This is a genomic window from Mesorhizobium sp. CA10 (assembly GCF_020165285.1).
Lineage (GTDB): Bacteria > Pseudomonadota > Alphaproteobacteria > Rhizobiales > Rhizobiaceae > Mesorhizobium.
On record NZ_JAIUHV010000015.1, the window covers coordinates 55,968 to 111,671 of the forward strand.

The 55,704-nt window shown below is 63.1% G+C and carries 57 protein-coding genes and 1 pseudogene (2 of these 58 running past the window's edge); 13 read left to right on the plus strand and 45 right to left on the minus strand.

What is annotated here, in order from left to right; translation table 11 throughout:
• From lipA to LB535_RS25365, 15 genes are all read right to left on the minus strand, one after another.
• Positions 1 to 689, minus strand: the 5' portion of a protein-coding gene (lipA, locus tag LB535_RS25300) for a lipoyl synthase (RefSeq protein WP_224634144.1). It extends 277 nt beyond the left edge of the window; the window shows 689 of its 966 coding nt (coding positions 1–689); its start codon is at positions 687 to 689; the stop codon falls past the left edge of the window.
• Positions 690 to 817: 128 nt separating this feature from the next.
• Positions 818 to 1,075: a GlsB/YeaQ/YmgE family stress response membrane protein gene (locus tag LB535_RS25305; protein WP_095765464.1), complete on the minus strand. Its 258-nt coding sequence runs from the start codon at positions 1,073 to 1,075 to the stop codon at positions 818 to 820.
• Between the two features lie 156 nt (positions 1,076 to 1,231).
• Positions 1,232 to 2,698 carry a dihydrolipoyl dehydrogenase gene (gene lpdA / locus LB535_RS25310; RefSeq protein WP_224634145.1) on the minus strand — a complete coding sequence of 489 codons (1,467 nt, stop codon included), beginning with the start codon at positions 2,696 to 2,698 and terminating at the stop codon, positions 1,232 to 1,234.
• A 27-nt stretch (positions 2,699 to 2,725) separates the two neighbouring features.
• Complete coding sequence (locus tag LB535_RS25315) at positions 2,726 to 3,364, minus strand: SGNH/GDSL hydrolase family protein (protein ID WP_224634146.1); 639 nt, start codon at positions 3,362 to 3,364, stop codon at positions 2,726 to 2,728.
• A gap of 133 nt (positions 3,365 to 3,497) precedes the next feature.
• Complete coding sequence (locus LB535_RS25320; protein WP_224634147.1) at positions 3,498 to 4,865, minus strand: pyruvate dehydrogenase complex dihydrolipoamide acetyltransferase; 1,368 nt, start codon at positions 4,863 to 4,865, stop codon at positions 3,498 to 3,500.
• Positions 4,866 to 4,883: 18 nt separating this feature from the next.
• Positions 4,884 to 6,278 (minus strand): pyruvate dehydrogenase complex E1 component subunit beta, encoded by a 1,395-nt coding sequence (locus LB535_RS25325; protein ID WP_095765468.1) that lies wholly within the window; start codon positions 6,276 to 6,278, stop codon positions 4,884 to 4,886.
• A gap of 15 nt (positions 6,279 to 6,293) precedes the next feature.
• Positions 6,294 to 7,331: a pyruvate dehydrogenase (acetyl-transferring) E1 component subunit alpha gene (gene pdhA, locus LB535_RS25330; RefSeq protein WP_095765469.1), complete on the minus strand. Its 1,038-nt coding sequence runs from the start codon at positions 7,329 to 7,331 to the stop codon at positions 6,294 to 6,296.
• A 174-nt stretch (positions 7,332 to 7,505) separates the two neighbouring features.
• Positions 7,506 to 7,829 (minus strand): FtsB family cell division protein, encoded by a 324-nt coding sequence (locus tag LB535_RS25335; protein WP_140646243.1) that lies wholly within the window; start codon positions 7,827 to 7,829, stop codon positions 7,506 to 7,508.
• Between the two features lie 156 nt (positions 7,830 to 7,985).
• Positions 7,986 to 9,260: a phosphopyruvate hydratase gene (gene eno, locus LB535_RS25340; protein ID WP_140542896.1), complete on the minus strand. Its 1,275-nt coding sequence runs from the start codon at positions 9,258 to 9,260 to the stop codon at positions 7,986 to 7,988.
• A 388-nt stretch (positions 9,261 to 9,648) separates the two neighbouring features.
• Complete coding sequence (locus LB535_RS25345; protein ID WP_095765629.1) at positions 9,649 to 10,014, minus strand: PRC-barrel domain-containing protein; 366 nt, start codon at positions 10,012 to 10,014, stop codon at positions 9,649 to 9,651.
• Positions 10,015 to 10,149: 135 nt separating this feature from the next.
• Complete coding sequence (kdsA, locus tag LB535_RS25350) at positions 10,150 to 10,995, minus strand: 3-deoxy-8-phosphooctulonate synthase (protein WP_224634148.1); 846 nt, start codon at positions 10,993 to 10,995, stop codon at positions 10,150 to 10,152.
• On the minus strand, positions 10,992 to 11,864 hold the full coding sequence (locus tag LB535_RS25355; protein ID WP_224634149.1) for a VOC family protein: 873 nt from the start codon (positions 11,862 to 11,864) through the stop codon (positions 10,992 to 10,994). Before LB535_RS25355 ends, kdsA begins: the two co-directional genes overlap by 4 nt.
• 70 nt (positions 11,865 to 11,934) lie before the next feature.
• On the minus strand, positions 11,935 to 12,225 hold the full coding sequence (locus tag LB535_RS25360) for a Dabb family protein (protein WP_224634150.1): 291 nt from the start codon (positions 12,223 to 12,225) through the stop codon (positions 11,935 to 11,937).
• Between the two features lie 102 nt (positions 12,226 to 12,327).
• The gene (locus tag LB535_RS28905) at positions 12,328 to 12,456 is read right to left on the minus strand and encodes a hypothetical protein (protein WP_263481783.1); all 129 of its coding nucleotides are present in this window, start codon (positions 12,454 to 12,456) and stop codon (positions 12,328 to 12,330) included.
• A gap of 200 nt (positions 12,457 to 12,656) precedes the next feature.
• Entirely contained in the window at positions 12,657 to 13,922 is a 1,266-nt protein-coding gene (locus LB535_RS25365; RefSeq protein ID WP_224634151.1) for an NAD(P)/FAD-dependent oxidoreductase, read from the minus strand.
• Positions 13,923 to 14,095: 173 nt separating this feature from the next.
• Here LB535_RS25365 and LB535_RS25370 point away from each other — a divergent pair, with 173 nt between their 5' ends.
• Positions 14,096 to 14,755, plus strand: coding sequence for a 5-formyltetrahydrofolate cyclo-ligase (locus LB535_RS25370; RefSeq protein ID WP_224634152.1), 660 nt, complete (start codon positions 14,096 to 14,098; stop codon positions 14,753 to 14,755).
• Here LB535_RS25370 and LB535_RS25375 read toward each other — a convergent pair.
• The gene (locus LB535_RS25375) at positions 14,752 to 15,225 is read right to left on the minus strand and encodes an Lrp/AsnC family transcriptional regulator (protein ID WP_040982960.1); all 474 of its coding nucleotides are present in this window, start codon (positions 15,223 to 15,225) and stop codon (positions 14,752 to 14,754) included. The genes LB535_RS25370 and LB535_RS25375 overlap by 4 nt on opposite strands.
• Positions 15,226 to 15,431: 206 nt before the next feature.
• On the opposite strand from LB535_RS25375, the gene ald reads away from it, so the two are divergent.
• A complete protein-coding gene (ald, locus tag LB535_RS25380; RefSeq protein WP_224634153.1) occupies positions 15,432 to 16,547 on the plus strand; it encodes an alanine dehydrogenase in 1,116 nt (371 codons plus the stop codon).
• A gap of 431 nt (positions 16,548 to 16,978) precedes the next feature.
• Here the strand turns inward: ald and LB535_RS25385 are convergent, their stop codons facing one another.
• The 5 genes from LB535_RS25385 to LB535_RS25405 form a co-directional block, all read right to left on the minus strand.
• Complete coding sequence (locus LB535_RS25385) at positions 16,979 to 17,446, minus strand: DUF1203 domain-containing protein (RefSeq protein WP_224634154.1); 468 nt, start codon at positions 17,444 to 17,446, stop codon at positions 16,979 to 16,981.
• A 102-nt stretch (positions 17,447 to 17,548) separates the two neighbouring features.
• On the minus strand, positions 17,549 to 18,112 hold the full coding sequence (locus LB535_RS25390) for a GNAT family N-acetyltransferase (RefSeq protein WP_224634170.1): 564 nt from the start codon (positions 18,110 to 18,112) through the stop codon (positions 17,549 to 17,551).
• Entirely contained in the window at positions 18,112 to 18,963 is an 852-nt protein-coding gene (gene sseA / locus LB535_RS25395; RefSeq protein ID WP_224530111.1) for a 3-mercaptopyruvate sulfurtransferase, read from the minus strand. Before sseA ends, LB535_RS25390 begins: the two co-directional genes overlap by 1 nt.
• 30 nt (positions 18,964 to 18,993) lie before the next feature.
• The gene (locus LB535_RS25400; protein ID WP_224634171.1) at positions 18,994 to 19,737 is read right to left on the minus strand and encodes an alanyl-tRNA editing protein; all 744 of its coding nucleotides are present in this window, start codon (positions 19,735 to 19,737) and stop codon (positions 18,994 to 18,996) included.
• Positions 19,737 to 20,771 carry a cysteine synthase A gene (locus LB535_RS25405; protein WP_095765481.1) on the minus strand — a complete coding sequence of 345 codons (1,035 nt, stop codon included), beginning with the start codon at positions 20,769 to 20,771 and terminating at the stop codon, positions 19,737 to 19,739. Before LB535_RS25405 ends, LB535_RS25400 begins: the two co-directional genes overlap by 1 nt.
• A gap of 191 nt (positions 20,772 to 20,962) precedes the next feature.
• Between LB535_RS25405 and LB535_RS25410 the strand changes: the two genes are divergently transcribed.
• Together LB535_RS25410 and LB535_RS25415 are read left to right on the plus strand one after the other, a co-directional pair.
• Positions 20,963 to 21,811 (plus strand): SDR family NAD(P)-dependent oxidoreductase, encoded by an 849-nt coding sequence (locus LB535_RS25410; protein WP_095765482.1) that lies wholly within the window; start codon positions 20,963 to 20,965, stop codon positions 21,809 to 21,811.
• A 69-nt stretch (positions 21,812 to 21,880) separates the two neighbouring features.
• Positions 21,881 to 22,870, plus strand: a complete 990-nt coding sequence (locus LB535_RS25415; protein WP_224634155.1) for an alpha/beta hydrolase — start codon at positions 21,881 to 21,883, stop codon at positions 22,868 to 22,870.
• 185 nt (positions 22,871 to 23,055) lie between these two features.
• Here LB535_RS25415 and LB535_RS25420 read toward each other — a convergent pair whose 3' ends face one another.
• Positions 23,056 to 24,495 (minus strand): DEAD/DEAH box helicase, encoded by a 1,440-nt coding sequence (locus LB535_RS25420; protein WP_224634156.1) that lies wholly within the window; start codon positions 24,493 to 24,495, stop codon positions 23,056 to 23,058.
• 40 nt (positions 24,496 to 24,535) lie between these two features.
• Here LB535_RS25420 and LB535_RS25425 point away from each other — a divergent pair, with 40 nt between their 5' ends.
• The 4 genes from LB535_RS25425 to waaF are packed head-to-tail and all read left to right on the plus strand — an operon-like array spanning position 24,536 to position 28,493.
• On the plus strand, positions 24,536 to 24,877 hold the full coding sequence (locus LB535_RS25425; RefSeq protein WP_224634157.1) for a hypothetical protein: 342 nt from the start codon (positions 24,536 to 24,538) through the stop codon (positions 24,875 to 24,877).
• A 9-nt stretch (positions 24,878 to 24,886) separates the two neighbouring features.
• The gene (locus LB535_RS25430) at positions 24,887 to 26,419 is read left to right on the plus strand and encodes an acyl-CoA carboxylase subunit beta (RefSeq protein ID WP_140542881.1); all 1,533 of its coding nucleotides are present in this window, start codon (positions 24,887 to 24,889) and stop codon (positions 26,417 to 26,419) included.
• 52 nt (positions 26,420 to 26,471) lie between these two features.
• Entirely contained in the window at positions 26,472 to 27,413 is a 942-nt protein-coding gene (locus LB535_RS25435; protein WP_224634158.1) for a glycosyltransferase, read from the plus strand.
• 60 nt (positions 27,414 to 27,473) lie between these two features.
• Positions 27,474 to 28,493 carry a lipopolysaccharide heptosyltransferase II gene (waaF, locus tag LB535_RS25440; protein ID WP_224634159.1) on the plus strand — a complete coding sequence of 340 codons (1,020 nt, stop codon included), beginning with the start codon at positions 27,474 to 27,476 and terminating at the stop codon, positions 28,491 to 28,493.
• Position 28,494: 1 nt separating this feature from the next.
• On the opposite strand, the gene LB535_RS25445 is transcribed toward waaF, so the two are convergent.
• On the minus strand, positions 28,495 to 30,495 hold the full coding sequence (locus tag LB535_RS25445) for a hypothetical protein (RefSeq protein WP_224634160.1): 2,001 nt from the start codon (positions 30,493 to 30,495) through the stop codon (positions 28,495 to 28,497).
• Entirely contained in the window at positions 30,492 to 32,009 is a 1,518-nt protein-coding gene (locus tag LB535_RS25450) for an NAD(P)H-hydrate dehydratase (protein WP_224634161.1), read from the minus strand. Before LB535_RS25450 ends, LB535_RS25445 begins: the two co-directional genes overlap by 4 nt.
• A gap of 346 nt (positions 32,010 to 32,355) precedes the next feature.
• On the opposite strand from LB535_RS25450, the gene LB535_RS25455 reads away from it, so the two are divergent.
• Genes LB535_RS25455 through LB535_RS25465 form a run of 3 tightly spaced genes read left to right on the plus strand, consistent with a single transcriptional unit; the run spans position 32,356 to position 34,390 of the window.
• The gene (locus tag LB535_RS25455; protein WP_018428041.1) at positions 32,356 to 32,694 is read left to right on the plus strand and encodes a P-II family nitrogen regulator; all 339 of its coding nucleotides are present in this window, start codon (positions 32,356 to 32,358) and stop codon (positions 32,692 to 32,694) included.
• 49 nt (positions 32,695 to 32,743) lie between these two features.
• Entirely contained in the window at positions 32,744 to 34,153 is a 1,410-nt protein-coding gene (glnA, locus tag LB535_RS25460) for a type I glutamate--ammonia ligase (RefSeq protein ID WP_095765489.1), read from the plus strand.
• Between the two features lie 27 nt (positions 34,154 to 34,180).
• Positions 34,181 to 34,390: a hypothetical protein gene (locus LB535_RS25465; protein WP_095765490.1), complete on the plus strand. Its 210-nt coding sequence runs from the start codon at positions 34,181 to 34,183 to the stop codon at positions 34,388 to 34,390.
• Between the two features lie 134 nt (positions 34,391 to 34,524).
• Here the strand turns inward: LB535_RS25465 and LB535_RS25470 are convergent, their stop codons facing one another.
• Positions 34,525 to 35,562, minus strand: a complete 1,038-nt coding sequence (locus tag LB535_RS25470) for a glutamine synthetase beta-grasp domain-containing protein (RefSeq protein WP_095765491.1) — start codon at positions 35,560 to 35,562, stop codon at positions 34,525 to 34,527.
• Positions 35,563 to 35,872: 310 nt separating this feature from the next.
• Between LB535_RS25470 and LB535_RS25475 the strand changes: the two genes are divergently transcribed.
• Positions 35,873 to 36,067, plus strand: a complete 195-nt coding sequence (locus LB535_RS25475) for a DUF2735 domain-containing protein (protein WP_140544917.1) — start codon at positions 35,873 to 35,875, stop codon at positions 36,065 to 36,067.
• A gap of 87 nt (positions 36,068 to 36,154) precedes the next feature.
• Here LB535_RS25475 and LB535_RS25480 read toward each other — a convergent pair whose 3' ends face one another.
• The 10 genes and pseudogenes from LB535_RS25480 to LB535_RS25525 all read right to left on the minus strand — a co-directional run bounded on the left by LB535_RS25480 (position 36,155) and on the right by LB535_RS25525 (position 48,422).
• On the minus strand, positions 36,155 to 38,044 hold the full coding sequence (locus tag LB535_RS25480) for an MFS transporter (protein WP_224634162.1): 1,890 nt from the start codon (positions 38,042 to 38,044) through the stop codon (positions 36,155 to 36,157).
• 246 nt (positions 38,045 to 38,290) lie between these two features.
• A complete protein-coding gene (locus LB535_RS25485; protein WP_224634163.1) occupies positions 38,291 to 39,106 on the minus strand; it encodes an ATP12 family chaperone protein in 816 nt (271 codons plus the stop codon).
• Between the two features lie 103 nt (positions 39,107 to 39,209).
• Positions 39,210 to 40,085: a DMT family transporter gene (locus LB535_RS25490; protein ID WP_224634172.1), complete on the minus strand. Its 876-nt coding sequence runs from the start codon at positions 40,083 to 40,085 to the stop codon at positions 39,210 to 39,212.
• A gap of 43 nt (positions 40,086 to 40,128) precedes the next feature.
• Complete coding sequence (locus LB535_RS25495) at positions 40,129 to 41,109, minus strand: RluA family pseudouridine synthase (RefSeq protein ID WP_140847581.1); 981 nt, start codon at positions 41,107 to 41,109, stop codon at positions 40,129 to 40,131.
• A 102-nt stretch (positions 41,110 to 41,211) separates the two neighbouring features.
• Positions 41,212 to 41,573, minus strand: a pseudogene (locus LB535_RS25500) (DUF779 domain-containing protein).
• Between the two features lie 64 nt (positions 41,574 to 41,637).
• Positions 41,638 to 43,155, minus strand: coding sequence for an aldehyde dehydrogenase (gene adh, locus LB535_RS25505; RefSeq protein WP_224547495.1), 1,518 nt, complete (start codon positions 43,153 to 43,155; stop codon positions 41,638 to 41,640).
• Positions 43,156 to 43,291: 136 nt separating this feature from the next.
• Complete coding sequence (locus tag LB535_RS25510; protein WP_224634164.1) at positions 43,292 to 44,239, minus strand: helix-turn-helix domain-containing protein; 948 nt, start codon at positions 44,237 to 44,239, stop codon at positions 43,292 to 43,294.
• Positions 44,240 to 44,503: 264 nt separating this feature from the next.
• On the minus strand, positions 44,504 to 45,331 hold the full coding sequence (locus tag LB535_RS25515) for an aspartyl/asparaginyl beta-hydroxylase domain-containing protein (protein ID WP_224628210.1): 828 nt from the start codon (positions 45,329 to 45,331) through the stop codon (positions 44,504 to 44,506).
• 169 nt (positions 45,332 to 45,500) lie between these two features.
• Positions 45,501 to 46,811: a replication-associated recombination protein A gene (locus LB535_RS25520; RefSeq protein ID WP_224634165.1), complete on the minus strand. Its 1,311-nt coding sequence runs from the start codon at positions 46,809 to 46,811 to the stop codon at positions 45,501 to 45,503.
• A gap of 123 nt (positions 46,812 to 46,934) precedes the next feature.
• Positions 46,935 to 48,422: a DegQ family serine endoprotease gene (locus LB535_RS25525; protein ID WP_095765502.1), complete on the minus strand. Its 1,488-nt coding sequence runs from the start codon at positions 48,420 to 48,422 to the stop codon at positions 46,935 to 46,937.
• 135 nt (positions 48,423 to 48,557) lie between these two features.
• On the opposite strand from LB535_RS25525, the gene LB535_RS25530 reads away from it, so the two are divergent.
• Positions 48,558 to 49,184: a hypothetical protein gene (locus LB535_RS25530; protein ID WP_224634166.1), complete on the plus strand. Its 627-nt coding sequence runs from the start codon at positions 48,558 to 48,560 to the stop codon at positions 49,182 to 49,184.
• A 62-nt stretch (positions 49,185 to 49,246) separates the two neighbouring features.
• Here the strand turns inward: LB535_RS25530 and rplQ are convergent, their stop codons facing one another.
• The 10 genes from rplQ to rplR form a co-directional block, all read right to left on the minus strand.
• Positions 49,247 to 49,678 (minus strand): 50S ribosomal protein L17, encoded by a 432-nt coding sequence (gene rplQ, locus LB535_RS25535; RefSeq protein ID WP_140544883.1) that lies wholly within the window; start codon positions 49,676 to 49,678, stop codon positions 49,247 to 49,249.
• A gap of 104 nt (positions 49,679 to 49,782) precedes the next feature.
• A complete protein-coding gene (locus LB535_RS25540) occupies positions 49,783 to 50,793 on the minus strand; it encodes a DNA-directed RNA polymerase subunit alpha (protein ID WP_027170350.1) in 1,011 nt (336 codons plus the stop codon).
• A gap of 97 nt (positions 50,794 to 50,890) precedes the next feature.
• Positions 50,891 to 51,280, minus strand: coding sequence for a 30S ribosomal protein S11 (gene rpsK, locus LB535_RS25545; protein WP_006205444.1), 390 nt, complete (start codon positions 51,278 to 51,280; stop codon positions 50,891 to 50,893).
• A 127-nt stretch (positions 51,281 to 51,407) separates the two neighbouring features.
• Positions 51,408 to 51,776 carry a 30S ribosomal protein S13 gene (rpsM, locus tag LB535_RS25550; RefSeq protein WP_027170351.1) on the minus strand — a complete coding sequence of 123 codons (369 nt, stop codon included), beginning with the start codon at positions 51,774 to 51,776 and terminating at the stop codon, positions 51,408 to 51,410.
• A gap of 232 nt (positions 51,777 to 52,008) precedes the next feature.
• Complete coding sequence (locus LB535_RS25555) at positions 52,009 to 52,599, minus strand: adenylate kinase (protein ID WP_224634167.1); 591 nt, start codon at positions 52,597 to 52,599, stop codon at positions 52,009 to 52,011.
• Positions 52,596 to 53,936, minus strand: coding sequence for a preprotein translocase subunit SecY (secY, locus tag LB535_RS25560; RefSeq protein WP_140678320.1), 1,341 nt, complete (start codon positions 53,934 to 53,936; stop codon positions 52,596 to 52,598). Before secY ends, LB535_RS25555 begins: the two co-directional genes overlap by 4 nt.
• Before the next feature lie 256 nt (positions 53,937 to 54,192).
• Positions 54,193 to 54,666 carry a 50S ribosomal protein L15 gene (gene rplO / locus LB535_RS25565; RefSeq protein ID WP_140708828.1) on the minus strand — a complete coding sequence of 158 codons (474 nt, stop codon included), beginning with the start codon at positions 54,664 to 54,666 and terminating at the stop codon, positions 54,193 to 54,195.
• A gap of 22 nt (positions 54,667 to 54,688) precedes the next feature.
• Positions 54,689 to 54,886, minus strand: a complete 198-nt coding sequence (gene rpmD, locus LB535_RS25570; protein ID WP_027170355.1) for a 50S ribosomal protein L30 — start codon at positions 54,884 to 54,886, stop codon at positions 54,689 to 54,691.
• 25 nt (positions 54,887 to 54,911) lie between these two features.
• Complete coding sequence (gene rpsE / locus LB535_RS25575) at positions 54,912 to 55,475, minus strand: 30S ribosomal protein S5 (RefSeq protein ID WP_032933400.1); 564 nt, start codon at positions 55,473 to 55,475, stop codon at positions 54,912 to 54,914.
• A 149-nt stretch (positions 55,476 to 55,624) separates the two neighbouring features.
• On the minus strand, positions 55,625 to 55,704 hold the 3' portion of the coding sequence (gene rplR, locus LB535_RS25580) for a 50S ribosomal protein L18 (protein ID WP_224628206.1). It continues 283 nt past the right edge of the window; the window shows 80 of its 363 coding nt (coding positions 284–363); the start codon falls outside the window, past its right edge — the gene reads right to left on this strand; the stop codon is at positions 55,625 to 55,627.

The window sequence follows — 55,704 nt, forward strand, 5'->3', positions numbered from 1 at the left end:
CCGAGGCCGACCATGATGCCGGATTTGGTGAAGATCGACGGGTCGAGTTCCTTGACCCGCTGCAAAAGCCGGATCGAGTGGAAATAACGCGCGCCGGGGCGAACCGTCAGGTAATTCGACGGCACGGTTTCGAGATTGTGGTTGAAGACATCGGGCTTGGCCGCAACGACGATCTCCAGCGCGCCGTCCTTGCGCAGGAAGTCGGGCGTCAGGATCTCGATCGTCGTCGAAGGCGTTGCCGCACGAATGGCGCGGATGACTTCGGCGAAATGCTGCGCGCCGCCGTCGTCAAGATCGTCACGGTCGACGGAGGTGACGACGACATGGCTCAATCCCATCTGCTTGACGGCATGCGCCACGCGCACCGGCTCATCCGGATCGAGCGCGGTCGGGATGCCGGTCGCGACATTGCAGAAGGCGCAGGCGCGCGTGCAGATCTCGCCCATGATCATGAAGGTGGCGTGCTTCTTGTCCCAGCATTCGCCGATATTGGGGCAACCGGCCTCCTCGCACACCGTCACCAGCTTGTGCGACTTCACGATCTCGCGCGTTTCGGCATAGCCCTTGGAAACCGGCGCCTTGACGCGGATCCAGTCGGGCTTGCGCAGCACCTCCTGGTCGGGCCGGTGCGCCTTCTCGGGATGCCGCGGGCGCGGCCGGTTGGCGATCGTGTCTACGACTGTGACCATCTCAAACCCTTCGCGGCCGCGATTTCGCCAGCCGCCTGTCTTGCGTCATCTAGGACTTTTCGGGACAAAGAAAAAGGCCGCGGCAGCGCATGCCGCCACGGCCATTTTCGCATAACGGTGGCTTTGGGTCAGCGACGCACGAGCCGTCCGACGAAGATCAGCAGGCAGGCGCCGATGAAGCCGGTGATCAGATAGGCGACCCAGCCGACGCCGAACGACTGGATGTTGAGGGCCTGCAGGATCGCGTTCAGCACTATGGCACCGACGATCCCCATGATGATGTTCATGAAGATACCGGTGTTGCTCTTCATGACCATCTCGGCCAGCCAACCCGCCAAGCCGCCGACGATGATGGCTGCGATCCAGCCGACGCCATTCATATGCATGTGCCAATTCCTCCTCGATCAGGTGAAAATGCATCCGGATACGAACCGCCTTGCCGTCAGCTTTCTCCGGCTGCCGCGTGTGAGTCTCACCCGACCACGTTAGCACGGATTGGCCATCGATCACCGATTGCTGACTTATCACCGATTGGTGGCTCATCAGGCGTTCAAGACGCGGCCATAGGCATCGAGCACGCTCTCCTTCATCATCTCCGACAGTGTCGGATGCGGGAAGATCGTATGCATCAGCTCTTCCTCGGTCGTCTCCAGGTTCATAGCCACGACAAAGCCCTGGATGAGCTCGGTCACCTCGGCGCCGACCATATGCGCGCCGAGAAGCTGGCCGGTCTTCTTGTCGAAGATGGTCTTGACGAAGCCCTGATCCTCGCCGAGCGCGATGGCCTTGCCGTTGGCGCTGAATGGGAAGCGGCCGACGCGGATATCCTTGCCGTCCGCCTTGGCCTTCGCTTCGGTCAGGCCGACGGAAGCGACCTGCGGGCTGCAATAGGTGCAGCCGGGGATCTTCAGCTTGTCGATGGGGTGCACGCCCGGGAAACTGGCTATCTTCTCGACGCAGACAACGCCTTCATGCTCGGCCTTGTGGGCGAGCATGGGCGGGCCGGCGACGTCGCCGATGGCGTAGATGCCGGGCACATTGGTCTTACCGTAGCCGTCGACGACCACGCAGCCGCGATCCGTCTTCACGCCAAGCGCTTCAAGGCCGAGATTCTCGATGTTGCCCTGCACGCCGACGGCCGAGATCATGCGGTCGGCGGTGATCTTCTCGACCTTGCCGTCCTTCATCTCGACATGCGCGGTGACCGAATTGGCGCCCTTTTCAACCTTGGTCACCTTGGCCTCGAGGAGGATCTTCATGCCCTGCTTCTCGAACTGTTTTTGCGCGAATTTCGAGACCTCGGCGTCCTCGACCGGCATTACCGCCGGCAGCAGCTCGACCACCGTCACATCGGCGCCCATGGTGCGGTAGAACGAGGCGAATTCGATGCCGATGGCACCCGAACCCATCACCAACAGCGATTTCGGCATTTCCTTCGGCACCATGGCCTCGAAATAGGTCCAGATCAGCTTGCCGTCCGGCTCGATGCCGGGCAGCGCGCGCGGCCTGGCGCCCGTCGCCAGGATGATGTGCTTGGCCGTGTAGGTGCCCTCGCCCTTGACGCCTTTCGGCACCGGCGGCTGCGGCTCCATCGCCTTCTTCGCGGTCTTTGAGACGACGACCTCGCCCGGTTTGTCACCGGCTGGGGCTTTGGAAAGCTTGGCCTCGCCCCAGATGACGTCGACCTTGTTCTTCTTCATCAGGAAGCCGACGCCGGTGTTCAGCCTGAGCGAGACTTTTCGCGAGCGGTCGACCACGGCAGCGGTGTCGGGCATAATTTTACCGCCTTCAAGCTTAAGCCCGTAATCCTTCAGATGATCCGAATAATGCATGATCTCGGCCGAGCGCAGCAGCGCCTTGGTCGGAATGCAGCCCCAATTCAGGCAGATGCCGCCAAGATGCTCGCGCTCGACGATCGCCGTCTTGAAGCCGAGCTGGGCGGAACGCACCGCCGTGACATAGCCGCCGGGGCCTGAGCCGATGATGATGACGTCGTAGGATTCAGCCACCGGTTTTCTCCCTGATCTTTCTGAGGGTTAGAGCGAGAGCATGACGCGCACGAGCGGCGCCAGAGCCTTGCCGATGTTTCGCGTGTTCTCGGCATCGAGATGGACGCCGTCGAGCGGCGTGGTGGTTGCGACCGTGCCGGCGTCGAAGAAGCCGCAGCCGGCCTCGTCGGCCAGCAAGGAATACTGCGGCGCCAGACGCTTGGAAGCGTCGTCGCCGCCGGCGAACATTTCCTTGAACTCGGCATTGTCGGTGCGCGTCACGACAGGCGGCGCGACGATGAGGATCTGCGGCGCCGGCCATTCGAACGGATAGTCATGGCCGCGCACGATATCGATCAGCCGCTGCACGCCTTGCTTGGCTGCGACCGGATTGCCGTGAATCCAAGGCTTCATGTCGTTTGAGCCGAGCATGACGATAACGAGATCGAGCGGCGCATGGCTGGTCAGGATCGTCGGCAGAATGCGGGCGCCATTGCGATCGGCGCCGGCCAGATGGTCGTCGAAGGCGGTGGTGCGGCCGTTGAGGCCTTCGGCGATGACTTCGACATCGTTGTCGAGTTCAGCCCCAAGTACACTCGGCCAGCGGTCCTCGAGCGCATGGCGGCCGAGATTGGCGGCGTCATAGCCCCAGGTCAGCGAGTCGCCATAACAGAGAATTGTCTTCATGCGATTGCCCCACTCTTGCCGAAAGCTGGCTGCGAGCGCCTGCCGCGCTGGTGTGCGCACAGCTCGCCAGCGGGATCGAAAATGATCAAGACGGAAAGGCTGGTGAAGAATTTCCGCACCGCCTTTTCCCTTCTTACACCAGCATGCCCATCGGGTTTTCGATCAAGCGCTTGAAGGCGCCGAGCAGCTCCGCGCCGAGCGCGCCGTCGACGGCGCGGTGATCGGTCGACAAGGTCACCGACATCACGGTGGCTATTCTGATCGCGCCCTTCTTGACCATCGCCCGCTCCTCGCCGGCGCCGACCGCCAGGATCGTCGCATGCGGCGGGTTGATGACGGCGGCAAAGTCCTTGATGCCGAACATGCCGAGATTGGATACCGCCGTCGTGCCGCCCTGATATTCTTCCGGCTTCAGCTTGCGGCTGCGGGCGCGGCTGGCCAGGTCCTTCATCTCGTTGGAGATGACCGACAGCGTCTTTTCGTCTGCATGGCGGATGATCGGCGTGATCAGGCCGCCGGGAATCGACACGGCGACGCCGACATCGGCGTGCTTGTGCTTGACCATGGCGTTCTCCGTCCAGGAGGCGTTGGCGTCCGGCACCGCCATCAGCGCCATGGCCATGGCCTTGATGACCATGTCGTTGACCGAGAGCTTGTAGGCTGGCGCCTCGCCCTTCTCGGTCTTCTTCATCGGGGCTGCGGCATTGAGCTGCGTACGCAGCGCAAGCAGCGCGTCGAGCTCGCAATCGAGCGTCAAATAGAAATGCGGGATGGTGGACTTCGCCTCGACCAGGCGACGCGCGATGGTCTTGCGCATGTTGTCATGCGGCACGAGCTCGTAGGAGCCTTCGGCGAACAGCTTCAGCACCTGGTCGTCCGACATCGGCTTCGGCGCGGGCGCCGGAGCGGACGGGGTGCCGGCGGGCGCCTTCGAAGCCGGAGCGCCGCCGGAAGCGATCGCCGCTTCGACATCGACCTTCACCACGCGGCCATGCGGACCGGAACCGGTCAGCGCCGTCACGTCGACGCCGGCATCCTTGGCGATGCGGCGGGCCAGCGGCGATGCAAAGACCCGATCGCCGGCGACGTGGCCGTTGGCGACGGGAGCAGGCTCGGCCTTCGCCGGCGGGGACGCCGCTGCGGCTGCTGCCGGCTTGGGCGCTTCCTTGGGCGGCTCGGCCTTCGGGGCATCCGCTTTCGGCGCTTCGGCCTTGGGCGCGGCGCCGCCGCCGCTCTTGGCAGCGGCCGCGGCATCCTCGCCGTCACCGGCCAGGATGGCGATCAGCGCGTTGACCTTGACGCCTTCGGTGCCGGCCGGAACCACCAGCTTGGCGACTGTGCCTTCATCGACGGCTTCGACCTCCATCGTCGCCTTGTCGGTCTCGATCTCGGCGATCACGTCACCCGGCGAAACCTTATCGCCTTCCTTGACCAGCCATTTTGACAGATTGCCCTCTTCCATGGTCGGGGAGAGCGCCGGCATGGTGATGTTGATTGGCATGATGTCCTCCCGACCGGCTCAGCGATAAGTGACGGCTTTGACGGCCTCGACGACTTCGCCGACGTTGGGCAGCGCCAGCTTCTCGAGGTTCGCCGCGTAGGGCATGGGAACGTCCTTGCCGGCAATGGTGATCACCGGCGCATCGAGGAAATCGAAGGCGCGCTGCGAGACCTGGTTGGCGATGTGGTCGCCGACCGAGTTCTGCGGAAAACCTTCTTCCACCACCACGAGACGGTTGGTCTTCTTCACCGAGGCGATGATCGTGTCGAAGTCGAGCGGGCGGATGGTTCTGAGATCGATGATCTCGGCGTCGATGCCCATGCCGCGCAACTCGGCTTCCGCCTTGAGCGCATAGGTCATGCCGATGCCGAAGGAGACGAGGGTGACGTCCTTACCCTGCTTGTGGATGCGCGCCTTGCCGATCGGCAGCACGAAGTCGTCGAGCTTCGGCACATCGAAGGAATGGCCGTAAAGGATCTCGTTCTCGAGGAAGATGACCGGGTTCGGATCGCGGATCGCCGCCTTGAGCAGGCCCTTGGCGTCGGCGGCCGTATAGGGCATCACCACCTTCAGGCCGGGGATATGGCTGTACCAGGCGGCATAGCATTGCGAGTGCTGCGCGGCGACGCGGGCCGCCGCACCGTTGGGGCCGCGGAAGACGATCGGCGCGCCCATCTGGCCGCCGGACATATAGAGCGTCTTGGCGGCCGAGTTGATGATCTGGTCGATCGCCTGCATGGCGAAGTTGAAGGTCATGAATTCGACGATCGGCTTCAGCCCCGCCATTGCGGCGCCGACGCCGACGCCGGCAAAGCCATGCTCGGTGATCGGCGTGTCGACGACGCGCCTCGGCCCGAATTCCTGCAGCAGGCCCTGCGTGATCTTGTAGGCGCCTTGGTACTCGGCGACTTCCTCGCCCATGACGAAGACATCGCCGTCGCGGCGCATCTCCTCGGCCATGGCGTCACGGAGCGCTTCGCGCACCGTGGTGGAAACCATCTCGGTGCCGGCTGGAATATCCGGATCGGCGGCGATCTCCGCCTTCGGCGCGGCGGCGACAGCGGCGGAGGCCTCGCTTTTGGCCGAAGCTTGCGCCGGGGCCGGCGCGGCTTTTTCAGCCTTGGCGGGCTCTTCTTCGCCGATGCCTTCGCCGGCCTTGTCGACGTCCTCGCCGTCGACGGCAAGCACGGCGATGACCGCGTTGACCTTGACGCCTTCGCTGCCGGCGGGAACCACGATCTTGGCCAGCGTGCCTTCGTCGACAGCTTCGACCTCCATCGTCGCCTTGTCGGTCTCGATCTCGGCGATCACATCACCGGCGACGACCTTGTCGCCTTCGTTCTTCAGCCATTTGGAAAGATTGCCCTCTTCCATCGTCGGCGACAGCGCGGGCATGAGAATTTCGATCGGCATGTCCTTGCCCTCTCCTTAGAGTACGATGTCGGTCCAGAGCTCGGACGGATCCGGCTCGGCGTCGTTCTGGGCGAATTCGGCGGCGTCGGCGACGATGTCGCGGACTTCCTTGTCGATGGCCTTGAGCTCGTCCTCGCTTGCCCACTTCTTGTCGAGCAGCCGCACCCGGACCTGCTCGATCGGGTCATGCTCGGAGCGCATCTTCTGCACCTCCTCCTTGGAGCGGTATTTTGCCGGGTCGGACATCGAATGGCCTCGATAGCGGTAGGTCTGCATCTCGAGGATGAGCGGACCGTTTCCGGCACGGCACCATTCGGTCGCGAGATCGGCTGCCGACTTCACGGCGCGGACGTCCATGCCATCGACCTGGATGCCGGGAATCTTGAAGGAAGCGCCGCGATGCGAGAAGTCGGTCTCGGCCGACGAGCGCGACACGGACGTGCCCATGGCGTAGCGGTTGTTCTCGATAATGTAGATCACCGGCAGCTTCCACAGCGAGGCCATGTTGAAGCTTTCATAGACCTGGCCCTGGTTGGCGGCGCCATCGCCGAAATAGGTCAGCGAGACATTCTTGTTGTCGCGGTAGCGGTTGGCGAAGGCGAGACCGGTGCCGAGCGACACCTGCGCGCCGACAATGCCGTGGCCGCCATAGAAATGCTTTTCCTTGGAGAACATGTGCATCGAGCCGCCCTTGCCCTTCGAAAGACCGCCACGGCGACCGGTGAGCTCGGCCATGACGCCGCGCGGCGACAGCTCCATCGCCAGCATGTGGCCATGGTCGCGATAGGCGGTGATCATCTGGTCGCCTTCGACCAGCGCCATCTTCATGCCGGTGACGACGGCCTCCTGGCCGATATAGAGGTGGCAGAAGCCGCCGATGAAGCCCATGCCGTAGAGCTGGCCGGCCTTCTCCTCGAAGCGGCGGATCAAAAGCATATGCCGGTAGGCGGAAAGCTCTTCTTCCTTGGTGAAATCCGCCGGTTTGGGCGCTGACAGATTGGGCTGCTTGTCGGATCTGGATTTTGCGGGCGCTTTTTTGGCGGCGGTGGCCATGCGTCACTCCCTGTTGGCGTCTCTTCGCGGACATTCAGGGAGATCGATCGTCTCCCCACCGATTGCGGAAAGCTAACATGCAAGGATGCATTGCGCCATGCTGAAAAACGCATGGCTGGCATGCATCTAAGCGATTAGAATCATTGAAAATAAAGGCGATTAACCGAAATTCGGTTATTTCGTCGAGGCGGGCAGCATAATGGTGATTTCGTCCGGATGGGACAGATTGAGCGCCTTTCGGGCCTGCTCGTCAAGCATATCCTTCTCCAGCGTGCCCTCATGCATCAGCTGGACACGGCGCTCGAAGTCGATCCGGCGCGCCTTCACGGCGTCAAGCTGGGCCTGCAATTCAACCGCACGGGCCTGCAGCCGATATTTGGAATAGATGCCGAATTCGCCGTGATAGGCATGGAAGCCGAAATAGGCCAGGAAGAGCACGCAAAGCGAGGGGATGATCAGCCTGCCGGTGTTTCTCTGCTTGTGCTGACGTGTCCACATGACCCGAACCCTCGCGGCCGCGAACGCAAGCAGCCATGAGTCGTATTTCGCCCGATTGTGCTTAATGGACGGTTACGGACGACCTGTTGCAGGATCGCCGGAAACGAAAAAGGGCGGGAATGACCCGCCCTTTCCAGACTGTCCGAACAGGCCGGATCAGCCCTTGACCACCGACTTGCCGGCGTAACGCGCCTGCTTACCGAGCTCTTCCTCGATGCGGATGAGCTGGTTGTATTTGGCCATGCGGTCCGAACGCGACAGGGAGCCGGTCTTGATCTGCCCGCAATTGGTGGCGACGGCGAGGTCGGCGATGGTCGAATCCTCGGTCTCGCCCGAGCGATGCGACATGACGGCGGTGTAGCCGGCCTTGTGCGCGGTCTCGACGGCGTCGAGCGTCTCGGTCAGCGAGCCGATCTGGTTGACCTTGACCAGGATCGAATTGGCGACGCCCATGCGGATACCGTCGCGCAGCCGCGCCGTGTTGGTGACGAAGAGATCGTCGCCGACGAGCTGGGTCTTCTTGCCGATCAGATCGGTCAGGATCTTCCAGCCTTCCCAATCGTCCTCGGCAAGGCCGTCCTCGATGGTGATGATCGGATAATCGGCAGCGAGCTTGGCAAGGTACTTGGCTTGCGCCTTCGGATCGCGGGTCTTCTTCTCGCCCTCATAGACGTAATTGCCGTCCTTGAAGAACTCGGTCGCCGCGCAATCGAGACCGAGGGCCACGTCCTCGCCGGGCTTGAAGCCTGCCTTCTCGATCGATTCCATGATGAAATCAAGCGCCGAAGGCGCGCTCTTCAGGTTGGGGGCGAAGCCGCCCTCGTCGCCGACGTTGGTGTTGTGGCCGGCGTCCTTCAGCTTCTTCCTGAGCGTGTGGAAAATCTCCGAGCCCCAGCGCACGCCGTCGCGCAGGGTCGGCGCGCCGATAGGCAGGATCATGAACTCCTGGAAGTCGATCGGGTTGTCGGCATGCGCGCCGCCGTTGATGATGTTCATCATCGGCACCGGCAGGATGTGCGCCTTAGTGCCGCCGACATAGCGGTAGAGCGGCAGGCCCGCGGCTTCCGCCGCGGCCTTGGCGACCGCCAGCGATACGCCCAGGATGGCGTTGGCGCCAAGGCGGCTCTTGTTGGGCGTGCCGTCGAGCTCGATCATCGTCTGGTCGATATGGATCTGGTTCTCGGCTTCCATGCCGCCGATCGCCTCGAACAGCTCGCCGTTCACCGCTTCGACGGCGCGCTGCACGCCCTTGCCGAGATAGCGCGGCCCGCCGTCCCGGACTTCGACCGCCTCGTGCGCGCCGGTCGATGCGCCCGACGGCACAGCGGCGCGGCCCATGGAGCCGTCCTCCAGCACCACGTCGACCTCGACGGTCGGATTGCCACGGCTGTCCAGGATTTCACGCCCGACAATGTCGATGATGGCGGTCATTTGCGATGTCCCCGATTGATCGATTGAAGCGTCGCGCCCCTCTTAGCCAAAGCAGAGCAAAAGGCAATCGGCGGGCCCGCATTTATTGCCGCGGGCGTGATTCACGAAGCGCAATTTTCTGTCATCATAAGTCATGCGCGCTGTGTGACCATCTCATCTATGGTCGCGTTCGCGCGGGGCGAAACAGGAGGAGTTTCGCCATGTCCCAGTTGAGCGGTATCGTGAGTTTGTTCCTGATCGCGGCTGCGTTCCTGACGTCATGCGACGATCAGAAACCCCAGCAGAGCTCGGTGGAGCTATCGACTCTCAACGCAGCGGAGTAGCTAAACGTCAAAGGCCCCCGGCTTTGTGTCGGGGGCCTTTCGATTCCCAGCTTGCCGATCTGCGATCAATGCCAATAGGGCTTCACATGGTAATACTGGAATGAAGCATCGCGGGCGGCTTCGCCATCAGCGCCGGTCAGCTCGTCGATCGAATAGGCGGGCGCGGCCTGAAGCTGTTCCTTGGTGAACGGCACGACGTAGCCGCCTCTGTCCTCGTCATAGTCGAGCGTCGCCCACGGAACGGCGTGGTATTTCTCGCCCATACCGAGAAAGCCGCCGAAGCCGATCACGGCGAACATGATGCCGTTCGACATCTTGTCGAGCATCACGTCCTCGATGCTGCCGATGCTCTTGCCTTCGGTGTTATAGACCGACGTGCCGATGACGCGCGAGGCGGCAATGGCTTCGGTATGCCCGGACGGAGTGGTCATGATGGTGCTCCTCTCGTTGAATGCCTGCACCGACAATGAGAGGAGCGCGCTAAGGTTCCCGATGATTTGCTCAGCGGTCGGTGAGGCAGCCCCGCTCACCACAAGCCGGCGCCGGATCGAGGTCCGCCGCTGGAATCAGTGGCCCTTGGCAATCCGATCAAAGGCCATGAGCTTTTCCAGCAACGCCGGCATGTCCTTGAGAGGCACCATGTTGGGGCCATCCGAAGACGTCGAATTGTCCGGGTCCTGATGGGTTTCGATGAAGACGCCGGCGACACCGACGGCAACGGCCGCGCGCGCGAGCGTCGCGACAAAGCGCCGTTCGCCGCCGGAGGAGCCGCCCTGCCCGCCCGGCTGCTGCACGGAATGGGTGGCATCGAAGATCACCGGGGCGCCGATCTCGGCCATGACCGGCAGCGCGCGCATGTCCGAGACCAGCGTGTTGTAGCCGAACGAGACGCCGCGCTCGGTGGTGAGCACATTCGGGTTGCCGGAGCCGGTGATCTTGGCGACGACGTTCTTCATGTCCCACGGCGCGAGGAACTGCCCCTTCTTCACGTTGATGACCTTGCCGGTCCTGGCGGCGGCGACCAGCATGTCAGTCTGGCGCGACAGGAAGGCGGGGATCTGCAGGACATCGACATGGGGTGCTACGATCGCGCATTGCTCCTCGTTGTGGACGTCAGTCAGCACAGGAAGGCCAAACTCCTTGCGCAGATCGTCGAAGATCGGCATCGCCGCATCGAGTCCCGCGCCGCGGGTCGCCGACAGCGAGGTGCGGTTGGCCTTGTCGTAACTGGTCTTGTAGACGAGGCCGATTCCCAGCCGTTCCGTCAGTTCCTTCAGCGCGCCGGCCATGTCGAAACCGTGCTGGCGCGATTCAAGCTGGCACGGGCCGGCGATCAGCGACAGCGGCGCATTGTTGGCGAAGACGACCTTGCCGACGGTTACCGATGAATTGGGCGCCAGGGGCTTGCTCATGGGATCTCCCGGAAGATGAAGGCGGCGCCCTGCCCGCGCGCCGGTGGAACGACGATGTCAGTGCCGCTCATGTCGTGATCGATGGCCCCGGCCGCAAGCGCGCGCGCCGCTGTAGCTTTGTCGCGGATCGAGAAAACAATCGCCTCAAACCGTAAATGCGGCGAAGGCTCGGCCGCCAGGCCGAAGCGCTGCGCGTAGGTTTCGGGCGTGACCACGCTCAAGATTGCATTCGGCAGCCGCACCATGTCGCCGTCTTCCTCCGACCCGGCGGCGATCGAGATCAATGCGATCTGTGCGGAAGGCACATCGCTGACGGCGATCACCTCGACGATGCCGGTCACGCCATTGGCATGCGCCTGCAGCGCCGTGCGATCGATCTTCGGCGGGTTCACGCGCTCGCAGGCGAAGAGGAAGGCGTCCGTCGCTCCCTTGCCGACCGCGAAGGCCAGCTTGAAGGATGCCGTGTCGCTCTTTCCGTTCGCATCTGTGAACGCGCGCCAGAAACGCAGCGTATCGCCGGCTGACAGATCGGCTTCGACAAAACGCATATGGTCGGCATCGGCATTGCCGGTTCCAAGCACGACGGCGGAAAAACCTTCCTCGCCCAGCCGCTCGCGATAAAGGCGGTCGCGCGTAATGAAAACATTGCCGGCCGCAATCGCTTGTCTTGCCGCCTGTTCATTTCCCACCGCCAGCGGCTCGAGATAGGTGCCGTCGGCGAAAAAAACGCAGGCATTCTCCGTGCCGAACGGGTGGATGCCCGTGGGGGCGACGACAAAGCCGAGCGAGGCCAGACGCGACCGCGCGGCATCGAGGCTCGGTGTCGGCAGCACGAGATGGTCAAGCGGATGGGCGGAGTTTCTGGTCATGCCGGCGCGGTGTGCCTCATTCCGGCCGGCTGTTCAAGAGCGGCGGCCCGACGGACCGTGCTCTGCCGCTTCAGGCAGTGGCCACGACATCGGCCGAATAGCGCAGTTCGCGCAGCGGCTTCACCTTGCTGGTTGTATCCGCATAGATCGGATGCGCCTTGTAAGCGGCAAGCGCCGCCTCGTCCTCGAACTCGGCATAGACGACGACATCGATCGCATTGGAGAACTGATCGACCTTGGTGTTGAGCGTCACCTCGAAATGCTTCGAGTGCGGAATCTTGCCGAGCGCCAGCAGGCCTGAGCGCACAGTCTCGACATCTTCCTTGCGCCGCGCGCTGAAGAAAACGATGTGCCGGATCAAGCCAGCCTCCCTGGTCTTCGCTTCAGCGGCGTTTTTGTGGGAGCAATGCCCAGGCGTCAACCGGCAACGATGTCGCGCCCGCGATGCGAAACCGGCGAGACCTTACCCGGTAACATAGCGCACGATGCGCGACACTTCCCGCACGGTCACATCGAGGTAGTGGCCGCGATTGTAGAGTCCGTCCCAGAACAGGAAGAAGGTGATGGAGGCGATGACGATCACATAACGCATGGCTAAAACTATCCCATGCGGACGGCCTGAACCAGAGGGGGGAGCGACGGCAGTCGTTCCAGTTAACCGCTTTTTGCCTGCAACGGCGCCTGCGCAAGAGGGCCTGGCCGCAGAGTGCGAAGCCACGCTCTTGAGGCGACGGAATGAAACCGCGATCGGCCATCAAGCATCTCCGCTGCCCGGAGGCGGCGGCCCGGGAATCAGCTTTTGTCGTCGTCGCCCTGCGTGATCAGGCGCGCGCTGCGCTGGCCCGTAAAGTATATCCATAGCCAGCTAAGCGAGACCGCCAGGCGGTTGCGGAAATCGATCAGGAAATAGATGTGCGCTATGCCCCAGAGCCACCAGGCGAGCCAGCCGGTGAGCTTGATCCAGCCGAAATCGATTGCCGCGGCGCGCTTGCCGATCGTCGCCAGATCGCCGTCATGACGGTATTGGAAAGGACGCATCGCCGTGTCGCCTGCGAGCCGCGCCTTGATCGTCGCGGCAACATGCTTGCCCTCCTGCTTGGCGGAGGGCGCCACACCCGGCACCGGCTTCCCATCCGGCCGCAGCACATGCGCGGTGTCGCCGATGACGAAAATGTCGGGACTGCCCGGCACGGTGAGGTCGGGTTCGACGACTACCCTGCCCGCCCGGTCGGCCGGCGCTCCCAGCCATTCGGCCGCCGGCGAAGCGGCAACGCCAGCCGCCCAGATGATCGTCCTTGCCGGCAAGCGCGTGTCGCCGAAGACGACACCTTCGGCATCGAGGTGCGTGACCGGACGCCCGAGCTCGACGGTGACGCCCAGCCGTTCCAGCGCCTTGCGGGCATAGTCGGAAAGCTGCGGCGCGAAATTGGCCAGGATCCGGTCGCCGGCTTCGATCAGCACGACGCGCGCCTGGCTTGGGTCGATGTTGCGGAACTCGCCGCGCAACGTGTCATGCGCGAGCTCGACAATGGTACCGGCGAGCTCGACACCGGTCGGCCCGCCGCCGACGATGGCCAGAGTCAGCAGCGCCTGGCGCTTGGCCGGATCGGTTTCGCGCTCGGCCTGCTCGAAAGCGAGCAGGATACGGCGCCGGATCGTCGTGGCATCCTCAAGCGTCTTCAGACCCGGCGCGAACGGCTCCCATTCGTCATGGCCGAAATAGGCGTGGCGGGCGCCGGTGGCGAGCACCAGCGTGTCATAGGGGATCGAACTGCCGTCCTCGAGCAGCACGCGCTTGCCGGCGCGGTCGACGCCGATGACATTGCCGAGAAGCGTTGTCACGTCCTTGCGCCTGCGCAGAAGATGGCGGATCGGCCAGGCGACTTCCGAGGTCGCCAGCGACGTCGTCGCCACCTGGTAAAGCAGCGGTTGGAAGAGATGGTGGTTGCGCTTGTCGATCATGGTGATGCGCACGGGAGCTCCCGCCAGCGCGCGCGTGAGTTCGAGGCCGCCGAAGCCGGCGCCGACGACAACGACTTGATGCTCGGTTTCGCTCATTTCATTCCACCTCGCCAAAGTGCAATCCTACCGATGATGTAAGTATTTTTGTGCACTGCAACAATATTGCGCATGGCAACGGTCATGCCCGGGAGTCGTCGTGCGGCGTCGTGAATGCACATGCGGTCGCACAGGTGCGAGTATAGCGTGAAACAAAACGACAGGAGCCAAGCATGGCTGACAAACACGACGACGAAGGCCCGGCCCAATACGCCTCACCGCCCTGTTTCATGCACGAGCTCGACCCGGAATACCGGGAACCGCTCTCCGACTGGACGGATGTTCGGAGATGGCGCAAGGCCGAGCGTGAGCGGCTCATCACCGGGCGCCTCGCCGTTTCAGCCGATGCGCGCGCCGCGATGTCGGCACGCATCGCGGAAGGCCTCGACGCGCTGATCGGCGACATAGCCGGCCGGATGGTAAGCCTCTACTGGCCATTTCGCGGCGAGCCGGATCTGCGTGGCTGGATGGCCTCGATCAACGAGCGCGGTGGGCAAACCGCGCTGCCCGTCGTCATCGAGAAGGGGCAGCCGCTGGTGTTTCGCGCCTACAAACAGGGCGACCGGCTGGAAAAGGGCGTGTGGAACATTCCGATCCCGGCCGAGGGCGACCCGGTGCTGCCCGACATCGTGATCTCGCCGATCGTCGGCATCGATCCGGGTAACTATCGGCTGGGTTATGGCGGCGGCTTTTACGATCGCACGCTTGCCGCAATGCCGTTCAGGCCGCTGGTGATCGGCGTCGGCTACGAATTGCAGCGCATCCCAACCATCTACCCGCAGCCGCACGATATCCCAATGACGACTGTGGTGACCGAAGCCGCAGCGGTTTAAGCCATCTCAGGCCGCAGCCCGACCGCCGTGCGATCGACGATCTCGCGCAGCGCGAAGGACGAGTTGATCTTGGTCACGTGCGGCATGGCCGACAGCCATTCCTTGTGGATGCGCTCATAGTCGACGAGATCCTTCGCCGCGATGCGCAGGATGTAGTCGTATTCGCCCGACATCAGATGGCAGGAGAGCACGTTCGGGCAGCGCTTGATCGCCGCCTCGAAATCCGACAGCGTCTTTTCGAATTGCCCCGACAGCGATATGTGCACGATCGCCGTCATCTGGTGGCCGAGCGCGGAATTGGACAGCCGCGCGTGATACCCGCGGATGGTTCCGGACTTCTCCAGATTGTCGAGCCGGCGCGAACAGGCCGATTGGGAAAGGCCTACCTTCTCCGCGAGCGCCGCATTGGGGATCCGGCCATCCTTCTGCAAAGTCTCCAGAATGGCGATATCAATCCTGTCGAGCCGCATTTTTCGTGGTTCCTGCGAATTTCAAGTCATTTTGCGCAACGATTATCGAAGAGCGACCGTTGCCGCAAGTGCATTCGCAAACACATACGGAGCGATTCGTGGTTGACTGCGGTTACTGCGTGTCCACCCTCCGCATTTTCGACCCGGTGACATGCACGAGCGACAGTGAGAGCGCCCCCCGAAGGGCGCGGACAGGGAGAAGAAAAATGCGTGTCGGCTGCCCCAAGGAAATCAAGAACCATGAATATCGCGTCGGCCTGACGCCGGGCTCGGTCCGCGAATATGTCGCGCATGGCCATGAAGTGCTGGTCGAGACCGGTGCTGGCGCCGGCATCGGCGCCGACGACAACGCCTATCGCGCCGCCGGCGCCACTATCGCCAAGACGGCCGCCGACGTGTTCGCCAAGTCCGACATGATCGTCAAGGTCAAGGAACCGCAGCCAAACGAATGGGTCCAGCTGCGCGACGGCCAAATCCTCTACACCTATCTTCATCTGGCTCCGGATCCGGAGCAGACCAAGGGTCTTCTTGGCTCGGGCGTCACCGCGATCGCCTATGAGACCGTGACCGACGACCGCGGCGGCCTGCCGCTGCTCGCGCCGATGTCGGAAGTCGCCGGCCGCCTGTCGATCCAGGCCGGCGCGACTGCGCTGCAGAAGGCCAATGGCGGCCGCGGCGTGCTGCTCGGCGGTGTGCCCGGCGTGCTGCCCGGCAAGGTCACGGTGCTCGGCGGCGGCGTCGTCGGCCTGCATGCGGCCAAGATGGCGGCCGGCCTCGGCGCCGACGTCACCATTATCGACCGTTCGATCCCGCGGCTGCGCCAGCTCGACGACATTTTTGGCGGTCGCGTCCACACACGCTACTCGACCGTCGAAGCGCTGGAGGAAGAATGCTTCTCGGCCGACGTCGTCATCGGCGCCGTGCTGATCCCGGGCGCCGCCGCGCCCAAGCTCGTCACCCGCGAAATGCTTTCCGGCATGAAGAAGGGCTCGGTGCTGGTCGACGTCGCGATCGACCAAGGCGGTTGCTTCGAGACCTCGCATGCCACGACACACGCCGATCCGACCTATGAGGTCGACGGCGTGATCCACTATTGCGTCGCAAACATGCCTGGCGCCGTGCCGGTCACTTCGGCGCACGCGCTCAACAACGCGACGCTGCACTATGGCCTGCAGCTCGCCGACAAGGGCCTCAAGGCGCTGGTCGACGACCACCATTTGCGTAACGGCCTCAATGTTCATAAGGGCAAGATCACCAACCGCGCCGTCGCTGAGGCGCTCGGCCACGAAATGGTCGAACCGAAGGCGGTCCTTGCCGCCTGATCATTCGCAACGATTTCCTTCAGTCGCCCGCCGGGTCATTCCGGCGGGCTTTTTCTTGCGCGGAAACTGCGCTTCCGTCGAAAAATCCGGTCAACAAAAAAGCGGAGCAAAAAGCCCCGCTTCCTCGACTGTCGCGATCTGCCGCCGGTCCATCCGCGGTCGACACATCGCAACCGCTGCGTTTTAGCGCAGTAGTACGACGATAATACGACGGTCTTGAAAATGCGCTTCTTTTCGTTCTTCCGCCATTATGCGGCCTTGTGTGAAATGCTTCACATTCGCTCGACGAGAAAGCTGCCTAGAGACGGACCGTTACTGGCGGTCTGAGCTGCTTGCCGGGTCGGGCAAGTCCGGCCCGGACGGCACTGGCCCGACAGCTTCTGTCAGACCCTCCAACGGCCCGCCCGACCATCGGCGGGCTTCTTTTTTGGTCATGCCCGCTCGATGCGGCATTGATAGCAATTGTTGCGGGCCGAGCGGACATGGATGTAGGCGATGTCGTCGCGCCCAAACAGCGTCCGCGCGCGGGCGGCAATCTCGCTGGTCGGCGTGACGGCGCCGCTGCCATAAACGATGCGATCGTCCCTGCCGTAACCCCTGACGATATAGTCGCTGCTTTCGAGCATCTCCGGCAGCGCATCCCCTTCGGCTGCGCGCTCGCATTCCTGGGCATGCAGGAAGATCGGGCCGGTTTCTGCATAGGGCTGCAGTTCTGGAAACGGGCGGTAGGCAACGATCAGATAGCCGTCACCCTCGGCGACGTTCCTGAGGCAATGCCTGCATGGCACGCCGTCACCGTCGGAGATGCGGTGCTCCGGGGTGCGGCCGTAGGCATCGGGCCCTCCCCGCTGCAGAGCGCGCACGGCTTCGGTCGGCAAGGCTTTGAACTGGATGCTCATGGCGAAATCTCCGTGTCGATGTTCGGAAATTATGCCTTGGCGACAATGCCTCCCACCCGATTCCTGACTGGCGGAACCGTTCTCACCAGTCCTGGAATTGCTCTAGTCTCGCATGACGCTGGCCGAGCGCTCGGCGAAGGTCAGCGGATGCACGACCTCCCTCTTCTGCGCCACCGGCGTGAAGCCGAGCTTCTGGTAGAGCGGCAGAGCCGCCGGATGGTCGAGGGTACAGGTCTGCACGGTGACGCGCCTTGGCCCATGCGCCCAGGCGGCCGAGATCGCGGCGCCGAGGAACCAGCGACCGATGCCCTGACCATGCGCATGCTCCATCATGCCGAAATAGGCGAGCTCCACCTCGTCAGGCAGATGCGGCTTCAGGTCGAAGAAACCGGCGGGAGCGCCGTCGAGATAGAGCACGCGGATGTCGCGGTCCTCGCGGTGCAAGCCGGCGGCAAGCTCCTCGTCGCTCAGCCTCAGCACGTTGACCCAATGCCATTTGCGCCCGACGCGATCCATCAGATAGCGGTAGAAATGGAGCGGGATATCTTTCGTCTTCAGCAGCGCGATCTGGCGATTGTAGGGGATCGGCGGTGAAACCGCCGGCGCCGCATGCATCTCCAGGAAAGTGACCGTGACATCGATATCTTGCAGCGCGCCGTTTTCCATCATTCTTTCCCCGTCACCACCGGTGTGTCGCTGAGACTGCCCCACTCAGCCCAGGATCCATCGTAAAGCCGGTTGTCGGTGTGGCCGAGCGTCTCGAGCGCCAGCGTGATCGCCGCCGCCGTGATGCCCGAGCCGCAGGACGTGACAACGGGCTTCGAGAGGTCGATGCCGGCATCCTCGATCACCTTGCGCAGACGGTCCTTGGGCAGCAGCTCGCCATTCTCGGCTAGCGCCGTGACCGGAACATTACGCGCACCCGGCATATGGCCCGAACGGACGCCCGGACGCGGCTCCGGATCGGTTCCGGCAAAGCGGCCGGCCGAGCGCGCGTCGGCGATCTGGCTCTCATGGCTGCCGACGATCCTGCGCATCTCGTCGAGGCCGACAACACGTCCGGCATCGAAATCGGCATAAAAGACACTCGGCGCGATTTTTGTCGGCTCGGCCGTCACAGGTCGCCCCTCGGCCTTCCAGCGATCGATGCCGCCGTTCAGGATGTAGACCTGGAACACGCCCATGACGCGGAACATCCACCAGGCGCGCGGTGCCGAGAACAGGCCGGGCCCGTCATAGACGACGATGGTGTCGTCAGCCGAAACGCCCATGGCGCCGACATATTGGGCGAAGTGCTGCGGCGATGCCAATGTGTGCGGCAGTTTCGAATCCGGATCGGACACCGCATCCTGGTCGAGGAAGCGCGCTCCAGGAATGTGGGCGGCATCGTATTCGGCCCGGGCGTCGCGCTTTTGCGCCGGCAGATACCAGGAGGCGTCGATGATGGTGAGACCCGGCTCGCCAAGTCGCTTTTCCAGCCAATCGGCGTCGACGATGAAGGGACTGTCCTGCGCCATTTTATTCTCCTGCCCCGCCCAGCTTTAACGTCAGTTCGCCGGCATCGGTCCGAATCGGATGCGGAAGCGCCGGTTCTCGCGGCCTTTCTTCTCGATCTTGCCGATATGAATCTCGCCAACCTCGCCGGTCGACCTCACATGCGTTCCGCCGCATGGCTGGCTGTCGATCGAGCCGTCCTCGCCGATGCAGACCAGGCGGATCTTGCCGGTGCCGACCGGTGGGCGGACGTTCTTCGATTTGACCAGGCCGGGATTGGCGGCGAGTTCCTCGTCGGTGATCAGCCGGGTGAAGATCGGATGATCGGCGCGCACCAGCTCCATCAGCCTCGCCGTCACATCCTCCTTGGTGAAGCCGGCGTCGGGAATGTCGAAGTCGACGCGGCTGTCGTCCTCTGCGACCGCTGCCCCGGTGATTGGGAAAGGGCAAACGACAGTCAGCAGGTGACAGGCGGAGTGCATGCGCATCAGGAGGTGCCGCCGCTCCCAGTCGATCAGGAGTTTCAGCTTTTCGCCGACCGCGGGCAGCGCCTGCTCCGGCGCCGGCACATGGACGATCTCGTCCTTGGTCTCGCCGGTGATGGTGGCGGCGATCGCGATGCGGTCGCCATCGGCGCGCTCAAATATCCCGGTGTCGCCCGGCTGCCCACCGGACGTTGCATAAAAGACTGTCCGATCGAGAAGGATGCCGCCACGATCGTTGATCGCGACGACCTCGGCCTCCGCCGTCTTCTGATAGGCGTCGTCGCGAAACCGCGCCTCGGTTTTGTACGCCATCATGCCACCTTTTCGAACGGCACTGAAATATCGGCTTTTTCTTCCATCCAGCCCGGCACCGGAAGGTTCTTGCCGCGCAGGAACTCCGGATTGAAGAGCTTGGCCTGGTAGCGCGTGCCGTAGTCGGCCAGGATCGTCACGATGGTGTGGCCGGGTCCGAGCTCGCGCGCCAGCCGGACGGCGCCGGCGATGTTGATGCCGGTCGAGCCGCCGACGCAGAGCCCCTCTTCCTGGATCAGGTCGAAAATGATGGGCAACGCTTCCTCGTCCGGGATCTGGTAGGAGAAATCCGGCGTGAAGTCTTCCAGATTGGCGGTGATGCGGCCCTGGCCGATACCTTCGGTGATCGAGCTGCCATCGGATTTCAGCTCACCGCTGGTGTAGAAACTGTAGAGGGCGGCACCCAGCGGGTCGGCGAGCGCGATCTTGACGTCCTTGCTCTTGCCCTTGAGCCCGAGCGCGACACCCGCAAGCGTGCCGCCGGAGCCGACGGCCGAGACGAAGCCATCGATCTTGCCGCCGGTCTGAGCCCATATCTCCTGGGCAGTCGTGCGGACATGGCCGTCGCGATTGGCGACATTGTCGAACTGGTTGGCCCAGATCGCGCCGTTCGGCTCCGAGCGCGCCAGTTGCTCGGCAAGGCGGCCGGACAGTTTTATGTAATTGTTGGCGTTTTTGTAGGGCACCGCCGGCACTTCGATCAGCTCCGCGCCCAGGATCTTGATCGTGTCCTTCTTTTCCTGGCTCTGCGTGTCGGGGATGACGATGACGGTGCGGTAGCCAAGCGCCTTGGCGACCAACGTCAAACCGATGCCGGTGTTGCCGGCAGTGCCTTCGACGATTAGCCCCCCGGGCTTGAGCAGGCCGCGCTGCTCGGCATCGCGGATGATGAAAAGGCCGGCCCGATCCTTTACCGATTGCCCCGGATTCATGAACTCGGCTTTGCCGAGGATCTCACAGCCGGTCGCTTCCGAAGCCTTGTTGAGCCGGATCAGGGGCGTGTTGCCGATCGCTTCGATCACAGAACGGGGCATGCGGGATTCCTTTATGTGTGCGGCGAGACCCTAAAAACCGGACGCCCCGGTTTCAAGGTAAGATTTTGTCTGGTCCAGTCGCATTCTGGACGCTGCAATGCTTGCGATCATTTCAACGGCAAGCGCAAAAGCGCTCTTTTCATTCGATTTCTTCGCCGCTACAGCAAGCCCGAACATTCGCAGGACATCGCATGACACTCTACCGGGCCAATCCGAAGGACGGTGTCGCCTGGATCACGGGCGGCAGCAGCGGGCTTGGCCGCGCGTTGGCCAAGGATCTTGCCAATCAAGGCTATGCCGTCGCGGTGACCTCTCTGCCCGAAGATCCGGCCGACACGCTGGTCGTCGAAACGGCGCAAATGTCCGGACATGTGAAATCCTTTCCCTGCGACGTCACCGACGAGCAGGGCATGGCGCGTACGGCCGCCGCAATCGAGGAGCAGATGGGGCCCATCGTGCTTGCCGTCTTCAACGCCGGCAACTACATCGCCACCCCCGGCGAGAATCTGGTTGTGCGCGATTTCCACCGCTCCTTCGCCGTGAACTATTTCGGCATCGTCAACGGCGTGGTGCCTGTCGTCGAGCATATGCGCGTGCGCGGACGCGGCCATATCGTTCTGGTGGGATCGGTCACCGCTTATTCGGGCTGGCCGACCACGGCGGCCTATGGCGGCACCAAGGCCGCGATCAACATCCTGGCGGAGTCGCTGAAATACGATTTCGACAAGATGAATATCCGCATCCAGGTCATCAACCCAGGCTTCGTCGACACGCCGCTGACGGAAAAGAACAAGCTGCCGATGCCGGGCCTCATGCCTGTGCATCGCGCGTCGCGCCGCATGGCTCGCGGCATCCGGAAGGGCGGCTTCGAAGTCACCTTCCCGTACCACATAAGCTTGCCGTTGAAGGTGCTCGGCCTGTTGCCGCGGCCGATCGGCCGCTTCGTCATCGGGCTCACCACCCACTGGTGGGGACGGCCATTGCATTTCGATCGCAGGCTGCCTGGCGACAAGAACCCATCCCGCGACAAGGCGGCATAAACCGGCGAAACGGCGATTGCCTGCCGGCGGGTACGGCCATAGGTTGAGAATCATTGCTTGGAGACTGTAATGGGGCGGCGGATCGTGCTGACGGTGCTTGGCCTTGCAGTCGTCCTGATAGCCGTTTTCTTCCTCGGTCCACGCGTGCCGGTCGACACCACAATCCGGTTCAATCCGTCGGCGATCGGCGACGATCCGCAGGCCTATCTGGCGCGCGAAGAGGCTGCCATGCCCAACATCCGCGACGGCCTCGACAAGGAGATCATCTGGGCGAACCCGATGGTCCATGCCAAGACGCCCTTGGCCATCGTCTATATCCATGGCTTTTCCGCCTCGAAGGGCGAGGTCCGCCCCTTGCCGGACGACATTGCGGATGAATTGGAGGCCAACCTCTTCTACACGCGCCTGACCGGCCACGGCCAGGACAGCGCGGCCATGGCGCAAGGCAGCGTCAATGCCTGGGTCAACGACTATGAGGAGGCTTTGGCCATCGGCCGTGCCATCGGTGACAAGGTGATCGTCATCGGGACCTCGACCGGCGGCTCGCTGGCGGCATGGGCCGCAACGCGGCCTGGAGCATCTGACGGCGTCGCTGCTATCGCATTCATATCGCCGAATTTCGGCGTCAAGGCCTCCGGCGCCGAGGTTCTCACCATGCCCTGGGGCCGGCAGATCGCCGAGCTTGTCGGTGGCAAGGAGCGCAGTTTCCCTGCCCGCAACGCGCTGCACGAGAAATTCTGGACCACCAAATATCCCATGAGGTCGGTGCTGCCGATGGCGGCGCTCACCAATCTCGCCTATGAGGCGCCGGTCGAGAAGGCGAAAATCCCTGCCCTCTTCATCTTCTCGGATTCCGACAAGGTGGTGCGGCCGGACCGGACGCGTGAGATCGCCGAGCGTTGGGGCGGTCCGCACGAGCTGGTGCCGGTCGACGATACCGGCGATCCGGACAATCACGTCATCGCCAGCGATGTGCTGTCGCCGCAGACCACAGCCTTCCTCACCCAGCGTATCGTGGTGTGGGTGAAGGCGCTGATGCAACAGCAGTCGGGTCAGTGAAATCAGGCCAGTGAAATGAAAACGGCCGAAGCATCGCTCCGGCCGTTCCTGTTCGCGTGGTTCTGCTAGAGCATGATGCCGAAAAGTCTGGAGCGGTTTTCGGACGACATCATGCTCTATGTCTTTGATTTAGAGCCGGATTCAGATTTCAGCTCGACTCGACCTGAAATCATCCGGCTCTAGGCTCAGGCGGCCCGGTTCGCCGGACGCTTGCCGCCAAAGCGGCGCTTGTTGTTACCCTTGAAGCGCTTGAAGCCGTCGGGCTTGCTCGAGCCATTCGGCTTGGCCGCGGCCAGGCGTTCGCCCTGCGGCTTCGGAGCGCGCTCGCCGTGAGGCTTGCCGCCGAAACGCTTGTTGTCGCTACCGTTGCCCGGGCGGCGGCCATCGCGACGGGCGCCGTGATGCTCGCGGTCATTGGCCAGTTCGAAATGACGCTCGGTCTTTTCCCTGGGGTCGCGCTGCGGATCCGGGCTGCCGAGATGGTCGGCGACGACCGGCAGCTTCATGCGGATGATGCGCTCGACCTGCCGCAGCTTGGCGTTTTCCGAAGGATCGCACAGCGTGATCGCAATACCGTCCCTGCCGTTGCGGCCGGTGCGGCCGATACGATGGACATAGCTCTCCGCTTCGTCAGGCAAGTCGAAATTCACGACATGGCTGATGCCGGGCACGTCGATGCCGCGCGCCGCGATATCGGTCGCGACCAGGATGCGCACCGAGCCGTCGCGGAAATCGTTGAGCGCCTTCTGGCGCGCGTTCTGCGACTTGTTGCCGTGGATGACGGCCGCCTCGAAACCGTCACGGGCAAGGTCCTTGGTGACGCGGTCGGCACCATGCTTAGTGCGCGAGAACACGATCACCGAACGCATCGCCTCGTCGGCCAGCATCTTGGACAGCACCTGGCGCTTCTGCTTGGTGCGGGCGAGCACCAAGCTCTGCACGATCTCGACCGCAGCGGTGCTTTGCGGCGAGACTTCGATACGGACGGGGTTCTTCAGCAAGCCCTTGGCAAGCTCCGCGATTTCATCGGGCATGGTGGCCGAGAACAGTGCCGTCTGGCGGTCCGGCGCAGTCGCCTTGGCGATACGCTTGACGTCGTTGATGAAGCCCATGTCGAGCATGCGGTCGCCCTCGTCGAGCACCAGCCATTTGGTGTCGGCAAGGATGAGGTCGCCCTCACGCACCAGGTCGGTCAGGCGGCCCGGCGTGGCGATCAGAATGTCGACGCCGGGCGCAACCTTTTTCACCTGGCTGAAGCGCGAGACGCCGCCGAGCACCAGCGCGGTCGAGACATGCGCGCCTTTAGCGAGGATCTTGATGGTGTCCTCGATCTGCACGGCTAGCTCTCGCGTCGGCGCCAGGATGAGCGCCCGCGTCGTCTTCGGCCGGCGCTTGGTGCCGAGGCCGATGATCTTCGAGAGAATCGGCAGCGCGAAGGCCGCCGTCTTGCCCGAACCGGTCTGGGCGATACCGAAAATATCGCGCCCCTCGAGCTGCGGCGGGATCGCCTGCATCTGGATCGGCTTCGGATCGGTGAAGCCGGCGGCATGGGTCGCCTTGAGCAGCGCGCCGGAAATCCCAAGTGCTGCGAAACCGTTCAGTTCCGCTGTGTTTTCGTTGGTCAAAATAATCTTCTTTCACGCGGCCTTGTGGCCGCAAACATCAATGGCGGCAGGGCGCAACCTGCCGTCGGATAAATTGTCATGGAACGACAAGGCGGCGGACAATCGTCCGCGCGGCTGCGCTGTCGTGCCCGCAGGCATCATGCCTCGGGGCTTTTTCGCCAGCTTGCCGATCGACCAGGGCCGATTTGCCGGAAAGAGGGAAAACAGACGCAACCAGTCTCATTCGTCGAGAAGGCCGGATATCCCGGCCCAAGCGCCTATGCCGCTGCATATGGCTGAGTTCGTCCCGAAATGCAAGGGGCGTCATGTTGCGGTGCAGCAAAACAGAGGTTCTTGCGCTCCCCTGCCGGCGCGATTACCACAAATTACCTATTGGTTTTGAGGACTAGCGATGAAAGACGTGCTGAAGGAACTCGAGCGCCGCCGCGAGATTGCCCGGATGGGCGGCGGCAAGGACCGCATCGAGGCGCAGCACAAGAAGGGCAAGCTCACTGCGCGCGAGCGTATCGAGATCTTCCTCGACGAGGGCTCGTTCGAAGAGTTCGACATGTATGTCGAGCATCGTTCGACCGATTTCGGCATGGAGAAGACCAAGATCGCCGGCGATGGCGTCGTCACCGGCTGGGGCACGGTCAATGGGCGCCCGGTCTATATCTTCGCCAAGGATTTCACCGTGTTCGGCGGCTCGCTGTCGGAAGCGCATGCCGAGAAGGTCATCAAAGTCCAGGAGATGGCTCTGCGCAATCGCGCGCCGATCATCGGCCTCTACGACGCCGGCGGCGCACGTATCCAGGAAGGCGTGGCGGCGCTTGGCGGCTATGCCGAGATATTCCAGCGCAATGTGCTCGCCTCCGGCGTCATCCCGCAAATCTCGCTGATCATGGGTCCCTGCGCCGGCGGTGACGTCTACTCGCCCGCCATGACCGATTTCATCTTCATGGTGCGCGACACCTCCTACATGTTCGTCACCGGACCGGACGTGGTGAAGACCGTGACCAACGAGACGGTGACCGCGGAAAGTCTCGGCGGCGCAAGCGTGCACACCACCAAATCCTCCATCGCCGATGGCGCCTATGACAATGACGTCGAGGCGCTGCTGCAGATGCGCCGGCTGGTCGATCTTCTGCCGGCGTCGAACACAGCCGAGATTCCCGAGATCGAGTGCTACCAGTCGGTGACGGATCACGACCTGTCGCTCGACCGGCTGATCCCCGACAATGCCAACAAGCCCTACGACATCAAGGAGTTGATCCTGAAGGTCGCGGACGAAGGCGATTTCTTCGAGATCCAGCAGAGTTTCGCCAAGAACATCGTCACCGGCTTCGGCCGCGTCGAGGGCCGCACGGTCGGTTTCGTCGCCAACCAGCCGATGGTGCTGGCCGGCGTGCTCGATTCCGACGCCAGCCGCAAGGCCGCGCGCTTCGTGCGCTTCTGCGATTGTTTTTCAATTCCCATCGTCACCTTCGTCGACGTGCCAGGCTTCCTGCCGGGCACCGCGCAGGAATATGGCGGGCTAATCAAGCATGGCGCCAAACTGCTCTTCGCCTATGCCGAGGCGACCGTGCCGAAGATCACCGTCATCACCCGCAAGGCTTATGGCGGCGCCTATGACGTGATGGCTTCGAAGCATTTGCGCGGCGACATGAACTATGCCTGGCCGACGGCGCAGATCGCGGTGATGGGCGCCAGGGGCGCGGTCGAGATCATCTATCGCAAGGATATCGGCGACCCCGAGAAAATCGCCGCCCATACAAAGACTTACGAGGACCGCTTCCTGTCGCCCTTCGTCGCCGCCGAACGCGGCTATGTCGACGAGGTGATCATGCCCCACTCGACCCGGCGCCGCGTCGCGCGGGCGTTGCGCATGCTGCGCAACAAGGACATGCAGAACCCCTGGAAGAAGCACGACAACATTCCGCTGTGAAAGACCTCCCGCCAGCCGAAGGGACAACCGCTAACATGAGCGCGGAGACGAAATGCGAATAACACTTGCGGCCCAGGGCCTTATTCCGTGCAAAGGCTATGGCGGCATCCAGCGGCAGGTCGAATGGCTGACTACGGAAATGGTCAAGATGGGGCATCAGGTGACATTGATCGCCGGCCCGGGATCGTCGCATCCGATGTGCGAGGTCCGCCACGCGGTGACCAATGACGAGTGCCGCGCGGCTGTTCCCAAGGATACCGACATCGTCCATCTCCATGCCTGGAAGGTCGAAGTTCCCTTCCCGACGCTCAATACCGAGCGCGGCCATCTGCCGGACTATCCGCGGCCGCAGCCGAACTGGAGCTTCATCAGCGCCCGCCATGCCGAGCTGCATGGGCGCAAGACCTTCGTCTACAACGGCTTTCCGGTGGATGCCTATCGCCTGGCAGCGACGAAGAACGACCATCTATTCTTCATGGCGGCCATCGCGCGGGCCGGAAAGGGCCTTAACCGGGCGGTTGACCTGGCGAAAAAGTACGATTTCAAGCTCGATATCGCCGGCGGCTCGCGCTGGAAGCTGCTTGGCCGCAGCAAGACGCGACGCGAGGGCGTGTTCTTCAAGAGCCTGTCGCCGCGCTTCCGCTATCACGGCATGGTCGATGGTGAACCGAAGGTGCGATTGCTGGGCGAGACCAAGGCCTTTCTGAATCCGATTTCCTGGGAGGAGCCTTTCGGCAACGCGCCGGTCGAATCCATGCTGTGCGGCACGCCGGTCTTGACCACGGCGCGTGGCGCGCTGCCCGAAACCGTCGATGCCGATACCGGCCGTTTCTTCGACACGGATGAGGAGTTCGCGCGCGGTTTCGGTGAAATCGACGATTTGTCGGCGCAAAGATGCCGCGAATCCGCGGCAGACCGGTTCCCGATCGAAAAGGCCGCAAAAGCCTATATCGAGCTCTACCACCGTATTCTTGATGGCGAAGCGCTTCCATGAGACATCACGCAGGTGTTTCTTAGCAGCGCTGACCGTTCCGGATCGAAAGAGTATCGCGCATTGCGCCCCATCCTGATCTTCTGCCTGCCGGCGATCGGTGATTTCATCCGCTGCCACTCGGCCACCCGGATCATCGCCGAGAGATTCCCGGAGCAGCCGATCGACATCATCACTTCAAGGGTCGCCGCGCCGCTGGCGCGGCTGATGCCGCATGTTCGCAAGGCCTGGATAGCCGAGAAGCACTGGAAGCCAGGGCTGAAAGAGCGGGCTGGTCTGGCACGCGAAATCCGCCGGGAGAATTACCAGGCGGCCTATATGCTCACCAGCAGCACCAAGGCTTGCCTGGTGCCATGGCTGGCCGGAATACCGGAGCGCATCGGCTATCCGCGCGAGTTCCAGTTCGGCATCGTCAACCGGCTGCCCGCCGGTTGGCTGAAATCGATGCTTGCATTCGGCCCGCGCAAGACGCGGGTGGCAGACCAGGTTTGCGCAATCGCGCGTCTCGGCAAAAGGCCTGCCGAGGACGGACCATTGCCGGCTCCGCAGCTGGTTGTTTCCGCCGAAGAGCTTGCCGGTTGGCGTCGGCGCAACGGGATCGACCCTGCGAAGCCGGCGATTGCCCTCTACACATCCGACTTTGCCAACAAGCGCTCGTGGCCGATGGAGCGCTTCGTCTCGATCGCGCGCGACCATGTTGCCCGCGGCTGGTCGGTCTGGCTGATCGGCGGGCCGCGCGAGCGGGAGGCTGCGGCGGAAATCAGGGCTTGTTTGCCCGAGGCGATCGATTTTACCTCGACGTCCGATATTGCAGAAGCCATGTGCCAGATCGCGGCCTCGACCATTTTTCTCGGAGTCGATGGCGGCATCTCCCACGCTGCTGGGGCGCTGGGCGGCCCTTGTGTGCTCATATACGGCTTGAACCGAGCCTATATGCACGGTCCGGTGAACGAACAGGTGATTTTTCTCGAGCCGCCGATTTCGACGCCGGGTTGGGTGGAGAACACGTGCGCGGTGTCCGAGGACAGGGTTCGCGAGGCGCTCGCGGCGGCGATCCGAAAAAACGCGCCGCAATTCACCTGACCTATTCCTCGGCTGCCGCCCCGAAACCCGCGCCCATGCTCGCGCGCGCCGTGGTCGCCCAAGGCGTGGCGTGATTGTCGATGCGCATCTGGAAGATGAAATAAGTCGGCGAGCAGAAGCCGATGCCCTTGACCCTGGCGGCGCCCGGTGTGTCCGGCGGCAGCGACTGGCACATATAATCCTCGCGGCAGAAATGGTCAGCCGAGCAGGCTGGGCGGTTGCCGCGGTTGACCGAACCGCCGAGACACTGGTCGAAATTGTTGGTGGCCACGCAGATATCGAACTTCTTGCCGCCGACTAGGCCGCAGATCTCGCTCGGCATCGGCTTGCCGGGCTTGAAAGCGGAGAAGGCGCGATCCTTGTCGTCGCAGGCGCGATACGCGAAGCCTCCCGGAACGCCGATCTTCGGCGGCCGGCAGGTATAGGCAGTGCGCGAGATCGCCGGCGCGAAAGCAGCGAATTGGCCGGTGATCTTGTAGCGATCGTTGAACGGCTGGGCGCTGTTACTCTCGATCGAGCCGGTCAGGCAAGGATGGCCGGAAAACATCGCAGGGCTCTCCTTGGGCAGCAGGCATTGCGCCAATTTGGTCCTCACGCCCGATGCGGTCGCGATCGGCGTGCAGACCGTGCCGGCGCCGCATTGCCAGGTGCCGCCAAAGCGGCTTGCGTCATCCGGCATCAGGCATGGCATTGCCGTTTCGGCCGGCGCATAGGCGGGCTCGCCCGCATCCTTCCAGACGGCGGGCGGTGCGAAGGAGAGCGGACGAAAACGATTGGGCTCCCTAGCTTCAGCCGTCGCCTTGAGCCACGCCTCGCGGCGCGCAATCTCGGCATGGAGATGCGGCGAGATGCCGACTTCGATACGGTTGAGCGGCGAGGTCGTGGCGTCGTCGAGACCGATGAAATGGAAGCCGGCGGTCGAGCCCGCCTGATGGCAACCCTGGCAGGCGCCGTTGTCGAGCCGCTCGATCAAAGCGTCCGGCGTGCGCGCCAAGGTAAACTTCGAATAGTCGAGCCCGGCGAACTCCTTTGGGTCGAATAGCGGCGTGAACGGATGATTGGCTTGCCTTGCGCTGCCGAAGGTCGACCAGGAGATGACTTTTCGGGCGAGGAACTCATCCGGGATTTCGTAGACGCCGAGATCGACCGCAGCGGCATTGGCGCGGACATAGTCGGCAAGCCGCGCTTTCAGATCGGCGTCCTCGGCAAGCCGGGCCGTGTCCGGCGTATTTTCCAGCGGCCTCTCGCCGACCGTCGAACCATCGATGCTGAAGATGCGCATCAGGTAGGCGGCCTGCCCGCCGAACTCGGTTTCCTGGCCGGAAGGAAAGCGCACCACCTGCGCGTTGAGCTCGAGCTGCTTGAAGGATAGCGAGGCCTTTTCGAGCGGCCCGCCGGTCAACCAGCCGGCATCGACCGTTTCGTCGAGCTGCGGCGTCCAGCGGCCAGCAGCGCCTACACAGCCCCCGTCGGCGTCTTGCGCGACGCGGTATATGGCGCTGAAGTTGAACGGCAGGCGCGAGGCCAGTTGCTTGCCGTTCTTCCTGAAGCTGTAGGCCAGGCGATAGATGAACCGCACCTCGCCGCAGTTCGTCTCGTTGCCAAGCGTTGCGAAATCGCGTCGGTCGAGCCGGTTGACGACGCCGACAAGGCGGAAGCGCGCCGCATTCGTCTTCAGCCAGCGCATGTCGATGATGCGGCCGACATTGCCGTCGGTCACTTCGTAGAGAGAGCGGCCGCCGGCCTTCATCTCGGTGCGCAACGCGGCGACATCGCCGGCCACTGTGTCGACGATGGCGTGATAGGCTGGTGCCTCATCATAGAGGGATTTCAGATCGTCGCTGCCGTCGACGCCGAAGAGGTCGGCGAAGCCATATCCCCCGGCATCTAGTGCGGCGAGCACGCGTGGGTCGTCGATGATGGCAACCGGATGATCGGCGGCGCGCGCCGGCTGGGCAATGAAAGCGGCCAGGACGGCAACAAGCAGCCCCAGCCGCTTCATAGGACAGCGCTCTGCGCCAGTTCGCGAAGAACCGGCACCATGGCCAGAGGCAGGTCTTCTGCGATCAAACCCGGCCCAAAGCGGCTGCCGGCTTCGGCATGGATCCAGACCGCGGCGCAAGCCGCTTCGAAGACCGGCATGCCTTGCGCCAGGAGCCCGGCAATGATGCCCGCCAGCACGTCGCCCGACCCGGCGGTGGCGAGCCATGGCGCGCCATTGCTGTTGATCGCGGCGCGGCCATCCGGCGAGGCGATCACGCTGTCGGCGCCCTTGTAGACGATCACGGCGTTGGCGCGCTGCGCGGCTTCGCGTGCCTTGGCCAGCTTCGACAAGGCCTTGTTGCCGGCAATGTCGGCAAACAACCTGCCGAACTCACCCTCATGCGGCGTCATGATCAACGCCGGCGCGTCCGGTCTGGCGGCCGCCTCGAACAGCGTCGAGGCCGCATTGCGGAAAGAGGTGATGCCGTCGGCGTCAAGCACGAGGCCCTCAACGCCGCCGTCCTGCCGGTTTTTGGCGAGCACGGCGAGCGCGAAATCGCGCGCCTTGTCACCGATGCCGAAGCCGGGGCCGAGAACGAAGGCGGACGGCCGGCGATCGCCGATAAGATCATGCACATCCTCGATCGCGTCGACCTTGCGCAGCATGATCGAGGTCAGATGCGCAGCGTTGACCTGCATGGCGTTGGGGGGCGAGAGCACGGTGACGGCCCCTGCTCCGCTTCTGGCGGCCGCAAGCGCCGACAGGCGCGCCGCGCCCGTCGCCGATGGTCCGCCCGAAAAGACGCTGGCATGACCGCGCTTGTATTTGTGCGTGTCGAGGGCGGGCGCGGGAAAGCTTGCGATCCAGAGCCCGGGGCGGTTCTCAAAGGCCCGCGGCGCGACCTCGTCGATGATCTCGTCACGAATGCCGATGTCGGCCAACACGATCTCGCCGCATCGCTCGCGGCCAGGCAGCAGCAGATGCCCAGGCTTCTTTCGTGCGAAGGTCACCGTGAGAGCCGCGCCAAATGCCGAACCGAGGATTTCACCGCTTTCGCCTGAAACGCCCGAAGGCAGGTCGATCGCGATAACCGGCAGGTTCATGCCCGTCGCGGTGTCGACCGCGCCTTTGGCGTCGCCGGCGAGAGGCTTCGACAGGCCCGCACCATAGATGGCGTCGACGACCAGCGATCCAGCTTCCGCGGTGAAGGCTGAAAGCGGGTGCCGCTCCAGAGCGCAATCAGCCGCCGCGAGCGCGGCGTCGCTGCCTGCCTTCGGTTCGCCCAATGTCCATAGGGCCACATCGACGCCGGCCTCGGCCAGCAGCCGCGCCACGACGTAGCCGTCGCCGCCATTGTTGCCCGGGCCGCACAGCACGTGCACCTTCTTCGAGCCAGGATAGCGCGCCAGCACGACGGCCGCGACCGCCTCGCCCGCGCGTAGCATCAAGCGATAGCCGTCGAGCGGTCCGGCCGCGATTGTCAACCTGTCGGCCTCGGCCATTTCGGCCGGCGATAGAAGTTCATTGCGCATGGGATTGCCGATCTCCATGCGATCAAGCATTGTCCAGTTTTCGGTTCGAAGCAAACCAGTGACCGCGCATTGTCTTGCAAATGCGGTCGCATCCGGGAGGGGTTCAGCCTGCAAATTGCGCTGTCTGCCCATTTTTTGCGCAGACGCGAGGAGGAGCGATGTATACGGTTTGGGCGTCCATGACGCATCCGATGCAGCCGATGACGCGAATTTGCATCCGGACGCGGCATGGGCGCGAAAACGCCCCTCACCGTCTGCGCTCCTCAGGATTGGCACGCTTCGTGCTTGATGAAGGCGCAAGCGGGGCACACAACCCGTCTTCTTGGCAGTGGAGGCCACTTTTTACATGAAAAAGATCGAAGCGATCATCAAGCCATTCAAGCTGGACGAAGTGAAGGAAGCGCTTCAGGAGGCCGGACTGCAAGGCATCACCGTCACCGAAGCCAAGGGTTTCGGCCGTCAGAAGGGCCATACCGAGCTCTATCGCGGCGCCGAATATGTCGTCGATTTCCTGCCCAAGGTGAAGATCGAGGTGGTGCTTGGCGACGAGGCCGTCGAAGGAGCAATCGAGGCCATCCGCAAGGCGGCGCAGACCGGCCGCATCGGCGATGGAAAAATCTTCGTCTCCAACATAGAGGAAGTCGTGCGCATCCGCACGGGCGAGACCGGCATCGACGCCATCTGACCAAACCTACAATCCATTTCCGGACGTCATCACACAGGGAAGAAATGACATGACGACAGCCAAAGACATCATGAAGCAGATCAAGGACAACGACGTGAAATTCGTCGACCTGCGCTTCACCGATCCGCGGGGCAAGCTGCAACATGTGACGATGGATGTCGTCGAGGTGGAGGAAGACATGTTCGCCGACGGCGTCATGTTCGACGGCTCCTCGATCGCCGGCTGGAAGGCGATCAACGAATCCGACATGGTGCTGATGCCGGACACGGATACCGTCCATATGGATCCGTTCTTCGCCCAGTCGACCATGGTCATCCTGTGCGACATCCTCGATCCGATTTCGGGCGAGGCTTACAACCGCGATCCGCGCGGCACCGCCAAGAAGGCCGAGGCCTACATGAAGGCGGAAGGCATCGGGGACACCATCTATGTCGGTCCCGAGGCCGAGTTCTTCGTGTTCGACGACGTCAAGTACAAGGCCGATCCCTACAACACCGGCTTCCGTCTCGACTCGACCGAACTGCCCTCCAACGACGACACCGACTACGAGACCGGCAATCTCGGCCACCGTCCGCGCATCAAAGGCGGCTATTTCCCGGTGCCGCCGATCGATTCCTGCCAGGACATGCGTTCCGAGATGCTGACCGTGCTCGCCGAAATGGGCGTGCGCGTCGAAAAGCACCACCACGAGGTCGCCGCCGCGCAGCACGAGCTCGGCATCAAGTTCGACACGCTGGTGCGCAACGCCGACAAGATGCTGATCTACAAGTATGTCGTGCACCAGGTCGCCAACGCCTACGGCAAGACAGCCACCTTCATGCCGAAGCCAGTGTTCGGCGACAACGGCTCGGGCATGCACGTCCACCAGTCGATCTGGAAGGGCGGCAAGCCGACCTTCGCCGGCAACGAATATGCCGGCCTGTCGGAGAGTTGCCTCTATTACATCGGCGGCATCATCAAGCACGCCAAGGCGATTAACGCCTTCACCAACCCGCTGACCAACTCCTACAAGCGTCTGGTGCCGGGCTATGAGGCGCCGGTGCTACTCGCCTATTCGGCGCGCAACCGCTCGGCTTCCTGCCGCATTCCGTTCGGCAACTCGCCGAAGTCGAAGCGCGTCGAGGTCCGCTTCCCCGATCCGGGCGCGAACCCCTATCTCGGTTTCGCCGCCATGCTGATGGCCGGCCTCGACGGCATCAAGAACAAGATCCACCCCGGACAGCCGATGGACAAGGATCTCTACGACCTGCCGCCGAAGGAGCTGAAGAAGATCCCGACCGTCTGCGGCTCGCTGCGCGAAGCCCTGCAGAACCTCGACAAGGACCGCGGCTTCCTCAAGGCCGGCGGCGTCTTCGACGACGATCAGATCGACAGCTATATCGAGCTCAAGATGGCCGAGGTCATGCGCTTCGAAATGACCCCGCACCCGGTTGAGTACGACATGTATTATTCGGTCTAAGCTTCTGATCGGATAGAAATTCCGCCCTTGGAAGGCACTCCCTTCCAAGGGCTTTTCATTTCAGAAGACGGGCTTTCGAGCCGCCGCGGCGCGTGCCGGCCGGGCTCGCGCACCGGCACCGCCGGCTGCTCGCATTTCTCCGGCGACATCTTCCTCGCCTTGGTCAACAACGACGGGAACCGCACGCCCGCCCTGCCCCACGCCAAGATGGTGGCAGCGCTCAAATCGCGTGCGTGATTGCCGCCTGACGGTGGCGGCAGACTGGCCTGTATTGCCGGCTTATCCCATGCAAAAAGCCCCAGCGGGTTTCCGCTGGGGCTTTTCTAGCGTGCTCATCGCGCCAGGGGCCTGCGCCCTGGCAAGCGAGGAGATCAGGCGGCGGCCGAAACCGCGGCGGTCGAAACCTGCGAGATCGTCTTCAGCACCTGCGAGGCGATCTGGTAGGGGTCGCCCTGCGAGTTCGGGCGACGGTCTTCCAGGTAGCCCTTGTAGTCGTTCTTGACGAAGGAGTGCGGCACGCGGATCGAAGCGCCGCGGTCGGCGACACCGTAGGAGAACTTGTTCCACGGCGCGGTTTCGTGCTTGCCGGTCAGGCGCTTGTCGTTGTCCGGGCCGTAGACCGCGATATGATCCATCAGGTTTTTGTCGAACTGCGCCATCAGCGCCTCGAAATAGGCCTTGCCGCCGACTTCACGCATGTACTTGGTCGAGAAGTTGCAGTGCATGCCCGAGCCGTTCCAGTCGGTGTCGCCGAGCGGCTTGCAGTGGAACTCGATGTCGATGCCGTATTTTTCGGTCAGACGCAGCAGCAGATAGCGCGCCATCCAGATCTGGTCGGCGGCCTTCTTGGAGCCCTTGCCGAAAATCTGGAATTCCCACTGGCCCTTGGCCACTTCGGCGTTGATGCCTTCATGGTTGATGCCGGCGGCGAGGCAAAGGTCGAGATGTTCCTCGACGATCTGGCGGGCGACATCGCCGACGTTCTTGTAGCCAACGCCGGTGTAATACGGACCCTGCGGGGCCGGGTAGCCGCTCTCGGGGAAGCCAAGCGGACGGCCGTCCTTGTAGAAGAAATATTCCTGCTCGAAGCCGAACCAGGCATCCTCGTCGTCGAGGATGGTCGCGCGGCTGTTGGATTCATGCGGGGTGACGCCATCGGGCATCATCACTTCGCACATGACCAGAATACCGTTGGTGCGGGCCGGGTCTGGATAAAGCGCGACCGGCTTCAGCACGCAATCGGAGCTGCGGCCCTCGGCCTGGTTCGTGGAGGAACCATCGAAGCCCCATAGCGGCAGCTGCTCGAGCGTCGGGAACTCGGCGAATTCCTTGATCTGGGTCTTGCCGCGCAAATTGGGGACCGGTGTGTAGCCGTCCAGCCAGATATACTCGAGCTTGTATTTGGTCATTCTAGAGCCTCTCGTTGCTTGATCACCGCCAAATGGTGGCGACGCTCGGCCGGCTCGAGCCGGCCTGCCGACGGTCAAAAAGCAATTCGTATGCCACTCGGCCTTCGCGGGGTGCGGCAAAATGGTCATGGCAACGCGTTGATTTTGTTGAGCCGTCTCAGCAATGCGACTGGATCGTTCAGGCGCCGTTTTTGCTTACAAAATAGGCATTTGCTGATCTCTTTGTAAGCATATTGCCTAAAGGAGTCGCAGGGCATATTTTGATGGGAAGGTGAATCGGTACGCTCCTGAAAAGGCGAGGAGATCGGCAATGCAAGTCACGCCATCGCGGCCGTCGGCAAAAGTCCTGCTGTTCCCGCTCGCAGCACGCAAGTCTGCCTCAAATTTAGGCGCAAAGGCCAAATTCGCGGCAGAACTTGCGGCACTTCGCGGCGAGCACGCCGACTTCGACGGCTGGTACCACGAAGCGGCGATCGAGGAAGAGAACCAGCAGCGCAAGAGCTGAGCTGTCCGCTTTCTTGCAATTGGGCATGAAAAAAAGCCCGGCGTGATCGCTCACGCCGGGCCTTCTGTTTGAACGGGATGACCGAGGTCATTCCTTGGCGTGGAGGTCTGTGCCGAGCGTATCCCTGACGAAGATCATGCCGATGATAAGCGACATTGCCGCGATGATAACCGGGTACCAGAGACCGTAGTAGATATCGCCCTTGTAGGCGCTGAGCGCGAACACCGTTGCCGGCAGCAGACCGCCGAACCAGCCATTGCCGATGTGGTAGGGCAGCGACATGCCGGTGTAGCGGATGCGGGTCGGGAACATCTCGACCAGGATCGCGGCGATCGGTCCATAGACCATGGTGACGAACAGCACCAGGATGAACAGGATGCCGATCGTGAGCGGCCAGTTGATGGCTGCCGGATCGGCAGTCATAGCGAACGGACCGCCGCCCGGGATGTTGTAGACGGTGACTTCGGGCGCACCAGCAGCCTCCTCCTTGGTCAGCAGCTTGTCGGCGATCGCCTTGTCGGCCGGAACCGTCGCCTTTTCGCCGCCGCGGATGGCCGCGGCATCGAGCTTGAGTTCGGGATTGGCCGCGATGAAGGCGTCGAGCTTTTGATCCGGCACCTTGGCTGCTGCGCGCTTCAGCGGATAGCCGCCGTCCCGCAGCGCCATGTTCACCGCTTTCTGGAAGGCCGCCTCCTTGGCCTTGGCCTGATCGCCAGCGGCAACGGCATCATAGGACGCCACCGTCTCATTGCCGACCTTGACCGTGGCAGCCGTGCCGGGCGCCGCCGTCGCAACGACGTCGTAAGGCACTGAGTTCTTGGTCAGGAACGACGTCGCGATATCACAGGAAGTCGTGAACTTCGCCGTGCCGACAGGGTTGAACTGGAACTTGCAGTCGCCGGGCGCCGCCGTCACCGTCGCGCGGGTGTTCTGCTGCGCGGTGGCCAGGGCCGGATTGGCGGCCCAGGTCAGCGCCTTGAACAGCGGGAATGTGCAGACGATGCCCAACGCGAGGCCTGCCATGATGATGGGCTTGCGGCCGATCTTATCCGACAGCCAGCCGAACACGACGAAGAAGATCGAGCCGACGGCCAGCGCGATAGCGATCATGACGTTGACCGACCATGCGTCGACCTTCAGCACGTTCTGCAGGAAGAACAGGGCGTAGAACTGCCCGTTGTACCAGATCACGGCCTGGCCGGCGGTAAGGCCGAGCAGCGCCAGAAGGGCGATCTTGGCGTTCTTCCACTGACCGAAAGCTTCCGTTAACGGCGCCTTCGAGCCCTTGCCTTCCTCCTTCATGCGCTGGAAGGTCGGCGACTCCGAAAGCGACAGCCGGATCCAGATCGAGATGGCGAGCAGCAGGAACGAGACGATGAAGGGGATGCGCCAACCCCAACTGGCGTAGGTCTCCTTGCTGAGCGAGCCCTGGACGATCAGGATGACGATCAGCGACAGGAACAGGCCGAGCGTCGCCGTGGTCTGGATCCAGGACGTGTAGTAGCCGCGTCGGTCGTCCGGCGCGTGTTCGGCGACGTAGGTCGCGGCACCGCCATATTCGCCGCCAAGCGCAAGGCCCTGCAGCATGCGCAGCCCGATCAGGATCACGGGTGCCGCAATGCCCCAGCTGGCATAGCCGGGCAGCAGGCCGACCAGAAAGGTGGACAGGCCCATGATCGTCATGGTGACGAGGAAGGTGTATTTGCGGCCGACGAGATCGCCGATGCGGCCGAACACCAGCGCGCCGAACGGACGCACGAGGAAGCCGGCGGCAAAGGCCAGCAGCGCGAAGATGTTGCGCGTCGCTTCCGGGATCGCCGGGCTGAAAAAGGTCGAGCCGATGAAGGCGGCCAGCGAGCCGTAAAGATAGAAATCATACCACTCGAAAACGGTACCGAGCGAGGAGGCGAAGATGACCTTCTTCTCCTCCCGCGTCATGCCGCGGCTGGTTCCGCCGGCGGTCGAAGCCATTGCCATTGATGTTCCTCCCGTGAGATCCCGTCTGTCCTCGATGGCTGCGCGCCATCGTCCGCGCCCCTGCGAAAGCGGACTCGAAAACGCAGCCAACGAAGGAAAAAATGACAGAAAGGGCGGGCGAAAGGCACCGCGACAATGGGATTATGACTTTGGTATTAGGTGCAGTGCGAAGGCGTGGAGTGGCTCGGCTCTGGACATTGCCGATCCACTCCAGGTTTTGTTTACGCAATTCCGGACGGAAAACCGCTACGCACTTTTCCTGGAATTGCGTTGGCCTTGAAGAGCCTCGAGCAGGCTGACCGCCGCCATCATGTCGCGCTTGCGTGCCAAGCGGCGCGCCAAGGCCTCCGCATCCTGGCCCCAATGCTCGATCTGCCAATCCTCGTCGACATGGCCGGCGGCCCAGGCTTCCTCGCCGTCGAGCTCGCCGAAATCGACGGCCAAGGCCAGCAGCGCCGAACCGGTCAGCGCTGTCATGACATGGATGGCGGCCAGCCGCATCGGTTCCGAGCGCTGGCCAAGATGCGCGCCGAGAACGGCGATGGTTTCGCGGGGCTGCTCGACATGGATGACGCCTTCGGCAAGGTTGAAGCGTGCGCCGAGATGGCTGCGCACCCAGTCCAGCACCGGATCCCAATGCTTGTTCTGGCGATCGACCAGGCCTTGCGGGCCGTCGGCGCGGTAGCAAAGAAGATCGGACGAGGCGAAGCGCAGGATATCCTCCAGCACCGCCTGCGGATCGGAGGCGACGCCGTCGATGGCGGTGTTCACCAGCCGCATGACCGGCATCGTCACGGGATCAATGACTTCGCCTTGCGCGCTGAATTCAGCGACCACAAGTGCTGCAGCCTTTTCGGTCGGCAGCACCATCACAGCCTTGCCCGGCGTGCGCACGGGGCGGCCGTCCAGATGAACGGCAAAGCCATTCTCGATAGGGGCCACCGAAACAGCCTTGTAGAAACGCTTCGGCAGCGGCGTCTTCATCTGGATCTGGGCGCGGCGCACAGGATCGGGATCCGAAAGCAGCTTACCGGCTTCGAGGTCTTCGAGGATGTCGCGCATGCCGAACTCCTTAAAGCAATTTGAGGAAAAGTGTGAAGCGGTTTTGCGTCCGCAATCGCGTCAGCACAAAGAGATAGGGCAGCTTGCCGTTTCGCAAGCTGATCTATGGTGTGGGCTGTCTGCGCGCCGGGCGATTGACGATGATCAGCCCGGTGGCAATCAGGCCGAGCGCCAGGAAAATCCTGGTCGTCGGCAGCTCGCCCAACAGCACCGCGCCGCACAGGACGCCGAACACCGGCGACAGAAAGGCGAAGCTCGACAAGCCGGCCGCCGGATAGCGCGTGAGCAGCCAGAACCACAACACATAGGTGAAGGCGACGATATAGAAAGACTGGAACAGCAGCGCCAGTGTCGGCAGGACGGCAAGCGCGCGGATGGGCGGACCGGCGAAAGGCATCACCAGCAGGCCGACGACGGCGGCGCCGGCCAGCTGATAGAGCAGCAGTTTCTCCGCGCGCGTCTCGACCAGCCTCGATCGTTTGATGACGATGCTTGTCGCTGCCCAGAGAATGCCCGAGCCGAGACTGAGCAGATCGCCGGTCAGTGTCGCGCCGCTGCCGGCAGTGATGCCGTCGGAGAAGACCGCCGCCAGGCCGCAGAAGGCGAGAACAAGCCCACCGAGCTTGCGCGCATTGATACGCTCGCCAAGCAGGAAATGTCCGCCGATCAGCACCCAGAACGGCATGGTGTTGACCAGGAGCGTGTTGCGGGCAACGGTCGTGTATTCGAGGCCGATATAGAGACACAGGAACTCGACGCCGAAGAGCACGCCGACGACGATACCGGCGGCCAGCGTCCGATCCGCTTCGAAGAGCTTGATGCCGCGCAGCCGGCACCAGGCGAACACGCAGGCTCCCCCGATGAGCGAACGTGCGATCGAGACGAAGACAGGGTCGTAGCCGGAGTATGACACCTTGGCGGCGACATAGTTCAGGCCCCAGGAAAAGGTCAGCCCGACCATGATGGCCGCCGCGGCCATGTCGACTGCATTGCGGCGATCCAATGCGGGGGCGACAGCCAAGTCAGTCTTCCGCGCTCTGGTCGTCGAAGCCGATCAGGTTCCAGCTCTGGCGCATATGCGGCGGCATCGGCGCCGTGACGTCGATGACGCCGTGGTCCGGATGCGGGATGATGATGCGGCGCGCATGCAGGTGCAGGCGGTTTTGAATGCCGCCCGGGAAATCCCAGTTGGTATCGGCCTCGAAATATTTGGGATCGCCGATGATCGGGCAACCTATGTAGGCGGCGTGAACGCGAAGCTGGTGCGTGCGGCCGGTATAGGGCTCCATCTCCAGCCAGGTCATCGTCTGCGCCGCCTGCTCGATGACACGGTAGTAGGAGACGGCGTGGTCGGCGCCCTTCTCGCCATGCGCGGCTACGCGCACGCGGTCGCCATCTTCCGTGGGCTCCTTGATCAGCCAGGTCGAGATCTTGTCCTCGCGCTTGGGCGGCACGCCCTTGACAAGCGCCCAGTAGGTTTTCTTGGTCTCGCGCGCGCGGAACGCTTCCGAAAGCTTCATCGCCGCAAGACGGGTGCGGGCAACCACCAGCACGCCGGACGTGTCGCGGTCGAGGCGATGGACGAGGCGCGGCTTCTCGCCCTTCTTGTTGCGCCAGGCCTCCAGCATGTCGTCGACATTGCGGGTGACGCCTGAGCCGCCCTGCACGGCGAGCCCCGCCGGCTTGTTGAAGACGAAGACTTTCGGGTCCTCATGCAGAAGCATCTTGGCGAGCACGTCGGCATCGCCCTGGTTGCGGATCGAGTGGCCGGTGAGCGGCGCATCGCCCTTCTTATCGACATCGAGCGGCGGAACGCGGACGGACTGGCCGGGCTCCACACGCGTGTCGGCCTTCACCCGGCCGCCATCGACGCGGATTTGCCCCGACCGAAGCAACTTCTGCAGATGGCCGAAGCCCAGGCCCGGATAATGGACCTTGAACCAGCGGTCGAGCCGCATGCCCGCCTCGCCGGCCTCAACCGTGATCTGTTCAACACCCGCCATGACTTTGCTTTTCCATTCGAAAACGGCGCCATAGCACTAAGGCGGACAGGTTGCGAGCCAAAGGCCCAACAAAGCGCGATAATTACCCCAAACGTCGTCTGATCAATCGCCCGAAGGCGTAAGCACCGCGCAGACCGTCGAGCGCGTCAGAAAGCGCTTCTCGCGGCCATTGTCGAGCGAGAACATCCCGCCCCTGCCCTTCACCACATCGATGATGAGATCGGTGTGCTTCCACGCCTCATATTGCGAGGCACTGATATAGACCGGCGTATCGCCGATTTCGCCCAATTTCACGTCATTGTCGCCGATCATGAACTCGCCACGCGGGTAGCACATCGGCGAGGAGCCGTCGCAGCAGCCGCCGACTGATGGAACAGAACCGGGCCGTGATCGGCGATGATCTCGGCAAGCAGCGCCTCGGCCTCCGGCGTGGCCGACACCTTGCTCAATGAAAGCTTATCCATCAAATCCTCCTCGACTGACGGGAGGACGCGGGTGGGCCGCGCCCTCCTCTTCGCCCTGGGAGGATCAGAAGAAGCCGAGCTTCTTCGGGCTGTAGCTGACCAGCATGTTCTTGGTCTGCTGATAGTGGTCGAGCATCATCTTGTGCGTCTCGCGGCCGATGCCGGACTGCTTATAGCCGCCGAAGGCGGCATGCGCCGGATAGGCGTGATAGCAGTTGGTCCAGACACGCCCGGCCTGGATGGCGCGGCCGAAGCGGTAGCAGCGGTTCGCGTCGCGGCTCCAGATACCGGCGCCGAGGCCGTAGAGCGTGTCGTTGGCGATCGACAGCGCCTCGTCATCGTCCTTGAAGGTCGTCACGGACACGACGGGTCCAAAGATCTCCTCCTGGAAGATGCGCATCTTGTTGTTGCCCTTGAACACTGTCGGCTTGACGTAGTAGCCGCCGGCGAGATCGCCCGGCAGATAGTTCCGCTCGCCGCCGGTCAAGACTTCGGCGCCTTCCTGGCGGCCGATGTCGAAGTAGGACAGGATCTTTTCCAGCTGCTCGCTCGAGGCCTGCGCGCCGATCATGGTGGCGGGATCGAGCGGATCGCCCTGGACGATCGCCTCGACACGCTTCAGCGCGCGCTCGATGAACTTGTCGTAGATCTTCTCATGCACCAGCGCGCGGCTGGGGCACGTGCAGACCTCGCCCTGGTTGAGCGCGAACATGACGAAGCCCTCGATCGCCTTGTCGAAGAAATCGTCGTCTTCCGCCGTCACATCCTGGAAGAAGATGTTGGGCGACTTGCCGCCAAGCTCGAGCGTCACCGGAATGAGGTTTTGGCTGGCATATTGCGAGATCAGGCGGCCGGTGGTGGTCTCGCCGGTGAAGGCGATCTTGGCGATGCGGTTCGACGAGGCTAGCGGCTTGCCGGCTTCCAGGCCGAAGCCGTTGACGATGTTGAGCACGCCTTCGGGCAAGAGGTCACCGATGAGGTCGGCCCACAGCATGATCGTGGCGGGTGTCTGCTCGGCGGGCTTCAGCACCACGCAATTGCCGGCGGCGAGCGCCGGCGCCAGCTTCCACACCGCCATCAGCAGCGGGAAGTTCCACGGAATGATCTGGCCGACGACACCGAGCGGCTCATGGAAGTGGTAAGCGACGGTGTCATGGTCGATTTCGGAGATCGAGCCTTCCTGGCTGCGCAGCACGCCGGCGAAATAGCGGAAATGGTCGATGGCCAGAGGCAGGTCGGCGGCGGTCGTCTCGCGGATCGGCTTGCCATTGTCCCAGGTCTCGGCGAGCGCCAAAAGGTCGAGATTGTCTTCCATGCGATCGGCGATGCGGTTGAGGATCAGCGCGCGGGCCGCGGGGCTGGTCTTGCCCCAGGCGTCCTTAGCCGTGTGGGCGGCATCAAGCGCGGCCTCGATGTCATTTGCGTCCGACCGGGCGATTTCGCAGAGCGGCCGGCCGGTGACCGGCGAGATGTTGTCGAAATATCTGCCGGAGAGCGGCGCGGCCCACTTGCCGCCGATAAAGTTGTCGTAGCGCTTGGCGAAAGGAACCTTGGCCGTGCGCGAGAATTCCACCTTGTTCATCACTGCCTCCCAATGAGCACGCCGCGGGATGCGGCGCTATGGGAGGAAGGGTTGCGGATCGGCACTGGCTTGTCAGCCCGGGGCTGGATGATCGTGGCGCCGGACTGTCGCAGAACTGCGACAGTCCGGTCTGCAATCAATGCGGGCGGCGAATGTCGAAGCGGGCGAGCTTGCGATGCAGGGTGGCGCGGGAGATGCCGAGGTTCTGTGCGGCGGCCGAGACGTTGCCGCCGGCGCGCGCCAGCGCCCGCTGAACCACACCACGCTCGGCATCGTCCAAATCCTCAGCGGTCTTTGCGCAGTCGCCGAGAATATCGGTGGCAAGCAGTCCTCTCGCCAGCGCTTCCCGCGTTATGCCGAGACCAAGACGGGCAGAGCGCGTCGCGCCGATCACAAGATCATCCGAATCAACTGCTATCAGCGCACCGGCGCTGCGCTCGGTGACGGGTGCGAGCAAGATGCGGGCATCTGAAAACACCATGCGGAAATTTTCCGCTTCGATCCGGCGCGCGGCGTCGCCCACGGCAACGGCGATGAGCTGGACAAAGCCCTCGGTCAGGTCCGACCGGCAGGACGAGACATCGAGCGCCGCCGCCAGATTGCCTTCATGATCATAGACCGGCGCCGTGGTGCAGCTCAGCAGCGTGTTGCGGGAGAAGAAATGCTGATCGCGGTGGATGGTCAGAGCGCGCTGGTCGGCGATGCAGGTGCCGATGCCGTTGGTGCCTTCGCTGTCCTCGCTCCAGACGGTGCCGGTCCACAGGCCCCATTCATCGAATGTCTCGTCGTCCGCGACAGCGCCCCGTCGCTCCACCGGGATGCCATCGCGATCCGCAAGCATGACGCAGCAGCCGACGCCGCCCACGGCGAGATAGAGCCGATTGAGGCTGGGTTCGGCCGCGCGGATCAACCGCTCCATGCGCTGCCTCGTGAGCCTGAGCTCGCCTTCGGTCAGCCGCCGCGGCGCCGTGCGTGCTGCGGGGTCCAGGCCGTGCAATTGGAGGGACCGCCGCCACGAAGCGACGACCGCCGAATGGGCTGCATCGCTCTTGGCGACCGAGGCCTCGACCTGGTCCGCGTGCACGGCTGGTTGCCGTCCAATCAACCTAATCCTCCCGGTGAGCGGAACCTCCTGCCGCTCCGTCATCATGCTCGGTAGACTATTCCGCTACCAGTTGCGGGTCAGCTTTCGATAGAACGCCGGCCGGAACGCGTATTTGATCTTGCGCAATTCCCGACGAAAAATCGCTACGCGTGTCCTGGAGCCGCGCTGGAGTCCTAAAGGTCGCGGTTCGTCCGCGCCATTGGACGTTGGTTTAAGGCGGATCGAGGCGAGGTTCCGCCGTGGTCAGTTAGCGGCCGCCTTCGGCTTCGACGAGCCGATCATCTTCCAGTTCTTGTAGAAGACCGAATTGATACGCTCCACGCTGACGGAGACGATGGCGAGAAGGCCTGCGATCAGCCTCGGAAACGGAGACGGGCGGATGATGTCGACGAAGACGCAGTAGCGGCGGCCGTCATATTCGTTGACCGAGCGGTGGAACAGCGTGTCGTCGAAGATGAACAAGGGATTGTCATACCAGTAGTTCTTCTTGCTGCCGCACTGGACGAAGATCTCGGCCTTCACCGGTATCAGATTGTAGAGGATGCGCAGGCTGAGCCTGAGGGGACCGAAATGCCAGGACGTCGATTCGCGCTTGCTGAAAACGGATACCGCGATCGTCTTGATGTATTTGTAGTCCTTGTTGAATTCGGGGACGTTGTCGATCTTGTGCTTGCCGTACCACTGGTAGACATACATGCCGCGGCGGCCGGCGCCGAAATTGGCATCGATATCGGCGATGATCTCGTCCTTGCGCGCCTTGAAGACGCCCAGCACCTCGTTGATCTCGCGCTGATAGTCCTCGGGGAACTGCTCGGGCTTCCAGACGCCGGGGTTGCGGTAGCTGAGAAGGTCGACGATCAGATTGAACGGCGACAACAGCCAGGTGAACAGGCCGTTGCCGAGGAAGTAGCGCTCGAACAGGTTCTGGTTCTTCTGGTCGTTGCGCATGACATCGACCAGGCCGCAGACGACCCAGATGGTGGTCAGGATCGGGATGAAATAGAAGGCGAGCGCGAGAACCACGACGGCGATGGCGGCCTTGCGGAGCGTCTTGACGGTTTGCTTTGTCATTGTCATTCGCGCGGGAGCGCGATCCTGTTCCATGGGACAACATCACGGCGACCCCCGCCAGCCGTGCGTCTTGATAGGATTTTTTGTTTCCCGGCACAATGCCGCAGCAGGTGTGGTCCACCACGACGCGGCTTCGCGTCGAAGCGGGCCGACCGCCGGGCCGCGCAACTCAGCTGTTCCGTTCGCCGCGCAGCTTTGCCCAGTATTCCAGCCGCTTGCGGATGTCGCGCTCGAAACCGCGTTCCGGCGGATCGTAGAAAGTGCGCCGGCCCATCTTCTCCGGAAAATAGTCCTGTCCCGAAAACGCCTCCGGCTCATCATGGTCGTAGCGATAGCCGGCGCCGTAATCCTCCTGCTTCATCAGCTTGGTCGGCGCGTTGAGGATGTGCTTGGGCGGCAGCAGCGAGCCGAACTCCTTGGCTGCCGCGGTCGCGGCCTTGAAGGCAGTGTAGACGGCGTTCGATTTCGGCGCCGTGGCGAGATAAACGGCGGCCTGGGCAAAGGCGAGCTCGCCCTCTGGCGAGCCTAGATAGTCATAGGCGTCCTTGGCCGCATTGGCCACGACAAGCGCCTGTGGGTCGGCGAGCCCGATATCCTCCACCGCCATGCGCACGAGCCGGCGGCCGAGATAGAGCGGATCCTCGCCGGCATCGAACATGCGGGCGAGGTAATAAAGCGCGGCATCCGGATCGGAGCCGCGCACCGATTTGTGTAGCGCCGAGATCAGATTGTAATGGCCGTCCTGGCCCTTGTCGTAGATGGGCGCACGGCGCTGGATGACGCGCTGCAGGCCTTCCGGCCCGAACACCTCGCCTTTCTTGGCGGCGCGCCAGACTTCCTCAGCCAGCGTCAGCGAGGCGCGGCCGTCGCCGTCCGCCATGCGGATCAGCATGGCGCGCGCCTCTTCGTCGAGTGGCAGCGCCCTGCCCTCGGTTTCTTCTGCCCGGGCCAGAAGCTTGGCGATGCTGTCCTCACCCAGCGAACGGAACACCAGCACACGCGCGCGCGACAGAAGCGCTGCATTGAGCTCAAAGGACGGGTTCTCCGTCGTGGCGCCGACCAGCACCACGGTGCCGTCTTCCATCACCGGCAAAAACCCGTCCTGCTGGGCGCGGTTGAAGCGATGGATCTCGTCGACGAAGAGCAGCGTCTGGCGGCCATTGGCGCGCCTCAGCTTCGCCGCCTCGAAGACTTTCTTGAGGTCCGCGACGCCGGAAAACACGGCAGAGATCTGCTCGAAGGCAAGGTTGGTCTCGCCGGCGAGCAGCCGCGCCACTGTCGTCTTGCCGGTGCCGGGGGGACCCCAGAAGATCATCGAGCCGAGTGAGCCCGAATCGATCAGCCTGGTCAGCGCGCCGTCAGGTCCGGTCAGATGCTCTTGCCCGACGACCTCGCCGAGGTTTTTTGGGCGCAACCGATCGGCCAGCGGCCGCCCGGGCGGCGCCTTTTCCGGCTCATCGGAACTGAACAGATCTGCCATGCAAGTCTTTTGTTTGAACGCGGTTCCGCTCGTTTTAGAGCACGATCTTGTCCGAATGCCGGTCCCCGCTTTTTGCTACGCGGGCCTCCAGTTCGGGATCATGCTCTAAATGGGCAGATCGCCTCAATAACGCAACACCTGGCGCAGTATCTGCCCGCCGCGCTCGACGGTAAAGCGCCACCAGCGCGTGTCCTGCTGGGCAACCTGCGCCAGTGTCGCCGCGGTCTCGATGGTGGTGCCGTTCACCTCGCGCACGATGTCGCCCGGCTGGAAACCGAAATCGGCGGCCGGCGAATCGCGGCTGATATCGATGACGGTGACGCCCTTGAGATCGGTGCGAAGGCCAAGCCGCTGGGCAAGCCTGGGCGACAGTTCCGCCACCTTAGCGCCGGAAAAGGGACTGCGGCCACGCAAGGTGACCTCGCTGGGCTTGGCGCCTTCCGGCGCGCGCTCCAGCGGAATCTCCAACGTCGCCTGCTGCCCCTTGCTCAGCACGGCGAAGGTCGCCTTGGTGCCGATCGACAGCGTCGCCATGCGGTAGTCGAGCGCCTCGATGCTTTCGACCGGCGTGTTGTTGAGCGACAGGATGACGTCGCCAGGCTTCAGGCCGGCCTTGCCGGCAGGCCCGGTGGCGTCCACGGACGACACCAATGCGCCGGTGGGTTTCTCCATGCCGAGCGACTCTGCGATCTGTGGCGTCACCAGTTCGAATTCCGCACCGATATAGGGACGCTCGAAGAAGTCGAGCCCGGCCTTGGCGGCGTCGGCGAAGGCGCGCACCATGTTCGAAGGAATGGCGAAGCCGATGCCGATCGAACCGCCGCTGCGGCTGTAGATGGCCGTGTTGATGCCGACCAGCTGGCCGCCCATGTTGATCAGGGCGCCGCCGGAGTTGCCGGGATTGATGGCGGCATCGGTCTGGATGAAATAGCCCGAATCCGAAACGCCGATATGGCTGCGGGCGAGCGCCGAGACGATGCCGCTGGTGGTGGTCTGGCCGACACCGAACGGATTGCCGATGGCGAGCACAAGGTCGCCGACCTCAAGCGCGTCGGAATCGCCGATGGCGATCACCGGAAACGGCTTGTCGGCCGAGATCTTGAGCACCGCGAGATCGAGCGTCTCGTCCTTGAGCATGACCTTTGAGGTGAACTCGCGCCCGTCGGCGGTCGCGACCTTCACCTCGTCAGCATCTTTGATGACGTGGAAGTTGGTGACGATCACGCCGCTCGGATCGACCAGCACGCCGGAACCCAGCGAGGACTGGGCGCGCGGCTGGGCACGGCCGAAGAACTCCTCGAAGAAGGGATCGCCTTCGAAAGGTGACGTCACCTTTGCGGTCTGCGAGGCATAGACATTCACGACGGCCGGCGCCGTCTGCTTGACCAGCGGCGCGAAGGAGAGCTGCACCTCCTCGCGGCCGAACGGCACGCGCTTGTCGGGGCCGGACGTGCCGTTCTCGCCTTCGACGCCATGCAAGAGATCGGTCAGCACGTCAGAGAGGCCCGGATCGGCCGGCTTGGCGGCGTCCTCGGCAAAAGCCTGTCTTGCGGCCGGTGCCGCGGCGAAGACCGCCAGCGCGGCAACAAGAAACAGTCGTTTGAGGTGCATTCTCGAATCCCTCCAGATAGGGCGCCATTGTCTCGACGAATGTGCAGAATGAAAGGCTAATGCGATGAAATCGAATTATTTTCAGCCAGTAACCGGCTATAGCTGCATCTGCAATCGGGCATTGTGGTCCGTCTGATGAAAAAACAGCTCGCTTCCTTCCGCGATTTCTTGGCAACCGGAATCCTGGGGCCGCTCTCCCCTGAGATGAAGATGATCGATGTTGCGAAGGTGCTTGGCACGCCCGACGATTGGAACGTCGATGATGGTGATGACGTTCCACTCTATTGGTGCTTCGGCAAAGTGGAGGTTTCGTTCGACATCGCCGCTCCCTACCGGATGAACTGGTTTCAGGTCGAGTGCGCGGCCCAACTCAAGGGCAAATTCGAGCGTGTGACGGAACGGCTAAAGCTGTCCTTGGACAAATTCAATGGAAAGACAAAACCCTCGGAATTTCTCACGGCCGGCCTCTGGGACCTCAAGCGCACGATTGTCTACTACGCCGCGTTGAGCGATGATATCCTGCTGAACATTTGCGCAGGCGGCATTCAGATACACTTTCAGGTCGACACATCATTCATAGATGATGGTGACGCAGTCAGGCATCTGGAGGAAGCAAAGCTGGGTCAGCTTTTGCGAGATATCGATCCTCGGACCAAGGTCGACAGCATCTATTCATATCCGCAACCTGCCACCGAGGAAGTGCCAGGGGTCTTCAATTGGTGCTGGCTGACGGGCCATGACTATTTGCATATTCTCGGATAGCGCCTCGCACAGGAACGAAAAAGGGGCCCGCAGGCCCCTTGAAGTCATTGATGCGCTTGGCCTCAGGCGGCCGCGGCTTCCTCGTTGGCGCCCTCAGCCTCTATGCGGGCGCGGTCGGCGGCGCCCTTGGCCGAGGTGTCGCGATCGACGAATTCGATGACCGCCATCGCGGCGTTGTCGCCCTTGCGGAAACCCGCCTTCATGATGCGCAGATAGCCGCCATTGCGGGTGGCGTAGCGCGGGGCGATGGTCTCGAACAGGCGCTTGACGACGCCCTCATTGCCGATCTGCGCGATCACCTGGCGGCGGGCGTGCAGGTCACCGCGCTTGCCGAGCGTCACGAGCTTCTCGACGATCGGACGCAGGTCCTTCGCCTTCGGCAAGGTGGTGACGATCTGCTCGTGCTCGATCAGCGACACGGCGAGATTGGCGAACATCGACTTGCGGTGGCTGATGCTGCGGGCGAAACGACGGCCTTTGAAACCGTGGCGCATGGCTCTTTTCCTTCTTCAGTTGTTCAAGAGGCCACGGCCTCTGATGGTTTTCCGCATGACCGTCGGATCGAGCGGCTCTCGCCGCCGATCCTTGGAATTCATGCTCAATATTGGTCTTCGTAACGCTTGGCGAGGTCTTCGATGTTTTCCGGCGGCCAGTCCGGCACTTCCATGCCGAGATGGAGGCCCATGGCCGCCAGCACTTCCTTGATCTCGTTCAGCGACTTGCGGCCGAAGTTCGGGGTGCGCAGCATCTCGGCTTCGGTCTTCTGGATCAGGTCGCCGATATAGACGATGTTGTCGTTCTTCAGGCAGTTGGCCGAACGCACCGAAAGCTCGAGCTCGTCGACCTTCTTGAGCAGCGCCGGGTTGAAGGCGAGTTCGGTCACGGCCTCGGTGGCGACTTCCTTCTGCGGCTCGTCGAAGTTGACGAACAGGCCAAGCTGGTCCTGCAGGATGCGGGCGGCGAAAGCGACCGCGTCCTCGCCCGAAATCGAGCCGTTGGTCTCGATCGTCATGGTCAGCTTGTCATAGTCGAGAACCTGGCCCTCGCGGGTATTCTCGACCTTGTAGGAGACCTTCTTGACCGGCGAATAGAGGCTGTCGACCGGGATCAGCCCGATCGGCGCGTCCTCGGCGCGGTTGCGCTCGGCCGGCACATAGCCCTTGCCGGTGTCGACGGTGAACTCCATGCGGATCTCGGCGCCCTCGTCCAGCGTGCAGATCACGTGGTCGGGGTTGAGGATCTCGACGTCGCCGACCGTCTGGATGTCGCCGGCGAGCACGGCGCCCGGGCCCTGCTTGCGCACGACCATGCGCTTGGGGCCATCGCCTTCCATGCGGATGGCGATTTCCTTGATGTTGAGCACGATGTCGGTCACGTCTTCGCGCACGCCGGCGATGGACGAGAATTCATGCAGCACGCCGTCGATCTGCACGGCGGTCACAGCCGCGCCGCGCAGCGAAGACAGAAGCACGCGCCGCAGCGCGTTGCCCAGCGTCAGGCCAAAGCCGCGTTCGAGCGGCTCGGCCACCAGCGTGGTCAGCGTCTTCTTCTTCGACGAGAACTCGATCTTGTTCGGCTTGATCAGTTCCTGCCAGTTTTTCTGGATCATAAAAGTCTTCCTTCCTTTGCCCCGCCACCATCCAATCGTGGCGGGCGACACGGAAAACCGCGGAGGAACGCCTTGGCGTTCGCGCGGCGTTTAAAAATCAGACGCGGCGCTTCTTGCGCGGACGGCAACCATTGTGCGGGATCGGCGTCACGTCACGAATCGAGGTGATGGTGAAGCCCGCCGCCTGCAGCGCGCGGAGCGCCGATTCACGACCGGAACCGGGTCCGCAGACCTCGACCTCGAGCATGCGCATACCGTGTTCCTGCGCCTTCTTGGCGACGTCCTCGGCAGCCATCTGGGCTGCGAACGGCGTCGACTTGCGCGAACCCTTGAAACCCTGGGCACCGGCCGACGACCAGGCGATCGAATTGCCCTGCGCGTCGGTGATGGTGATCATGGTGTTGTTGAAGGTCGAATTGACGTGGGCAACGCCCGACGAAATGTTCTTGCGTTCGCGACGGCGAACACGAGCGGCTTCCTTGGCCATGGTATTCCTTTCAGTTGATCTCTACACCGCCGTAATGCCAGCGGCTCCACCTTGGAAAAGCGAGTAGTGAGTAGGGAATAGCGAATAGGGTCCCCTACTCGCTAACCGCTACTCGCTATTCGCTCAATTACTTCTTCTTGCCGGCGATCGCCTTGGCCGGGCCCTTGCGGGTGCGGGCGTTGGTATGCGTGCGCTGGCCGCGGACCGGCAGCGAGCGACGGTGACGCAGGCCGCGGTAGCAGCCAAGGTCCATGAGCCGCTTGATGTTCATCGAGACTTCGCGGCGCAGGTCGCCTTCGACCTGGTAGTCGCGGTCGATCGTCTCGCGGATCTGCAGCACTTCCGCGTCGGTCAGCTGGTTGACGCGGCGGTCCGCCGGGATGCCGACCTTGTCGACGATCTCCTGGGCAAACTTCTTGCCGATGCCGTGAATGTACTGAAGCGCGATGACGACGCGCTTGTTGGTCGGAATGTTGACGCCGGCTATACGAGCCATTTTCTTCTCTTTCTCCATTTGGGCCGGACGAGCCGGCGCTGTCGAAGTTGCCCCGCGTCCGGTGGAGGCCGGCCCTTGCGGGAGTTTCCTGGTTCAAAGCGGATGCCTTGCCCGCAAGGGCAAGCAAAGTCCATGCCTGATAGGAAGACGGGCCGCCATACCCCAACGGCCCACTCCAGTCAAGCGCAATCGTTAATCGTCGCCAAGCGCTATCTTTAGCTGTCGGCCCGGTCTACTTCACCGCGGCCGCGAGCACCTTGCCGATCTCGGCGGTCACGGCATCGATACTGGCCATGCCGTCGACGGTCTTGAGCTTGCCCTTGACGTAGTAATAGCCGGTCAGCGGCGCCGTCTTCTTGTAGTATTCGCGCAGGCGTTCCTCGAACACCTCCGGGTTGTCGTCCTTGCGCACAGGCTGGCCGGCGGCCTTGGCCTCCTCGGCGCGTTTGACGATTCGGCCAACCAGCGCCTTATCGTCGACGACGAGCTCTATGACGGTGTCGAGCGCTATGCCGCGTTCGGCAAGCATGGCCTCGACCGCGTCGGCCTGGACCAGCGTGCGCGGATAGCCGTCGAGGATGAATCCCTTGGCGCAATCCGGCTGATCGATACGCTCGGCGACGATGGCGTTGACGATCGCATCCGAGACCAGCTCACCGGCATCCATCACCGCCTTGGCACGCTTGCCGACCTCGGTTCCGGCCTGGACGGCGGCACGCAGCATGTCACCCGTCGAGAGCTGGGGGATGCCGTGTTTTTCAACCAGTCTTTGTGCTTGTGTCCCCTTGCCCGCTCCTGGCGGCCCAAGCAAAATCAGCCTCATCTGCTCCTCTTCCCCCCGCGCAACTTCGACTTCTTGATCAGGCCCTCATACTGGTGCGCGATCAGGTGACCCTGAATCTGCGCCACCGTATCGAGCGTGACACTGACCACGATCAGAAGCGATGTGCCACCGAGGTAGAAAGGTACGCCAGTCGCCGAAATCAGGAACTCCGGCAGCAGACAGACCAGCACCAGGTAAATGGCGCCGATGACGGTAATGCGCGTCAGAACATAGTCGATATAGTCGGCGGTGCGCTCGCCCGGCCGATAGCCCGGGATGAAGCCGGAGTGCTTCTTGAGCTGGTCGGCCGTGTCCTTCGGATTGAAGACGATCGCCGTGTAGAAGAAGGCGAAGAAGACGATCATGCCCGCATAGAAGATCATGTAGAGCGGCTGGCCGTGGCCGAGCGAGGCGAGGATCGTGCTTGCCCAGGCCGGCAGGTTGGTCGCCTGCGAGAAGCCCGCCACGGTGGCCGGCAGAAGCAGCAGCGAGGACGCGAAGATCGGCGGGATGACGCCGGAGGTGTTGAGCTTCAGCGGCAAATGCGAGGTATCGCCCTGGAACATGCGATTGCCGACCTGGCGCTTCGGATACTGGATGAGCAGGCGCCGCTGCGCGCGTTCGAAGAAGACGATGAGCGCAATGACGATGATGGCCAGCACGATGATCGCGAGGATGAGGCCCGTCGACAGCGCGCCGGTACGGCCGAGTTCCAGCGTGCCGGAGATCGCGCGCGGCAGGCCCGCGACGATGCCGGAGAAGATGATCAGCGAAATGCCGTTGCCGATGCCGCGCGCGGTGATCTGCTCGCCGAGCCACATCAGGAACATGGTGCCGCCGACGAGCGTGACGACCGTCGAGATGCGGAAGAACATGCCGGGATCGTTGACGATGCCGTTGCCGCCCTCGAGGCCGATCGAAATGCCGTAGGCCTGGATCAGCGCCAGGAGCACGGTGCCGTAGCGCGTGTACTGGTTGATGATCTTGCGGCCCTGCTCGCCTTCCTTCTTCAGCGTTTCCAGCGACGGGATGACCGAGGTCATCAGCTGCATGATGATGGAGGCGGAGATGTAGGGCATGATGCCCAGCGCGAAGATCGCCATGCGCTGCACGGCGCCGCCGGCGAACATGTTGAACATGCCGAGCACGCCCTTGCTCTGCGAGGAGAAGGCCTGGGCGAAAGCATCGGGGTTGATGCCGGGAAGCGGGATATAAGTGCCGAGGCGGTAGACGAGCAGCGCGCCGATGGTGAACCAGATGCGCTTCTTGAGATCCTCGGCCTTGGCGAAGGCCGCGAAATTCAGATTGGAGGCTAGTTGTTCAGCAGCCGAGGCCATGCCTGATTCTCCGCTAGAGCACGATGCCGAAAAATGTGGAGCGGTTTTCGGACGACATCATGCTCTACTTCTTTGATTTCTACGTCGCGCTCGATGCCGCAGCTCAGGCGGCGCGTGTCACCGAAGCTCACGAGATAAGCTCGGGACCGTAAACATGCAAGCGGCCGCGTTGACGCGGCCGCCCAATTCATCCGGTCAAAGCGCGGTTCGACGGAATATGCGAAGTCATCCCGGTCGGCCGCGCTTCAAATCGCCGTTACTCGGCGGCGGCCGCTTCCGGCAGCTTCACCGAACCGCCGGCCTTCTCGATCTTCTCGATCGCGGCCTTGGAGGCGCCGGCGACGTCGAAGGACAGCTTGGCTTTGAGTTCGCCGTCGGAGAGCACGCGCACGCCGTCCTTGGCGCGGCGGATGACGCCGGCGGCAACCAGGGCCTCGGCCGTCACGGTCGCCTTGGCGTCGAGCTTCTTGGCGTCGATAGCAGCCTGGATGCGGGCCAGCGACACGACCGTGAAGCTCTTGGCGAAGATGTTGTTGAAGCCACGCTTCGGCAGGCGCCGGTAGAGCGGCATCTGGCCACCCTCGAAGCCGTTGATGGCAACGCCAGAGCGGGCCTTCTGGCCCTTGACGCCGCGACCGGCGGTCTTGCCCGAGCCGGAACCGATGCCGCGGCCGAGACGCTTCTTGGAGTGCGTCGCGCCGTCCTTGTCACGCAGATCGTTGAGTTTCATGTTTCTTCTCCTGCCCTTCCGTTCAGGCCTCGTCCACGACGCGGACGAGGTGCTGGACGGCGGCGATCATGCCGCGCACCGAAGGGGTATCTTCCAGCGTGCGCCGCTTGTGCATCTTGTTCAGGCCGAGGCCGACCAGCGTCGCGCGCTGCTCCTTCGGCCGGCGGATCGGGGAGCCGATCTGCTCGACGGTGATGGTCTTGGTAGCTTTCTTGGCCATGGTCGAAATCCCTGGTCAGCGTCGACTATTCTTCAGCCGCAACGGCGGTGCCGCGGCGGGCCTGAAGGGTCGAGTACTTGATGCCGCGCGCGGCAGCCACATCCTTCGGATGCATCTGGCTCTTCAGCGCGTCGAAGGTGGCGCGAACCATGTTGTAGGGGTTCGACGAACCCATCGACTTGGCGACCACGTCATGCATGCCGAGCGTCTCAAAGACGGCGCGCATCGGACCGCCGGCGATGATGCCGGTACCTTGCTTGGCGGCGCGCAGCAGAACGCGTCCGGCGCCCCAGCGGCCCTCGACGTCGTGATGCAGCGTGCGGCCCGAACGCAGCGGCACGAAGATCATGTCGCGCTTGGCCGACTCGGTCGCCTTGCGGATCGCTTCCGGCACTTCGCGCGCCTTGCCGTGGCCGAAGCCGACGCGGCCCTTCTGGTCGCCGACGACGACGAGAGCGGCAAAACCGAAACGACGGCCGCCCTTCACCACCTTGGCGACGCGGTTGATGTGGACGAGCTTGTCCACCATGCCGTCGTCACGCTCTTCGCGCTCGCGGCCGCGGCCGCCTTCTCTACGTTCCTGTGCCATATCCTGTTCCTTGTTCTTTTCCGGAAGCACGGGTTGCTGTTTGCCGACGCCACTTTAGGGTCGCCGGCGGCGAACTTTTCCTTTGCATGATCTTGTCCGAAAAGTCTGCAACTTTTCGCTGCGCGGACCTCTCGGTTCGGGATCAAGCATTAGAAGCTGAGACCGCCTTCGCGGGCAGCCTCGGCCAGCGCCTTGACGCGGCCGTGATAGATGTACGGGCCGCGGTCGA

Coding starts and splice junctions, on each gene's coding strand:
- LB535_RS25485 (WP_224634163.1), bottom strand. CDS start 39,106: ATGCGCGACATCCTCGAAGACCTCGAAGCCGGTAAGCTGCTTTCGGAT.
- LB535_RS25530 (WP_224634166.1), top strand. CDS start 48,558: ATGAAAAAACAGCTCGCTTCCTTCCGCGATTTCTTGGCAACCGGAATC.
- LB535_RS25355 (WP_224634149.1), bottom strand. CDS start 11,864: ATGACCAGAAACTCCGCCCATCCGCTTGACCATCTCGTGCTGCCGACA.
- LB535_RS25320 (WP_224634147.1), bottom strand. CDS start 4,865: ATGCCAATCAACATCACCATGCCGGCGCTCTCCCCGACCATGGAAGAG.
- LB535_RS25490 (WP_224634172.1), bottom strand. CDS start 40,085: ATGGCCGCGGCGGCCATCATGGTCGGGCTGACCTTTTCCTGGGGCCTG.
- LB535_RS25450 (WP_224634161.1), bottom strand. CDS start 32,009: ATGCGCAATGAACTTCTATCGCCGGCCGAAATGGCCGAGGCCGACAGG.
- LB535_RS25480 (WP_224634162.1), bottom strand. CDS start 38,044: ATGGCAATGGCTTCGACCGCCGGCGGAACCAGCCGCGGCATGACGCGG.
- LB535_RS25415 (WP_224634155.1), top strand. CDS start 21,881: ATGGGGCGGCGGATCGTGCTGACGGTGCTTGGCCTTGCAGTCGTCCTG.
- LB535_RS25435 (WP_224634158.1), top strand. CDS start 26,472: ATGCGAATAACACTTGCGGCCCAGGGCCTTATTCCGTGCAAAGGCTAT.
- ald (WP_224634153.1), top strand. CDS start 15,432: ATGCGTGTCGGCTGCCCCAAGGAAATCAAGAACCATGAATATCGCGTC.
- LB535_RS25555 (WP_224634167.1), bottom strand. CDS start 52,599: ATGAGGCTGATTTTGCTTGGGCCGCCAGGAGCGGGCAAGGGGACACAA.
- LB535_RS25540 (WP_027170350.1), bottom strand. CDS start 50,793: ATGATCCAGAAAAACTGGCAGGAACTGATCAAGCCGAACAAGATCGAG.
- rplO (WP_140708828.1), bottom strand. CDS start 54,666: ATGAAACTCAACGATCTGCGTGACAAGGACGGCGCGACGCACTCCAAG.
- LB535_RS25335 (WP_140646243.1), bottom strand. CDS start 7,829: ATGTGGACACGTCAGCACAAGCAGAGAAACACCGGCAGGCTGATCATC.
- LB535_RS25425 (WP_224634157.1), top strand. CDS start 24,536: ATGGCGGCAGGGCGCAACCTGCCGTCGGATAAATTGTCATGGAACGAC.
- pdhA (WP_095765469.1), bottom strand. CDS start 7,331: ATGGCCACCGCCGCCAAAAAAGCGCCCGCAAAATCCAGATCCGACAAG.
- sseA (WP_224530111.1), bottom strand. CDS start 18,963: ATGGCGCAGGACAGTCCCTTCATCGTCGACGCCGATTGGCTGGAAAAG.
- rpmD (WP_027170355.1), bottom strand. CDS start 54,886: ATGGCCAAGAAAGCTACCAAGACCATCACCGTCGAGCAGATCGGCTCC.
- LB535_RS25455 (WP_018428041.1), top strand. CDS start 32,356: ATGAAAAAGATCGAAGCGATCATCAAGCCATTCAAGCTGGACGAAGTG.
- rplQ (WP_140544883.1), bottom strand. CDS start 49,678: ATGCGCCACGGTTTCAAAGGCCGTCGTTTCGCCCGCAGCATCAGCCAC.
- LB535_RS25520 (WP_224634165.1), bottom strand. CDS start 46,811: ATGGCAGATCTGTTCAGTTCCGATGAGCCGGAAAAGGCGCCGCCCGGG.
- LB535_RS25305 (WP_095765464.1), bottom strand. CDS start 1,075: ATGCATATGAATGGCGTCGGCTGGATCGCAGCCATCATCGTCGGCGGC.
- glnA (WP_095765489.1), top strand. CDS start 32,744: ATGACGACAGCCAAAGACATCATGAAGCAGATCAAGGACAACGACGTG.
- rpsM (WP_027170351.1), bottom strand. CDS start 51,776: ATGGCTCGTATAGCCGGCGTCAACATTCCGACCAACAAGCGCGTCGTC.
- LB535_RS25375 (WP_040982960.1), bottom strand. CDS start 15,225: ATGCGGCTCGACAGGATTGATATCGCCATTCTGGAGACTTTGCAGAAG.
- LB535_RS25405 (WP_095765481.1), bottom strand. CDS start 20,771: ATGCCCCGTTCTGTGATCGAAGCGATCGGCAACACGCCCCTGATCCGG.
- LB535_RS25400 (WP_224634171.1), bottom strand. CDS start 19,737: ATGGCGTACAAAACCGAGGCGCGGTTTCGCGACGACGCCTATCAGAAG.
- LB535_RS25365 (WP_224634151.1), bottom strand. CDS start 13,922: ATGAGCGAAACCGAGCATCAAGTCGTTGTCGTCGGCGCCGGCTTCGGC.
- LB535_RS25525 (WP_095765502.1), bottom strand. CDS start 48,422: ATGCACCTCAAACGACTGTTTCTTGTTGCCGCGCTGGCGGTCTTCGCC.
- adh (WP_224547495.1), bottom strand. CDS start 43,155: ATGAACAAGGTGGAATTCTCGCGCACGGCCAAGGTTCCTTTCGCCAAG.
- LB535_RS25345 (WP_095765629.1), bottom strand. CDS start 10,014: ATGACCACTCCGTCCGGGCATACCGAAGCCATTGCCGCCTCGCGCGTC.
- LB535_RS25385 (WP_224634154.1), bottom strand. CDS start 17,446: ATGAGCATCCAGTTCAAAGCCTTGCCGACCGAAGCCGTGCGCGCTCTG.
- LB535_RS25495 (WP_140847581.1), bottom strand. CDS start 41,109: ATGGCGGGTGTTGAACAGATCACGGTTGAGGCCGGCGAGGCGGGCATG.
- LB535_RS25475 (WP_140544917.1), top strand. CDS start 35,873: ATGCAAGTCACGCCATCGCGGCCGTCGGCAAAAGTCCTGCTGTTCCCG.
- LB535_RS25325 (WP_095765468.1), bottom strand. CDS start 6,278: ATGCCGATCGAAATTCTCATGCCCGCGCTGTCGCCGACGATGGAAGAG.
- eno (WP_140542896.1), bottom strand. CDS start 9,260: ATGACCGCCATCATCGACATTGTCGGGCGTGAAATCCTGGACAGCCGT.
- LB535_RS25515 (WP_224628210.1), bottom strand. CDS start 45,331: ATGACAAAGCAAACCGTCAAGACGCTCCGCAAGGCCGCCATCGCCGTC.
- LB535_RS25390 (WP_224634170.1), bottom strand. CDS start 18,112: ATGGAAAACGGCGCGCTGCAAGATATCGATGTCACGGTCACTTTCCTG.
- secY (WP_140678320.1), bottom strand. CDS start 53,936: ATGGCCTCGGCTGCTGAACAACTAGCCTCCAATCTGAATTTCGCGGCC.
- LB535_RS25370 (WP_224634152.1), top strand. CDS start 14,096: ATGGCTGACAAACACGACGACGAAGGCCCGGCCCAATACGCCTCACCG.
- LB535_RS25315 (WP_224634146.1), bottom strand. CDS start 3,364: ATGAAGACAATTCTCTGTTATGGCGACTCGCTGACCTGGGGCTATGAC.
- rpsE (WP_032933400.1), bottom strand. CDS start 55,475: ATGGCACAGGAACGTAGAGAAGGCGGCCGCGGCCGCGAGCGCGAAGAG.
- LB535_RS25430 (WP_140542881.1), top strand. CDS start 24,887: ATGAAAGACGTGCTGAAGGAACTCGAGCGCCGCCGCGAGATTGCCCGG.
- LB535_RS28905 (WP_263481783.1), bottom strand. CDS start 12,456: ATGCGTTATGTGATCGTCATCGCCTCCATCACCTTCTTCCTGTTCTGG.
- kdsA (WP_224634148.1), bottom strand. CDS start 10,995: ATGAGCAAGCCCCTGGCGCCCAATTCATCGGTAACCGTCGGCAAGGTC.
- LB535_RS25445 (WP_224634160.1), bottom strand. CDS start 30,495: ATGAAGCGGCTGGGGCTGCTTGTTGCCGTCCTGGCCGCTTTCATTGCC.
- LB535_RS25410 (WP_095765482.1), top strand. CDS start 20,963: ATGACACTCTACCGGGCCAATCCGAAGGACGGTGTCGCCTGGATCACG.
- LB535_RS25470 (WP_095765491.1), bottom strand. CDS start 35,562: ATGACCAAATACAAGCTCGAGTATATCTGGCTGGACGGCTACACACCG.
- rpsK (WP_006205444.1), bottom strand. CDS start 51,280: ATGGCCAAGGAAGCCGCTCGTGTTCGCCGTCGCGAACGCAAGAACATT.